The organism is Flavobacterium sp., assembly GCF_013822155.1.
Lineage (GTDB): Bacteria > Bacteroidota > Bacteroidia > Flavobacteriales > Flavobacteriaceae > Flavobacterium.
In genome coordinates this window covers 1-57671 of the sequence record NZ_PNJW01000001.1, presented here as the reverse complement: position 1 = coordinate 57671, position 57671 = coordinate 1, and the positions used below count along the sequence as shown (strand labels likewise).

Annotated in this window: 50 protein-coding genes and 1 tRNA gene (1 of these 51 running past the window's edge); 20 read left to right on the top strand and 31 right to left on the bottom strand. The window is 36.7% G+C overall.

All coding sequences use genetic code 11. The annotated features are described in order from the left end of the window. On the bottom strand, window positions 1–3018 hold the 5' portion of the coding sequence (locus tag C0512_RS00250) for a reprolysin-like metallopeptidase (protein WP_290857979.1). The gene continues 192 nt to the left of window position 1, outside the view; only the first 3018 of its 3210 coding nucleotides appear in the window; the start codon lies at window positions 3016–3018; its stop codon lies off the left edge, out of view. 227 nt (window positions 3019–3245) lie between these two features. Here C0512_RS00250 and C0512_RS00245 point away from each other — a divergent pair, with 227 nt between their 5' ends. Both C0512_RS00245 and mtgA read left to right on the top strand, forming a co-directional pair. Beyond that, window positions 3246–4364, top strand: coding sequence for an FAD-binding oxidoreductase (locus tag C0512_RS00245; protein ID WP_290857977.1), 1119 nt, complete (start codon window positions 3246–3248; stop codon window positions 4362–4364). Between the two features lie 2 nt (window positions 4365–4366). Continuing rightward, window positions 4367–5044: a monofunctional biosynthetic peptidoglycan transglycosylase gene (gene mtgA / locus C0512_RS00240; RefSeq protein WP_290857975.1), complete on the top strand. Its 678-nt coding sequence runs from the start codon at window positions 4367–4369 to the stop codon at window positions 5042–5044. 43 nt (window positions 5045–5087) lie between these two features. Here the strand turns inward: mtgA and C0512_RS00235 are convergent, their stop codons facing one another. From C0512_RS00235 to C0512_RS00195, 9 genes are all read right to left on the bottom strand, one after another. Next, complete coding sequence (locus C0512_RS00235; RefSeq protein ID WP_290858104.1) at window positions 5088–7184, bottom strand: prolyl oligopeptidase family serine peptidase; 2097 nt, start codon at window positions 7182–7184, stop codon at window positions 5088–5090. A 66-nt stretch (window positions 7185–7250) separates the two neighbouring features. After that, entirely contained in the window at window positions 7251–7625 is a 375-nt protein-coding gene (locus C0512_RS00230; protein ID WP_290857973.1) for a DoxX family membrane protein, read from the bottom strand. A 140-nt stretch (window positions 7626–7765) separates the two neighbouring features. Then, window positions 7766–8326: a type 1 periplasmic binding fold superfamily protein gene (locus tag C0512_RS00225; protein WP_290857971.1), complete on the bottom strand. Its 561-nt coding sequence runs from the start codon at window positions 8324–8326 to the stop codon at window positions 7766–7768. A gap of 12 nt (window positions 8327–8338) precedes the next feature. Continuing rightward, window positions 8339–10720, bottom strand: a complete 2382-nt coding sequence (locus C0512_RS00220; RefSeq protein ID WP_290857969.1) for a TonB-dependent receptor plug domain-containing protein — start codon at window positions 10718–10720, stop codon at window positions 8339–8341. A 78-nt stretch (window positions 10721–10798) separates the two neighbouring features. Then, entirely contained in the window at window positions 10799–11134 is a 336-nt protein-coding gene (locus tag C0512_RS00215; RefSeq protein ID WP_290857968.1) for a hypothetical protein, read from the bottom strand. Between the two features lie 60 nt (window positions 11135–11194). Beyond that, window positions 11195–12184 carry an aspartate-semialdehyde dehydrogenase gene (locus tag C0512_RS00210; protein ID WP_290857967.1) on the bottom strand — a complete coding sequence of 330 codons (990 nt, stop codon included), beginning with the start codon at window positions 12182–12184 and terminating at the stop codon, window positions 11195–11197. A 142-nt stretch (window positions 12185–12326) separates the two neighbouring features. Further along, window positions 12327–12734 carry a large conductance mechanosensitive channel protein MscL gene (gene mscL / locus C0512_RS00205; protein ID WP_290857966.1) on the bottom strand — a complete coding sequence of 136 codons (408 nt, stop codon included), beginning with the start codon at window positions 12732–12734 and terminating at the stop codon, window positions 12327–12329. Between the two features lie 68 nt (window positions 12735–12802). Further along, window positions 12803–15244 carry a bifunctional UDP-N-acetylmuramoyl-tripeptide:D-alanyl-D-alanine ligase/alanine racemase gene (locus C0512_RS00200; RefSeq protein WP_290857965.1) on the bottom strand — a complete coding sequence of 814 codons (2442 nt, stop codon included), beginning with the start codon at window positions 15242–15244 and terminating at the stop codon, window positions 12803–12805. A 3-nt stretch (window positions 15245–15247) separates the two neighbouring features. Continuing rightward, on the bottom strand, window positions 15248–15868 hold the full coding sequence (locus C0512_RS00195; RefSeq protein ID WP_290857963.1) for a thymidine kinase: 621 nt from the start codon (window positions 15866–15868) through the stop codon (window positions 15248–15250). A 102-nt stretch (window positions 15869–15970) separates the two neighbouring features. Here C0512_RS00195 and C0512_RS00190 point away from each other — a divergent pair, with 102 nt between their 5' ends. Together C0512_RS00190 and rsmI are read left to right on the top strand one after the other, a co-directional pair. Next, window positions 15971–16915: a hypothetical protein gene (locus tag C0512_RS00190; RefSeq protein ID WP_290857962.1), complete on the top strand. Its 945-nt coding sequence runs from the start codon at window positions 15971–15973 to the stop codon at window positions 16913–16915. Continuing rightward, window positions 16916–17593, top strand: a complete 678-nt coding sequence (rsmI, locus tag C0512_RS00185) for a 16S rRNA (cytidine(1402)-2'-O)-methyltransferase (protein ID WP_290857961.1) — start codon at window positions 16916–16918, stop codon at window positions 17591–17593. Window positions 17594–17650: 57 nt separating this feature from the next. Here the strand turns inward: rsmI and C0512_RS00180 are convergent, their stop codons facing one another. Together C0512_RS00180 and C0512_RS00175 are read right to left on the bottom strand one after the other, a co-directional pair. Further along, entirely contained in the window at window positions 17651–18940 is a 1290-nt protein-coding gene (locus C0512_RS00180) for a type II toxin-antitoxin system HipA family toxin (RefSeq protein ID WP_290857960.1), read from the bottom strand. A 2-nt stretch (window positions 18941–18942) separates the two neighbouring features. After that, window positions 18943–19266, bottom strand: a complete 324-nt coding sequence (locus C0512_RS00175) for a helix-turn-helix transcriptional regulator (RefSeq protein WP_290857959.1) — start codon at window positions 19264–19266, stop codon at window positions 18943–18945. A gap of 173 nt (window positions 19267–19439) precedes the next feature. Between C0512_RS00175 and recJ the strand changes: the two genes are divergently transcribed. After that, the gene (gene recJ, locus C0512_RS00170) at window positions 19440–21128 is read left to right on the top strand and encodes a single-stranded-DNA-specific exonuclease RecJ (protein WP_290857958.1); all 1689 of its coding nucleotides are present in this window, start codon (window positions 19440–19442) and stop codon (window positions 21126–21128) included. On the opposite strand, the gene C0512_RS00165 is transcribed toward recJ, so the two are convergent. From C0512_RS00165 to C0512_RS00150, 4 genes are read right to left on the bottom strand one after another with little or no spacing between them, the layout of a single operon-like run. Next, complete coding sequence (locus C0512_RS00165) at window positions 21129–21884, bottom strand: UDP-2,3-diacylglucosamine diphosphatase (RefSeq protein WP_290857957.1); 756 nt, start codon at window positions 21882–21884, stop codon at window positions 21129–21131. A 48-nt stretch (window positions 21885–21932) separates the two neighbouring features. Then, on the bottom strand, window positions 21933–22385 hold the full coding sequence (locus C0512_RS00160; protein WP_290857956.1) for a 6-carboxytetrahydropterin synthase: 453 nt from the start codon (window positions 22383–22385) through the stop codon (window positions 21933–21935). A gap of 33 nt (window positions 22386–22418) precedes the next feature. Continuing rightward, a complete protein-coding gene (locus tag C0512_RS00155) occupies window positions 22419–22595 on the bottom strand; it encodes a hypothetical protein (RefSeq protein WP_290857955.1) in 177 nt (58 codons plus the stop codon). Then, window positions 22592–23350: an enoyl-CoA hydratase/isomerase family protein gene (locus C0512_RS00150; protein ID WP_290857954.1), complete on the bottom strand. Its 759-nt coding sequence runs from the start codon at window positions 23348–23350 to the stop codon at window positions 22592–22594. The genes C0512_RS00155 and C0512_RS00150 overlap by 4 nt, the downstream gene beginning before the upstream one ends. Before the next feature lie 116 nt (window positions 23351–23466). On the opposite strand from C0512_RS00150, the gene C0512_RS00145 reads away from it, so the two are divergent. Next, window positions 23467–23540: transfer RNA gene (locus C0512_RS00145), tRNA-Ala, on the top strand. A 93-nt stretch (window positions 23541–23633) separates the two neighbouring features. On the opposite strand, the gene C0512_RS00140 is transcribed toward C0512_RS00145, so the two are convergent. Continuing rightward, window positions 23634–23810, bottom strand: coding sequence for a hypothetical protein (locus C0512_RS00140; RefSeq protein WP_290857953.1), 177 nt, complete (start codon window positions 23808–23810; stop codon window positions 23634–23636). A gap of 111 nt (window positions 23811–23921) precedes the next feature. Between C0512_RS00140 and dcm the strand changes: the two genes are divergently transcribed. Further along, window positions 23922–25160: a DNA (cytosine-5-)-methyltransferase gene (gene dcm / locus C0512_RS00135; RefSeq protein ID WP_290857952.1), complete on the top strand. Its 1239-nt coding sequence runs from the start codon at window positions 23922–23924 to the stop codon at window positions 25158–25160. Here the strand turns inward: dcm and C0512_RS00130 are convergent. From C0512_RS00130 to C0512_RS00100, 7 genes are all read right to left on the bottom strand, one after another. After that, window positions 25136–25900 (bottom strand): Eco47II family restriction endonuclease, encoded by a 765-nt coding sequence (locus tag C0512_RS00130; RefSeq protein ID WP_290857950.1) that lies wholly within the window; start codon window positions 25898–25900, stop codon window positions 25136–25138. The two genes, dcm and C0512_RS00130, sit on opposite strands and share 25 nt — an antisense overlap. Before the next feature lie 319 nt (window positions 25901–26219). After that, complete coding sequence (locus tag C0512_RS00125; protein WP_290857949.1) at window positions 26220–26732, bottom strand: hypothetical protein; 513 nt, start codon at window positions 26730–26732, stop codon at window positions 26220–26222. A gap of 71 nt (window positions 26733–26803) precedes the next feature. Further along, entirely contained in the window at window positions 26804–30211 is a 3408-nt protein-coding gene (locus C0512_RS00120; RefSeq protein ID WP_290857948.1) for a hypothetical protein, read from the bottom strand. A 111-nt stretch (window positions 30212–30322) separates the two neighbouring features. Then, a complete protein-coding gene (locus C0512_RS00115) occupies window positions 30323–30619 on the bottom strand; it encodes a type II toxin-antitoxin system RelE/ParE family toxin (protein WP_290857947.1) in 297 nt (98 codons plus the stop codon). Continuing rightward, window positions 30616–30825 carry an addiction module protein gene (locus C0512_RS00110; protein ID WP_290857946.1) on the bottom strand — a complete coding sequence of 70 codons (210 nt, stop codon included), beginning with the start codon at window positions 30823–30825 and terminating at the stop codon, window positions 30616–30618. The genes C0512_RS00115 and C0512_RS00110 overlap by 4 nt, the downstream gene beginning before the upstream one ends. A 68-nt stretch (window positions 30826–30893) precedes the next feature. After that, complete coding sequence (locus C0512_RS00105) at window positions 30894–32147, bottom strand: aspartate kinase (protein ID WP_290857945.1); 1254 nt, start codon at window positions 32145–32147, stop codon at window positions 30894–30896. Between the two features lie 39 nt (window positions 32148–32186). Continuing rightward, a complete protein-coding gene (locus C0512_RS00100) occupies window positions 32187–32660 on the bottom strand; it encodes a GNAT family N-acetyltransferase (protein ID WP_290857944.1) in 474 nt (157 codons plus the stop codon). A 113-nt stretch (window positions 32661–32773) separates the two neighbouring features. Here C0512_RS00100 and fbp point away from each other — a divergent pair, with 113 nt between their 5' ends. After that, entirely contained in the window at window positions 32774–33781 is a 1008-nt protein-coding gene (gene fbp / locus C0512_RS00095; RefSeq protein ID WP_290857943.1) for a class 1 fructose-bisphosphatase, read from the top strand. A gap of 42 nt (window positions 33782–33823) precedes the next feature. Here fbp and C0512_RS00090 read toward each other — a convergent pair whose 3' ends face one another. After that, the gene (locus C0512_RS00090; RefSeq protein WP_290857942.1) at window positions 33824–34255 is read right to left on the bottom strand and encodes a TerB family tellurite resistance protein; all 432 of its coding nucleotides are present in this window, start codon (window positions 34253–34255) and stop codon (window positions 33824–33826) included. Window positions 34256–34429: 174 nt separating this feature from the next. Between C0512_RS00090 and C0512_RS00085 the strand changes: the two genes are divergently transcribed. Genes C0512_RS00085 through C0512_RS00075 form a run of 3 tightly spaced genes read left to right on the top strand, consistent with a single transcriptional unit; the run spans window position 34430 to window position 37077 of the window. Beyond that, window positions 34430–35023 carry a HupE/UreJ family protein gene (locus C0512_RS00085; protein ID WP_290857941.1) on the top strand — a complete coding sequence of 198 codons (594 nt, stop codon included), beginning with the start codon at window positions 34430–34432 and terminating at the stop codon, window positions 35021–35023. Between the two features lie 24 nt (window positions 35024–35047). Beyond that, the gene (locus C0512_RS00080) at window positions 35048–35476 is read left to right on the top strand and encodes a dCMP deaminase family protein (RefSeq protein ID WP_290857939.1); all 429 of its coding nucleotides are present in this window, start codon (window positions 35048–35050) and stop codon (window positions 35474–35476) included. Between the two features lie 29 nt (window positions 35477–35505). Next, window positions 35506–37077: a S41 family peptidase gene (locus C0512_RS00075; protein WP_290857938.1), complete on the top strand. Its 1572-nt coding sequence runs from the start codon at window positions 35506–35508 to the stop codon at window positions 37075–37077. 22 nt (window positions 37078–37099) lie between these two features. Here C0512_RS00075 and C0512_RS00070 read toward each other — a convergent pair whose 3' ends face one another. Genes C0512_RS00070 through C0512_RS00060 form a run of 3 tightly spaced genes read right to left on the bottom strand, consistent with a single transcriptional unit; the run spans window position 37100 to window position 38529 of the window. Next, window positions 37100–37711, bottom strand: a complete 612-nt coding sequence (locus C0512_RS00070) for an FAD-dependent oxidoreductase (RefSeq protein ID WP_290857937.1) — start codon at window positions 37709–37711, stop codon at window positions 37100–37102. Further along, a complete protein-coding gene (locus tag C0512_RS00065) occupies window positions 37712–37915 on the bottom strand; it encodes a hypothetical protein (protein WP_290857936.1) in 204 nt (67 codons plus the stop codon). A 38-nt stretch (window positions 37916–37953) separates the two neighbouring features. Beyond that, a complete protein-coding gene (locus C0512_RS00060; protein ID WP_290857935.1) occupies window positions 37954–38529 on the bottom strand; it encodes a MarC family protein in 576 nt (191 codons plus the stop codon). Between the two features lie 124 nt (window positions 38530–38653). Between C0512_RS00060 and C0512_RS00055 the strand changes: the two genes are divergently transcribed. The 7 genes from C0512_RS00055 (at window position 38654) to C0512_RS00025 (ending at window position 47895) form a co-directional block, all read left to right on the top strand. Further along, on the top strand, window positions 38654–39226 hold the full coding sequence (locus tag C0512_RS00055; protein ID WP_290857933.1) for a DUF3109 family protein: 573 nt from the start codon (window positions 38654–38656) through the stop codon (window positions 39224–39226). Between the two features lie 257 nt (window positions 39227–39483). Further along, entirely contained in the window at window positions 39484–40461 is a 978-nt protein-coding gene (locus C0512_RS00050; RefSeq protein WP_290857932.1) for a ribonucleotide-diphosphate reductase subunit beta, read from the top strand. A 136-nt stretch (window positions 40462–40597) separates the two neighbouring features. Continuing rightward, the gene (locus C0512_RS00045; protein ID WP_290857930.1) at window positions 40598–43012 is read left to right on the top strand and encodes a ribonucleoside-diphosphate reductase subunit alpha; all 2415 of its coding nucleotides are present in this window, start codon (window positions 40598–40600) and stop codon (window positions 43010–43012) included. A 97-nt stretch (window positions 43013–43109) separates the two neighbouring features. Beyond that, window positions 43110–43337: a hypothetical protein gene (locus C0512_RS00040; protein ID WP_290857929.1), complete on the top strand. Its 228-nt coding sequence runs from the start codon at window positions 43110–43112 to the stop codon at window positions 43335–43337. Between the two features lie 15 nt (window positions 43338–43352). Then, window positions 43353–43859 (top strand): RDD family protein, encoded by a 507-nt coding sequence (locus tag C0512_RS00035; protein ID WP_290857928.1) that lies wholly within the window; start codon window positions 43353–43355, stop codon window positions 43857–43859. A gap of 4 nt (window positions 43860–43863) precedes the next feature. After that, the gene (locus tag C0512_RS00030; RefSeq protein ID WP_290858102.1) at window positions 43864–45207 is read left to right on the top strand and encodes a deoxyguanosinetriphosphate triphosphohydrolase; all 1344 of its coding nucleotides are present in this window, start codon (window positions 43864–43866) and stop codon (window positions 45205–45207) included. A 75-nt stretch (window positions 45208–45282) separates the two neighbouring features. Next, window positions 45283–47895: a T9SS-dependent M36 family metallopeptidase gene (locus tag C0512_RS00025; RefSeq protein ID WP_290857927.1), complete on the top strand. Its 2613-nt coding sequence runs from the start codon at window positions 45283–45285 to the stop codon at window positions 47893–47895. Between the two features lie 50 nt (window positions 47896–47945). Here the strand turns inward: C0512_RS00025 and C0512_RS00020 are convergent, their stop codons facing one another. Further along, window positions 47946–48896: a DUF3078 domain-containing protein gene (locus tag C0512_RS00020; protein ID WP_290857926.1), complete on the bottom strand. Its 951-nt coding sequence runs from the start codon at window positions 48894–48896 to the stop codon at window positions 47946–47948. Window positions 48897–48930: 34 nt separating this feature from the next. After that, entirely contained in the window at window positions 48931–50703 is a 1773-nt protein-coding gene (locus C0512_RS00015) for a 1-deoxy-D-xylulose-5-phosphate synthase (protein ID WP_290857925.1), read from the bottom strand. Window positions 50704–50741: 38 nt separating this feature from the next. On the opposite strand from C0512_RS00015, the gene C0512_RS00010 reads away from it, so the two are divergent. Further along, window positions 50742–51185 (top strand): nucleoside deaminase, encoded by a 444-nt coding sequence (locus tag C0512_RS00010; protein WP_290857924.1) that lies wholly within the window; start codon window positions 50742–50744, stop codon window positions 51183–51185. A 121-nt stretch (window positions 51186–51306) separates the two neighbouring features. Next, on the top strand, window positions 51307–56805 hold the full coding sequence (locus C0512_RS00005; RefSeq protein WP_290857923.1) for an MG2 domain-containing protein: 5499 nt from the start codon (window positions 51307–51309) through the stop codon (window positions 56803–56805). Between the two features lie 595 nt (window positions 56806–57400). Here C0512_RS00005 and C0512_RS15980 read toward each other — a convergent pair. Next, on the bottom strand, window positions 57401–57622 hold the full coding sequence (locus tag C0512_RS15980; RefSeq protein WP_367160231.1) for a CFI-box-CTERM domain-containing protein: 222 nt from the start codon (window positions 57620–57622) through the stop codon (window positions 57401–57403). Window positions 57623–57671: the final 49 nt, after the last annotated feature.

Genomic DNA, 57671 nt, shown 5'->3' with positions numbered 1-57671 from the left:
TTTAATTGGATTTGGATATAAGGTAAATGACTCTTTAGAAACAGGTTCTAAAACAATTTCCTGTTCTCCTCTGGCTGTGGCAACTATGTTTACCGTATAATCTTCAACTTCTCCGTAAGAGAATGTTTCACAATAAGTTGGAGAAGCGTTATATTTCATAGAAATACGCATTCTGGTTGAACCAATTAATGCTGTTGTAGGTACAGTAAAACTTCTGGTTATTGGAGTTGTTTTAGTTTTAGTAACGTTTACAACTTGTTCCCCACTATCAGCAAAATCACCATCTCGGTTATAGTCTATCCAAACGCGGTAACCTTCACTATAAACAGTTCCTGTCCAAGCGGGTGTAATGGTGATAGAATTACTTGTTCCTCTCACTAAATTAGTAGATAGTGCAGTAAAGTTTCCGTAACCACTGTTGTTTCCTGATAAATTATTGATAGTTCCCAACTGAACACGGTTAATGTATTCATCTGCAGTACTATTTCCTTGAGAAGCACAATACGTAACAGTTGAGACAGCTAATGTAGTTACATTAACGGCATTACTGGCAACAGAAACATTTCCGGCAGCATCTTTGGCTATAACAGTAAAGGAATAAGTTGTTGAAGCAGTCAATCCTGAAACGGCATAAGTAGTTGAAGCGGTTGAACCAAGTAAGGTTGTGCCTCTATAAACATCATAACCGGTTACGGCAACATTATCAGTTGCTCCTGACCAAGATAAATTGGTGGTAGTTTGTGTTGTTCCTGACGCTGACAAAGTTGGAGCGGTTGGAGCGGTTGTGTCTGCAACTGTTGCAAGAGTTGTCACACTAACGGCATTACTGGCAACGGAACTATTTCCGGCAGCATCTTTGGCTATAACAGTAAAGGAATAAGTTGTTGAAGCAGTTAATCCTGAAACGGCATAAGTCGTAGAGGCTGTTGAGCCAAGTAAAGTTGTGCCTCTGTAAACATCATAACCGGTTACGGCTACGTTATCAGTTGCTCCTGACCAAGATAAATTGGTAGTAGTTTGTGTTGTCCCAGATGCAGCTAAAGTAGGAGCAGTTGGAGCAACAGTATCTGAAGAGCCTGCTGTAATTGTAAAGTTTGTATTGGAAACATCAAAGAAAATATGATTGGTTCCTTTTACCATTATTCTATTTTGTGTCCCGGCAGTATTTGGAATGGTCACTGCTTGTGTACCATCATTCGGAGTGGCTGCAAGCAATGTATTCCAGGTATTTCCACCATCTGTAGATAATAAGATGTCAACATTGGCACAATTCACACCATTAGCAGTAGTTCCGGCAACGGCCCATGTAATGGTTTGTGTACTTCCTCCTGCGTAGGAAACAGCTGTATTTGGAGAATTAACAGTAAAAGGTCCGGCAGTAGCATTAACAGTTACAACCATATCATCACTATTGTTTCCTGAATCTCCGGCTCGGTTGTCACGAACGGTTAATCTAAAATTAAATGTTCGGGCAACAGAAGGTAAAGCTTCTACTAAAATTTCTGTCCCCGAAGTAGTTGTTGCTCCGGTTAAAACAGATTGCATTCTAGGGAAATACCTTGTTGGAGAAGTTGATGAATTGTATGATCTGAAATTTGGACCAGCGGTTTTTGTAGCACTTGGTGTAGTAGTAGTGGAGGTTCCGGCATCCATTTGTTCCCAATTATAAGTAAGAACATCTCCGTTTGCGTCAGTTCCGGTTCCGGTTAACATGAAAGGAGTGCTTTTTGGCACTGTATAATCTAATCCTGCATTCGCAGTAGGAACAGCATTTCCAGTGGAAGTATTCGTCTGACAGGTTTTAGCTTTTACATTATTAGTAACTTGTTGGATACTGATAGCATGAAAATAGGCATCGGAATGAGGTTGAACATCTTTCGTAGTAATTCCGGCATAACCCATAATAGTAGAACCACTTCCCGGTTCCATTTGAGCTCCGGTTCCTGATTCATTGCTGAATGTGAAAGTGTGATTGGCTCCAAATTGATGACCTAATTCATGGGCAACATAATCAATATCAAAATTATCTCCTGATGGAATTCCGTCCGCCGGAGAAGTATAACCACTGCCTTTTGAACCATTAACACAAACACATCCGATACAGCCTGCATTTCCACCGCCGCCGGTCGCACCAAATAAATGACCTACATCATAATTAGCTTCCCCAATAACGGAAGTTAAAGTTGATTGTAATTGTGAATTCCAATTCGACATACTCGAAGAAGCAGAATAAGGATCGGTAGAAGCACTGGTATAAATAACCAAATCAGTATTGGCAATTAAGACCATACGAACAGCAAAATCTTTTTCAAAAACACCATTTACGCGAGTCATAGTATTGTTAATTGCGGCTAAAGCTAAAGCTTTTGTGCCACCAAAATATGCAGTATATTCACCGGTTACCGACATCGCTAAACGAAAGGTTCTCAATAGGCTATCATCAGCATTTGGGCGTAATGCAGAAGGGTCAACTTGATTTTGAACTTGGTCTATTATAGCACATTCAAAAGGAGAAAAGTTTTTCACTTTATCCGCTTTTTTATAAACAGAATAGGTAGTTAAATCTGCTGAAAGCGGCTCAATAAACACGGCTGATTTTCCGGCATTCAATTGCATCGATTTAAATCCAAGTGGTGAAATACTGAAGTATAATGTAGAAGTAGGATTATCTATTCCAATTCCGATATACGATTTAATTTCAGGATAATTAGCCGCTAATTCAGGAGCCATGATAGAATTTTCATAAACACTGAAACGTTCCATTGCACCTTCTGCATTGGGGAAGGAAATAATCGTTCCTCCTTTAGAGTTGGCAAATCGTTGAGGAGATGTAGAAAGAGCATTTTTTATCCCGTTTACATCTAATTCAAATACGTTGTTTTGCGGAAGTTGCATTTTACTTTCTAAAAGTTCAGAAGTACTTTTTAAAGTAGAGGCTTTCCAAAAAGAGTTTTTCTCTTGAGCAAAAGAAAAACTCACACTTGCTACAAGAGCAATCGTAAGTAATTTAAGCTTCATAAAATGTGGTTAATTAGTTAATTAAAATCAAATGTAAAATATTTTTCATGCAGATAATCGGCACAAAAACATATTTATTAACAATTTGTGTCCTAAACCACAAAAAATATAACAAAATGGTAAGGTTAAAGTTAAAATGATGGTAAGTCATAATTTATTATTCAGGAGATAACGTTATTTTTTTCTATTTTTAAAATAAAAAGTACATTTATAAAAATTTATTGAGAATGCAATTTAGTTTTTGGGAGCTTAAAAATTGGTTTACAAAAGTTGACTACACCATTGTGGGCAGTGGAATTGTAGGCTTGCATTGTGCCTTACAGTTGCGTGATAAATTCCCCTCGGCTAAGATTTTAATCCTTGAAAAAGGGGTTTTACCACAAGGAGCAAGTACTAAAAATGCAGGTTTTGCCTGTTTTGGATCTGTTTCCGAAATTGTAGATGATTTGCGTTCACATACCGAAGAAGAAGTCTTGCAACTGGTTCAAAAACGTTGGAATGGATTACAATTACTTCGTAAACGAATTGGAGATGAAGTGCTGGATTTGAAACCTTTTGGAGGGTATGAACTTTTTTTAAAAGAAGAGGAATCTACCTACCATGAATGTTTGCAACAACTTCCTTTTATCAATGAGCTACTGAAACCGTTATTTAAAAACGAGGTTTTTTCAAAAGAAGTTAATTGTTTTGCTTTTCAAGGAATTCATGACTGTGTTTTATTCAATCCCTATGAAGCACAGATTGACACCGGAAACATGATGCAATACCTCCTGAAATTGGCTATTCAACAGGATGTTTTAATTTTAAATCAACAAACAGTAACCTCTTATGTTGAAAAAAGGGAAGGAGTAGAAGTGGTTTTGGGCGATTTTTCTTTTTCTACCAATAAACTCCTCTTTGCAACCAATGGTTTTGCGGGTGAAATAACAAAGGGCGAAGTAAAACCGGCACGGGCACAAGTACTCATTACAAAGCCAATTCCTAATTTAGAAATTAAGGGAACGTTTCATTTAGATAAAGGATATTATTATTTTAGAAATTTCGAAAATAGAATTTTACTTGGAGGCGGAAGAAACCTGGATTTTGAAGGAGAAACAACAACAAGTTTAGACCAAACAGAACGAATCCAAAACAAATTAGAACAATTATTAACAAATGTAATTTTACCCAATCAATCTTTTGAAATTGAACAGCGATGGAGCGGAATCATGGGAGTGGGGAAGCAAAAAAAACCTATTGTGAAACAACTTGCTGAACATGTTTATTGTGGTGTTCGTTTGGGTGGAATGGGTGTAGCAATTGGAAGTAGCATAGGAAAAGAATTAGCAGATTTAATTAAGCAATAATTATGATAAAAAAAATACTCCGTTTTCTTTGGAAAGCAGCTTTATGGTTTTTTGGAATTTCCATCTTTATGGTTATTCTATACAAATTTGTTCCGGTTCCCTTCACGCCTTTAATGGCTATACGGGCTGTTGAACACAAAATGGACGGTAAACCAATGACGTGTAGCCACGATTGGGTTCCAATTGAAGAGATTTCACCTAATCTTCAAAAAGCGGTAATCGCCAGCGAAGATGCCAATTTTCTAACGCACAAAGGTTTTGATTTTGAAGCGATTGAAAAAGCAATGGAAGACAATGAGAAAGGAAAAAAAATCAAAGGGGGAAGCACGATTTCGCAACAAACCGCCAAAAATGTTTTCTTATGGCAAGGAAGAAGTTATCTCCGAAAAGGATTAGAAGCCTATTTTACGGTACTAATCGAACTCATTTGGGGAAAAGAACGAATCATGGAAGTTTATCTCAATAGTATAGAAATGGGTGATGGCGTTTATGGGGCCCAAGAAGCTTCAAGGGTTTGGTACCATAAAGACGCCAAAAAATTAACTCGAATGGAAGCCGCCGGGATAGCTGCTATTTTACCTAATCCACGAAAGTTTAAAGCCAGTAATTCATCCGCCTATATCAATAGAAGAAAAGCAAGAATAAGTAGGTATATTGGTTACATAGAATTAAACTATTAAAAAAATGCCTTTCATTAGAAAGGCATTTTTTTGATAATTTGCGTTACTTTTTAAGTTCTTTTATCCCCATACTATACAATGTAAATGCCTGAACATCGGCATTTTCTTCTATTGTTTTCGAAATGGGTTTTCCGGCTCCGTGACCTGCATTGACATCAATTCTTATCAACACAGGATTTTCTCCCGCTTGTTTGGCTTGTAACTCGGCAGCAAATTTAAAACTGTGTGCCGGTACAACGCGATCGTCATGGTCACCGGTTGTTACTAAAGTAGCCGGATATTTCACTCCTTTTTTCACATTGTGAACAGGGGAATAATTTTTTAAATAGGAAAACATTTCTTTACTGTCATTGGCGGTACCATAATCATAAGCCCAACCGGCTCCGGCCGTGAAGGTATGATAACGTAGCATATCCAAAACACCAACGGCTGGCAAAGCAACCTTCATCAAGTCTGGTCTTTGAGTCATGACGGCACCAACTAATAAGCCTCCATTGGAACCACCCCGAATGGCTAAATAATCAGAAGAAGTATATTTTTGAGCAATCAAGTATTCACCGGCAGCAATAAAATCGTCAAAAACATTTTGCTTTTTTTGTTGCGTTCCGGCATCATGCCATTTTTTGCCATATTCACCACCACCTCTTAAATTTGCTACTGCATAAATCCCTCCGTTTTCCATCCAAACAGCATTGGCAACACTGAAATTTGGAGTAATACTCACATTAAAACCACCATAGCCATAAAGGATAGTTGGATTTTTACCGTCTAATTTTAATCCTTTTTTATGGTTAATAATCATTGGGATTTTTGTTCCGTCTTTTGAAGTATAAAAAACCTGTTTGCTTTCATAATTGTCGGAATTGAAATCTACTTTGGGCTTTTCATATACTTTTGAAGTTCCGCTTTTGGGGTCAAAAGAATAAATTGTGCCCGGGGTTAAATAATTTGAAAAGGAAAAATACAATTCGGTTTCTGTTTTTTTACCTCCAAATCCGCCGGCAGATCCAATGCCGGGTAAACTGATTTCACGAACTAATTTTCCGTCATAATCATATTGTTTTACTTGCGAAATAGCATCTTTCATGTAATTAGCAAAAAGGTATCCTGCTCCGGTAGTGGGAGACAAAACATAATCTGTTTCAGCAATACAATCTTTCCAGTTTTCAGGAGTTGGATTTTTAAAATCTACAGTGACAACTTTTTGATTTGGAGCATTCAAATTGGTCACAATAAACAGTTTGGTTCCTATATTGTCAATGATGTAATTATTACTGTCAAAATTAGCAACGATGGTTTCAAGTTTGCTGTTTGGGTCATTTAAATCTCTAATATACAATTCGTTTCCGGTAGTGGAATTAGCCGCCGTTATAATCAAATAATGTTGATCTTCAGAAATAGCTCCGCTTATATACCTTCTTTTTTCATTCAAACCAAATACTATTTTGTCTTCTTTTTGTGTTGTTCCCAGTTTGTGGTAATATAATTTGTGTTCGTCCGTTTTGGCTGAAAGTTCACTGCCTTCCGGTTTGTCATAGCTCGAATAAAAGAACCCGTCGTTTCCTAACCAGGCTATTCCACTGAATTTTACATCAACAATAGGAGATTCTAATACTTTTTTTGAAACGGCATCCATGATGATGATTTTGTTCCAATCGCTTCCTCCTTCTGAAATGGAGTAAGCCATCAACGAACCGTCTTTAGAAAAGGATATATCAGCCAAAGAGGTGGTGCCGTCAGTGGCAAATGTATTGGGGTCTAAAAAGAGTTCTTCTTTCCCGGATTTATCTTTTCGGTATATAACCGATTGATTTTGTAAACCGTTATTTCGGTAAAAATAAGTGTAATTTCCTTCTTTGAAAGGAGCAGAAATACGTTCGTAATTCCACAGTTTCTCTAATCGCTCTTTAATTTGATTTCGAAAAGGAATTTGAGAAAGGTAGCCAAATGTAACTTCGTTTTGGGCCTTTACCCACGCACCTGTTTCTGCTGAACGGTCGTCTTCTAACCAACGATAAGGGTCGTTCACATCAGTGCCAAAATAAGTGTCTTTCACCACTTCCTTTTTTGTTTCTGGATAGGCAAACGAAGAAGAGGTAGGTTGTGCATTTACTGAAATAACACAAACTATTGCAAACATAGGAATGATTTTTTTCATTTGTAAATAAATTGATATTTACAAATGTAACCAAACAAATGATACGATTTAGTTAAAAAGGGGCTTGTATTTTGGCCACAATTTATACATTAAAATCCCATTAATAACGGCAACTAATAAAGCTCCGCTAATACCGGGGATATCCAGAAACAAATGAAATAATAAGATATTGACTGAAATTGGAGCTAAAACAACAAGAGCAAAAGCCACCCATTTATTGGTAAGAAGTAAAAGACCAATAAGAATTTCCAAGACACCAACTACCTGAAGTACATAACCGGTTGTTGCTAGGGAAGTAATAAAACTAGCCGCATTTTCAGGTAATTCAGGTGCGGGAATAAAGTTTAAAAATTTGTTTAAGCCAAAAACCAGTAGGATAACACCTAAGAGCAAACGCATTAAGTAAGTAAATCTTGAATTCATAGAAAATGTATTTTGGTTAGTAAATAGGTATTAAAATAACTAAATTAGTAAAAAATAATATATAAAACTCACAAAATGAAATAAAAAAAACCAAACTGCTTAAAAAGAGTTTGGTTTTTCAACACGGTTTATTTCAAAATTTATTGAATTGTTAAAGGAAAAATAGCCAGAGCATCTGTAGCTCCACCGGCATTGATGATATCTCCTGCTGCCACTCCGGTTGCTGTTTTATTCGGTAAATGAATTAAAGTAACAACAAATGTTCCGCTTGTAGCATTGTTTGCAGACGTTGTTAAAGTGAATTGAAGCCCAATAGGATTGCCGTTAGCATCGGTATTTGCTGAATGATAGGCAACCGTTCCAATAGTGGAGGCCAACTGATAAAATACTTGATGTTCAGTTCCTTCTTCCTGCACTTCTTCTGTAATTTCATCAGTAGGATTATTCAATTCATTCAAGAAACGGGTAGCCCCTGCATAGGTTGTTCCCGCAACTAAATCACCTGTAACGGTTATCATGGGAGCGTTGGGGCCATCACCATCTAAATCTCTTGCGGTTAAAGTAATTGTTTGACCACCACCGGTCAGGGTAGTAATAACTGTTGTAATTAATTCTTCTTCATTCACGGGAGAATCATCATTGCTACAAGAGGTCAGGGTAATCAGGATTATGGCAAAGGCCATCATTTTTAGATTTTTCATTTTGTTAGATTTTTAATAATTAAATTTTAATTGTAGTTGAATGTTTCTTCCCGTTTCATCCGCAAAAAAACGTTGCCGGTTCAAATAGTCCCGGTAAGAAATGTTTAAAATATTTTGAACAGAAAAAGCAAGGGTAGTCAAAATTTTAGGAAACAATTTCACTTTCATTTCGGAATAAAAGTTAAAAAGTTGATAACCATCTGGAGGTGTGCTGATGTCAACGGTCACAGGTGTCAATTCGCCATCAACAAGAATAGTGGCGTCAAAATTGTAATCGGGGTAGCGATTTTGTTGAAAAACCAACTCGTACTGTAACTCCAATACCAACTCGTTCCAGGCTGATTTTTTATATTGAACTGACGTGGAAAGGTTTAAAGGAGGCATATCAATCAAAGGTTGATTTTCGATTAAATTTTCTCCATTGACATAAGCTATTGAAAAAAGATGTTTCCAAGTAGGGTTAATTTGCCATTGACTCCGTAAATCAATTCCCCATAATCGGGCATCAGTCTGTTGGTATTCCCAAACCGGAAAAGCCCCTCTTATCGTTGTTTCGAAATCAACAGGTTTCAGAAACATGAAGTTAGAAATCCAATGAAAATAGGGATTAAATTCAACGGACACCGCATTCCATTTTTTCAAGAGAGAAGTAGAATATTTAATCGACTTTTCTTGTTGCAAACGCAAATCACCCAATTCAATTTGACCGGTAGAATGATGTAAGCCATCACTGAAAAACTCAGATGGATTCGGATTTCTATTGGAAAGGCTGAGGTTGTTTAACCAAATCCAATCAGAAGTGTACGCTTTACGAATACCGAAACTCCCTGAAAAATTATGAAAAGTAAAACGTGGCTTGGTGAGCCATTGATTTCCAACTTCACCAATAATAAAATCAGCAAAATCAGCATCATAGTCACGTTCTTCCCAACGGGATTTTTGATAATATTTAGTAGCTTCAATGGTAGAAAAATCATAGCGAACACCCATTTCTAGAGCTAAATCTTCATGTATTTGATAGTTACCAACCCCATAAAGTCCGCCATCAAATTTAACATAGGAAGGAATTAAGGGTCTTACATCCGTTTTCGGATTGGCAAAATTGTTTTGATAAAGAGCATTGATACCGGTTTTTAAAGTCCATTTTTCCCATGCTTTTTTATAATCTGTTTGAAGCGTATGAGTTGCCAATTCTAAATCTAAAGCTGCTTTGTTGGCATTGTCAGTTCTTCGCAAATCATACTCTTGCCGATGGTTGAACTGAAAGGAATAGAAAGTTGATAGAGAACTGGAATCATCAATTTTTTGTTTGTAATTCAACTTTGCCAAATGATGCTCTACCTTTTGTTTTGGGTTGATGATGGCATAAGTAAAATCATTAATTACATTGGGAACCTGATTTTCTATCGAATTATACAAATCATTCGCATTACCAATGTGTGAAGCACTTAATATCCCTATTTCAGCATGGTAAAAACTGTAAAAGGCCAAAACTTCATACTCCTTTTTTACAAAGGAAATATCTCCCGAAAAATTAAATTCACGATTTCCGGTATTGGATAAAACATAATCAGGAGCTTCCTTATCGCCTAAATATTTAAAAGTACTCAAGGCATTCCACCGCCATCCGGTCGGCTTTCCTTGGTGAATGCTTGAACTGATTACGCCACCGCGTCCATTAGAAAGACCACTCAAAATAGTTTTTCCGAAAAGGGTGTCTTTTGTCACCGTAAGGGGTTCTATTATAACTAATCCGCCCACTGCATCACCACTATATTGTAATCCGGAAGCTCCTTTAATGACGGTTATTTTCCCGGCAGCGTTGATGTCAAAATTTGGAGCATGCTCAGCTCCCCATTGTTGATCTTCTAATCGAACTTGATTGGAAAAAATCGGAACCCGACTACTGTGCAATCCATTAATCATCGGTTTGATAATACTGCTCCCGGTTTTTAAAAGGGAAACACCCGATACTTCTTTGAGAGCTTCTGCCAAGGTTTGACTGCTGCTTCTTTCAATTCTTTCCGTATTGATTTGCTGCACACTAATACTGTTACTGACTTTTGTAGAAGTTTGTTTGACCGTGACTTCCTTCAAAGTAGTTTCAGATGGAGTAAGTTTGACATTCAAAATATAATCTTCTTTTATGTTAAGGAGTGTGTCACAGGTTTTGTATCCTAAATAGGAGATATAAACCCGCAATTCACCTTTAGGCAAACCCTTGATTTCGTATTCGCCAATAGGATCACTGGCTACATTTTTGTAGTTAGTGTGGACATGGCTTCCTGATAAAGGTTGGTTTTTTTCATTGGTGATTTTTCCACGTAACGTGAATTGCCCAAAACCTGAAAAACCAAAACATAACAAGAAGAAAAGAGTAATAAAATACCGCATTTTTCTGGTTCAAAAAATTATAAACACTGACAATCATTCGTTCTTGGAACAAATGATTATATTTTAGTTTCGATAATTTTAAACGGTTGGCGGACCTCGGTATGAAAAAAGAGAACCTGAAAAGGTAGAAATTTGTGCTTGTTCCTGAACCAAATACGGAACAGGTTTAATTGGGAAATCAAATCGATGAGTTAATACATCCGGTTTGATATAAAACCAAAAATGAAAATCGCAAACAGAACAATCATCGTCGGTGTGTTGATGTGAAAAACCATCATGTGCATGATGACAAACTTCAGTTTTATCAAAATAATCAGCTACTAAATGTCGGTACGTATGCAACGATTGAAACAGTATTGTAAACAATACCGCCATCATTAAATAGAGGTTGACTATAGCTATTTTTTTCTTCATCAACAGCAAAGATAGCAAAAAAGCCCCTGAAAAGGAGCTTAAATTACTTTTAATCTTTTGTTAAACTAGTTTGTTAGCGACCAAATACTCTGCAATTTGAATGGTATTGGTTGCCGCTCCTTTACGTAAATTATCCGCCACAATCCACATGTTTAGGGTGTTGGGCTGACTTTCATCACGACGAATTCTACCTACGAAAACATCGTCTTTGCCTTGAGCATAAATGGGCATTGGATAGGTTTTGGTATCCAAATTATCTTGAACGGTAACGCCGGCAGTGTTGTGTAAAATCGAACGAACTTCATTCACATCAAAATCATTCGAAAATTCTATATTCACGGCTTCACTGTGTCCGCCGACTACCGGAATTCGAATAGCGGTTGCGGTCACGGCAATGCTTCTATCGCCCATAATTTTTTGGGTTTCACGAACCAATTTCATTTCTTCTTTGGTGTAGCCGTTGTCTTCAAAAACATCGCATTGGGGTATAGCGTTACGGTGAATCGGGTAAGGATAAGCCATTTCGCCTTTCACACCCGCATATTCATTTTCTAATTGTTGAACAGCTTTTACACCTGTTCCGGTAATAGATTGATATGTTGAGACAATTACGCGTTTAATGGTGTATTTTTTATGAAGCGGGGCCAAAACCATCACCATCTGAATGGTAGAACAGTTAGGATTAGCTATGATTTTATCGTCTTTGGTTAATTCGGAAGCATTGATTTCCGGAACCACTAGTTTTTTAGTCGGATCCATTCGCCAAGCGGATGAATTGTCGATGACGGTTGTGCCAACTGCTGCAAATTTTGGAGCCCAAGCTAAAGATGTTTCTCCTCCGGCAGAAAATAAAGCAATATCCGGATGCAAATCAACCGCTGTTTGTAAACCTACTACTTTATAGTTGGTTCCTTTAAAATCGATTTCTTTACCAACTGACTTTTCTGAAGCAACCGGAATTAACTCCGTTATCGGAAAATTTCTTTCGGCCAAAACCTGAAGCATAACTTCGCCAACCATTCCGGTAGCACCAACTACTGCAACTCTCATGTGTGAATTTTTAGATTTGAATTGCAAAAATATAGAATATTCATTGGAAATAGATTGGTTTCACAAAATTTTGATTTTTTGTAAAAAAAAGACTCCCGCTTTTAACGGGAGTTTAGTTAGAATATATAATGTAGCGGAACGACTATTTTTTCAATAAATCTCTAATCTCAGCTAATAATTCTTCTTGTGTTGGTCCGACTGGTGCAGCAGGTGCTTCCACTTTTGGTTTTTTCATTTTGTTGTAGGCTTTGATAATCATAAACATGACAAACCCAACAATAACTAAGTTAACTAAGGTGTTAACCCATGCTCCCCATCGGATTGCTACCTCCGGAACGGCTGCAACACCTTCCGATTCAACAACAGCAGCTTGTAAAACAACTTTCATTTCAGAAAAATCAACACCGCCGGTTAACATACCTACTATTGGCATAACAATATCATTTACAAAACCATTAACCACAGCCCCAACGGCTCCGGCCATGATTACAGCTACGGCAAATTCAATCACATTGCCGGTCATAATAAAATTCTTAAATTCTTTGAACATAATAATTAGGTTTTAAAAGGTTTGTTAAAACGAAGTTAGTTAAAATTTTAACAGTTGCAATAAATTTTTTATTCTCTGTAAAAAATTCTTTTTACCCGTTGTGAAATTCCGGTCAGAATTTCATAAGGAATAGTGCCTAATTTTTCAGCCATCATGCTCACACTGGGGTTGTCGCCTAAGATAATAACTTCATTTCCTTCCACACAGGGTATTTCAGTTACGTCAACCATTAACATGTCCATGCAAATACTGCCTACAATAGTAGCCTTTTGATTGTTTATCATGACATAGCCAATCCCATTTCCCCAACTTCTTCTGATTCCATCAGCATAGCCAATCGGAATCGTGGCAATTTTGGTTTCTCTCTCCGCAATAAATCTTCGACCGTAGCCAACGCTTTCTCCTTTTTGAATGGTTCTGATTTGGGAAATAATGGATTTTAAGGTGCCTACATTTTCCAAGTAAAGTTGTTCCTGAGGGTCATTAGAAATTCCATAAAGACCAATCCCTAATCGAACCATGTCAAATTGTGCTTGCGGATAATTGGATATTCCTGAAGTATTTAAAATATGCCGAATCGGACTAATTTCTAATTCCTTACAGATAGAGGTAGAAATACGGTTGAATTTTTCAATTTGCTCCAAAGCAAATTCGTGGTGTGTTAAATCATCACTCGTCGCCATGTGAGACAGAATACTTTTTACCTGAACCGTTTTGCAATTTTTTAGAATCGTTAGTAATTCTTCTAAATGAATTTCATCAAAACCTAACCGGTGCATGCCGGTATCAATTTTGAGGTGAATCGGATAATTTTTAAGAAGTTTTTGCTTGGCAATTTTTAAAAAAGCATTTAATCCTTTCAAACTGTAAATTTCCGGTTCTAAATGATGTTGAATAATAGCTTCAAAACTCGTAGTTTCCGGATTCAAAACCATAATTGGTAAATGAATTCCATTACTTTTCAACGCAATTCCCTCGTCGGCAAAAGCTACACCTAAATAATCAACGTTGAGGTATTCTAATAATTTGGCTATTTCTAAACCACCGTTTCCATAACTGAAGGCTTTGACCATCACCATCATTTTGGTGTCGGAGTTGAGTTTGGCCTTATAAAAATTTAAATTATGTGAAAGGGAGTTTAGATTAATTTCTAATACGGTTTCATGTGTTTTTTCTTCTAATAAGGAAACAATTTCTTCAAAATGAAAGTTTCGGGCTCCCTTGATTAAAATGGTTTCATTTTCAAAAGTTAAACTGTCAAAATGGGCTAAAAAATCGGCTTGTGAGCCAAAAGTTATCCCGTTTAAGAATTTGGATTTATACTGGGAAATGGTTTCACCGATGCCAATTACACGGCTGATTTTATTGGAAATAATCATTTGCGAAACACGGGAATATAATTCATCATTCTCCAATCCACTTTGAAAAATATCGGATAGGATAAGCGTTTTTTTATGGTGCTGTTTTTGATTCTCTAAGAAGTCTAATGCGATTTTTAACGATTGAAAATCAGAACTGTAACTGTCATCAATCAGCATAGTGTTGTTGATGCCTTTCTTGACTTTTAACCGCATTTCGATGGGATACAACAAGGATAGTCGATTTTGAATGGTGTCAAAATCATAATTGAAATAAAATAAAACCATCAAACAATGAATTACATTTTCAATAGAGGCCTCATCTGAAAATGGAATGTTAATTTTAAAACAGGTTTCCTGATAAGTAACATTCAAGGTGGTTTGCTGATTCGTGGTTTTTGGATGTACTAAAACATCAGCTGTTTTATCACTGGAACTCCATGAAAATGTTTTAATGTCATGATTTAAAAAGGCGTCAATCGATTTGTTTTTATGATAAATCAGCACGTGAACATGCTTGAATAATTTTAATTTTTCTTTGATTTTCTGACCTAAATTTTCAAAACCTTCGTCGTGGGCTGACCCAATATTAGTTAAAATTCCAATCGTGGGTTCAATGATAGGTTCCAAATGCTCCATTTCATGAACTGTTGAAATTCCGGCTTCAAAAATCCCTAAGTTATGTTGCTCATTTATGCCAATAACCGACAGCGGAACACCCACTTGTGAATTGTAACTTTTCGGACTGCGGATAATATTATAATCAGGACTTAATAAAAAATTTAACCATTCTTTGACGATAGTTTTTCCGTTACTTCCGGTAATACCAATCACAGGAAAATCGAATTTTTTACGATAAAAAGAAGCAAATTTTTGAAGTGCGGTTAACGTATTGTCAACTAGTAAAAAATTGACATCTTGAACAGGTTCAACTTTTTCGGAGACAATAAAATTTCGAACCCCTTTTTCAATCAACTCAGCAATATAATGATGTCCGTTGTTATTGGGACCCACCAAACAAAAAAACAAAGTCTGTTGGTTATTTTGAAGAGAGCGACTGTCGAGGGATACGTTTTCAATACTATTTTCAGAATGACTGCCTGAAAAGGAGGCATTGAGCAACGTAATAATATCTTTTATAACAAGGTTCACCGGTTAGGATTTAGGTTTGTTTGTGTTTTCCGTTTTGTGTTCCGCTTGTTCGCGAAGGGCATGATAATAGGCGGCTCTGCTTAAAGGTTCATATTCTTCCGTTTCACCTAGCATAACCAATTTATCATTATCTGCTTTTCGGAAACTGTAATTGGCTAAATTCCCGGTGCGGGTACAAACGGCGTGCACTTTAGTGACATATTCTGCTGTTGCCATCAAAGCAGGCATTGGCCCAAACGGATTTCCTTTAAAATCCATGTCTAAACCGGCCACAATCACGCGAATTCCTGAATTGGCCAAATCATTGCAAATGGTCACTATTTCATCATCAAAAAACTGAGCTTCGTCTATGCCCACTACATCACAACCTTGAGCCAAAATACGAATATTAGCAGCCGCAGGAACGGGAGTCGAACGAATTTCATTGGCATCATGAGAAACCACCATCTCATCGTGATAACGCGTATCGATGGCAGGCTTAAAAATCTCCACTTTTTGTTTAGCAAATTGAGCTCTTTTCAGTCTTCGAATAAGCTCTTCGGTCTTTCCCGAGAACATCGATCCGCAGATGACTTCAATCCAACCAAATTGTTCTTTATGATTTACGGTATTTTCAAGAAACATTTTCTACTTTTCTAGCGGTGAACAACATATTTTTATGTTATTTTGTATCAGTAACAAATTTATAAAATTCTAAACGCTATAGTCAATATAATTTTAAAAGTTATGAAGAAAAAGTTAGAAGCCGATTTAATCAGCATTGCCCACCGAGTTTTAAAATTAAAAGGCAAAGAAGATGTAATACAATTGCATCAGGAAGCTCAAAAATTATATGAAAAACTAGCCATTCTTCGTTTTTATGAAGAAAATATTAATGTATTGAAAGAGGAAATTTCTGCCGAAGAATTGGAAGAAAAATTAAATACAGTAGCCGTTGCCCAACCTATTGCGACAAAGGAAGAAGTTACAGTTGAGCCAATGCTTGTTCAAGAAGCACCTATTGAAGAAACAGTGCAAGAAGAACCAGTAGCAGAAGTACCGACTGTTGAGGAAGTAGTTTCGGAAGCAGTGGAAGAATTAACCGAAGAAGAAATTGTTCCTGAACCTGAAACAGTAGCAGCAATGGAAGAGGTGTTGGAAGAAGAAAGTAAAACAGAAACAATAGAACCTCTTTTCAATCCGATTTTTGAATTATCAATAGAGGAGGAGGAAGAGAAAACAGCTCCAAAATTAGAGCAAAAACAAATTTTGTTCGAAGACTTATTGGGCTCAGATTATAAAGAACCGGATTTTGTAAAAGTCAACGACGTTCCGAAAGAAGTGGAAAGAGCTTCAGAAATGGCCTTTGAAAAAGCGGAAGAAACTTTTGTGCCGGAAATAAAAGCGGAAGTTTTTGCGGCTAAAATGGAGCACAAAATCGCATCGTTAAACGACACTTTAATCAAAGGCATTAACATCGGACTAAATGACCGAATTGCTTTTGTAAAACATCTATTTGCCGGAAGTAACGAGGATTTTAACCGCGTGGTTTCTCAAATCAGTACCTATGATTCATTTGATGAAGCACAAAGTTTTGTAGAGGATATGGTAAAACCCGACTATAATAATTGGGAGGGAAAAGAAGATTATGCCGCTCGTTTTATGAATTTGGTAGAGAAAAAATTTGCCTAAATGTCCAAACTGTACATCGTTCCCACACCCATCGGAAACCTGGAAGACATGACTTTTAGAGCCATTAAAGTGCTCAAAGAAGTAGATTGTATCTTGGCAGAAGACACCCGAAACAGCGGGAAATTATTGAAGCATTTCGAAATTGGCACGCACATGCAAAGCCACCACATGCACAATGAACACAAAACGGTGGAAGGATTGATTAAACGATTACAGTCAGGAGAAACGATTGCTTTGATTTCCGATGCCGGAACACCGGCCATTTCCGATCCGGGTTTTTTGTTGACCAGGGCTTGTGTCGAAAATAAAATCGAAGTAGAATGTTTGCCCGGAGCAACGGCTTTTGTGCCGGCTTTAGTGAACAGCGGATTGCCTAATGATAAGTTTGTGTTTGAAGGATTCCTTCCGGATAAAAAAGGAAGACAAACCCGTTTTTTAGCCTTAGCCGACGAAGTCAGAACGATGATTTTTTATGTGTCTCCGCATAAATTAACAAAAACACTCGCTGAATTTGTAAACTATTTTGGGGCAGATAGACCGGTTTCGGTGTCCAGAGAACTGTCTAAACTTCATGAAGAAACCGTTCGCGGTACAGCCGCGGAAGTCCTAAAACACTTTGAAAATAAACCCGCTAAAGGAGAAATTGTAGTGGTGGTAGGCGGCAAATCAGTTAAATAAAAATATAACTTTTTTGATACAATAAGCTCAAAAAATAACTATAATGAAACAATTAAGTTACATTAAGAGGTTAAACAATCCCTTGATTTCTGCTTGTTGCTCGGAATTAATAAAAGCAGCGTCTGCAAATTCTCCCCATCTTTCAATAGCCTCTAGGCATTCCTGAATAAGTTGAGTCGGTTTTTTTAGATGTACATTTTTTGCGACAGCCAAAACATCGGTTAAGTTGAGATTGTCTTTTTTTCCATTGATGGTCATTTGATGTGATTTTAACCAAAAATTGGAAGGATTATAAGCAAATGTAATATCATAAGCAGGTGAAAGTGACCATTTCCCTTCCGGATTCATGAGAAATGAGATGTTTTTGGTGTGATCATCTTGGTTTCTGGCCATGATGTTAAAAACCATTCTTCGGAACAATTCTTCCATGTCGGTATAGGGCAGTTGCATTTGCCGCATTATTTGAAAGGCTTGTTCATAGGAATAGGCACCGGGCATATTGTAATCAAAGTGAGCCAATCCACACAGGGTTTGTGTGTGCGTTTTTTGATTATTAAGGCGGTCAAACCGTTTGGTCATAAAATGGGCCCGCTGATTTTCTTTTTTCAACTGACTTTCCATCATGGTTATTCCGGCTGCTTGAGCCATTAAGTAATAGGCATATTCAATGTTTCCATATCCTTTTGGATCGCCCAATTGATGATTGGTTACACCGTCAAATTTGATAAGCCAATAATCATAGCCTGCTAAACCATCTATTTGACCGGAACGGACTTCTCCGGTGGAAGGGTTGTAGGCTACAATGGCTTTTGCTCGGGCACCGCCGGCAGAACTTCCTACTTGAAGGAGGTCAGAAAATCCGTTTTCGGATTGTAAATTTGTTTTGAAGGTGGCTCGTTGGTCCAGCACTTCTCGGGCAAATTGCACTAAGGCTTCAATTTCCAAGGGGTTCGAAGGGGTGGCGAGTTGCCCGGATTCGGGCTCAAATTCCAAGGCTCCCATTCCGCGTTTGCCAATGTAACAAAGCCGGTCAACCGGATTAAAAAGTTGGGAGGAACGGCCTTGTTGAGCCAGCCATGCATCGATAACCTGATTCCCGAATTTATCCGGCAAACTATCGGCTAATAAACCGGGTAATCCTTTAAAGGTTTCATAGTTCAAAAAGGGAAAAGAATACACCCGACGACCTTTTCGGGCATCTTCGATAGGCAACATAAGGGGAGATAAATCAAACGGAAGTTTGACAAAGTCTTTATCAAACTCAAAAAAACCGACATTTTTTGATTCGTCCCAAAGGATAGCTCCTACCCGATGATTCCATATTTTTATAGCCGCTAGGGTATTCATGGTTATTTGGAAGGGGAGGCTTTTTTACGGTATTTTGCTCGTTCTTCCATTACTTTCATCGGACTGATTTCGGGCTCTTCATTCAAGTAGTTGAAGAGGTCTAATTTGCCTAAAGCCCGCATGAGCTGCACCATGGTTAACAAATTAATGGCTTGACCGGTTTCCATACGGCTGATGGTTATTCGACTTAAACCACATCGTTCTGCCAGCTCTTCTTGGGAAAGATTCTGGTTTAAACGCATTTGTTTCAAACTGGCACATAGTGTCTTTACTACTACGGCATCAGTCATCGCATACCAATTTTTATTGTAACTAGTTTGATACATAAAAGTCAATTTAACACAATAATGAAACATTTAATATACAAATATACTTCTTTTTTTCGAGTTTAACCCCCTCTCTCCCAATTTTTTCTCTCCTCAAAGTAATGGTATTAAACGAAAACACATTAAATTTGTTTCTATCATGAAATACTAACCGCCATTCAAAATTTTATACTATGCGTTGGACATTAAAAACAAAACCGGAGGCTCACCTAGTTTCATCCTTAGCCGCTCAGCTAAAGGTGGACGAGCGTATTGCTACGTTGTTGGTTCAAAGAGGAATTTCTACCTACGAGCAGGCACGTCAATTTTTCAAACCTACTTTAGCGGATTTACACAATCCATACTTGATGAAAGATATGGATAAAGCGGTCAATCGAATTGAAACAGCGATGGCGAACCAAGAGAATATTTTGGTTTTCGGCGATTATGATGTCGACGGCACTACAGCGGTCTCTTTGGTTTCGGCTTATTTAAGAAGTTATTATCCGAATGTGGCAACCTACATTCCTGACCGATACGACGAAGGCTATGGCATTTCTTTCAAAGGAATTGACTTTGCAGACGACAACGGGTTCTCGCTCATCATTGCTCTCGATTGCGGAATCAAATCAATCGACCATGTGGAATATGCTAACGAAAGAAACATTGACTTCATCATCTGCGACCACCATAGACCGGGAGATAATTTGCCTAAAGCCATTGCCGTTTTAGACCCTAAAAGAGACGATTGTTCCTATCCCTACGACGAATTATGTGGGTGCGGCGTGGGTTTCAAACTCATTCAGGCTTTAGCTCAAAACAGAGGACAATCCATAGATGACTTACTGCCGTATTTGGATTTGGTGGCTACAGCCATTGCGGCTGATATTGTTCCCATGACGGGTGAAAACCGAATTTTAGCCAAATTTGGATTAGAAGTCATTAACAAAAACCCCAGACCCGGCATAAAAGCTTTGATTCAAAACCTGAAGAAAAAAATACTGACCATAACCGATGTGGTGTTTATCATCGCTCCCCGAATTAATGCCGCCGGTAGAATTAAACACGGCAACCACGCGGTAGAATTATTAACCGAATTCAACCTGGAACAAGCCGAACAATTTGCCGCCGAAATTGAAGGGTATAACGTGGACCGAAAAGAATTGGACAAACAAATAACGGTGGAAGCTCTCGCTCAAATTGAAGAAAATCAGGAAAAAGAGAAGTTTACAACGGTTGTCTTTCACGAAAAGTGGCACAAGGGTGTCATCGGAATTGTGGCTTCCCGTTTAACAGAAACCTATTACAGACCAACCTTGGTTTTTACCAAAAGCGGCGATAAACTCGCTGCCTCAGCCCGTTCCGTGAAAGATTTTGATATTTACAATGCCTTGGAAAAATGTGCGGAACATTTAGAACAGTTTGGCGGACACATGTATGCCGCCGGCATGACCTTGAAAGAAGAAAATTATGCGGCTTTCAAAGAGGCTTTTGAAAAAGTAGTGCAGGAATCCATTCATCCGGATTTATTGATTCCCGAAATTTCGATTGATGCTGAAATAGAATTGAAAGAAATTAACCCAAAACTCATCCGACTTTTAAACCAATTTGAACCGTTTGGCCCCGAAAACATGACGCCCGTTTTCCTGACTAAAAAGGTCGTCGATACCGGTTACGGAAAAACCATCGGGCAAAATGACGAGCATTTGAAATTATTTGTCAAGCAAAATAATTCGGAAGGATATGGTGTAATTGGTTTTGGGTTGGGAAACAAATTGGAACGAACCAAAGATAAAAACCCGTTTGATTTAGTCTATTGTATTGATGAAAACGAATTCAATGGAAATGTAACGGTTCAATTGCGGGCGAAAGACTTAGCGTAACTAGTCAAACTTTTTCAACTCAAATTTTTCTCCGTCAAAAACACCATAGGTAAAATAGCCAATCCAATCGCCTAAATTCACGTAAGTGGAATTTTCACCTACCGCTAATTGCAAAGGCAAATGACGATGACCAAAGACAAAGTAATCATAATGCTTTTGGGTGAGTTTTCGTTTGGTATATTGCACCAACCATTCGTTTTCTTCGCCTAAAAATTTTACATCTTCGGCACCGGAAATCAATTTGTTTTTTACGGAAAGATATTGAGCTAGTTTAACCCCAAGATCGGGATGTAACCAACGGAAAAGCCATTTCGAAAACGGATGAACAAACACTTTTTTCATGCGTTTATACCCTTTATCACCCGGTCCTTTACCGTCACCGTGACCAATTAAAAACGTTTTACCGTCAAAAGTATATTCTTGATTATCATGAAAAACGGGAATGTGTAATTCTTTTTCAAAATAATCCGTCATCCATAAATCATGATTGCCTACAAAAAAATAAATCGGAATACCGCGGTCACTCAGTTCAGCCAGTTTGCCTAAAACCCGCACAAATCCTTTCGGCACTACGGTTTTATATTCAAACCAAAAATCAAACAAATCACCCAATAAAAACAAAGCCGTGGCATCGTGCTTGATCTCATCAAGCCAAGCCACAAATTTTTGCTCCCGCGGAAAACTCTGTTCCGGCGTTGGAGCTCCAAAATGCTGGTCGGAAGCGAAATATAGTTTAGTGGGTTTAACCGCTGTCATATTCTTTTTATCTGGTTGAAACAAGTCACAAAGGAACTGTTAAATGGGTTAGGTATTATCCGAGGCATACCATTCCGCAAAGGAACTCTCGGTTTCCTGCAATTTTAACGAATGGAGTTCAACATCGTGGGGCAATCGGTTTTTAATTCTTGCAGCAAAATCAGTCACCATGTTTTCACTCGTAGGCTGATAGTCAACCAAAATGACATGATGGCCTCTGTTTTTAAGCTCATTGGCCAACTCCACATGGGGCGTATTTTGATTAAAAACCGTGGCATGATCAAATTGGTCCACAATTTCTTCTTTGACAATTTTTTTCAAATCACCAAAATCGATAACCATACCAAATTTAACATGCGACGCATCTAAAATAGGCGTTCCCGAAACCGTAACCGAAAGTTTATAGCTGTGACCGTGCACGTTTTTACACTTCCCATCGTACCCATACAAGGCATGACCGGTTTCAAAACTGAACTGTTTGGTGATTCTGATTTTTGTCATTTCAACGGCTTTAGGCTACAAAGGTAAGGATTGCTACTGATTTTTTTCTCTTTTTTTGGCGGCGTAATACATCCAGTACGCTATACCTATCAATAAGACAAAAGGAAGAAAAGAACCAATAACGATGCCGGTTTGATAACCTGTATCAGGAGCATTTTTAAGTTTATCTTCAATAACTCCTGCCTGAAGTAGTAAAAAGAGTGCTGTCATTTTTTATAATTTTCTAATGCGTTTTTAGTAAAATCAGAAAGCACCAATTTGCCCGAAATGGAAGCTCGTTCATACAACAGCGAATCCCAGTTTTCGGTGCCTTCCCAAAGTACTTTCTTGAGGTCAGCCAAGGCTTCCGGATTAAACGAAGCTAAATTATCCACAAACGCAAGCAATGCTTCATCCATCGTTTCCACGGTTTCAGCAACCTGCGAGAACAACCCTTTTTCATGGGCCCACGCGGCACTTTTCCAATCGTTGGAGGTCAAGGTGATTTCTGCAAAAGCGGTTTTCCCTATTTTTCTGGAAACAGCGGGTTCAATCACAAACGGACCGATGCCTATCGCCAATTCTGAAAGTTTAACCGCACTGAGTTGTGTGGCAAACGTATAATCACAGGCGGCGGCTAACCCAACACCTCCACCCACGGCTTTGCCTTGAATACGGCCCACAATCAGTTTCGGACATTTTCGCATCGCATTGAGCACATTGGCAAAACCCGAGAAAAACTGTGTCCCTTCCACTAAATTAGTAACCCCTAACAACTCGTCAAAGGAAGCTCCGGCACAAAAAGCTCCGTTTCCTTCGCTTTGAAGTACCACCACCGAGACATCGGGAAAATGACTCAAGGTTTTAATGGCCTCCGTAAGCTCATGCAACAAAGTACCGGGAAAAGAATTACTGGCAGGATGACCAAAGGTAATCGTAGCAACATGCTGGGCTATTTCTGTTTGGAGTGTTCCGGAAAAGGACATGATAATCTAATTTTAGGTAAAAATAAACAATTCTGCGGAGAACACTTCTTTTCCTAATTTAAAATTAGCAATTCCCGATGTTTTAATTATTTATTTTTTATATTTGCCTCCGCCTTGGGGATGTAGCTCAGTTGGCTAGAGCGTTTGGCTGGCAGCCAAAAGGTCGTGGGTTCGAGCCCCATCTTCTCCACTTTTACCCTTGAAAACAACTTGTTTTCGAGGGTTTGCTTTTTTAGGGGCAGAATGAGGGGATTTTTTTGGGTTTTTAGGGAGGTTTTGAAATTTAAGTTTCATTGATAAATAATTCTACTTTGGTTTCAAAATCTTCAATTCTGAAATCTTCTCCACAAGAGTCACAGTGATAATAAATAACTGTCTTATTCGGGAAATAGTAATCGTTTTTAACAACTATTTCTTCCCAATATTCTTCATCACAAGTACATTTTTTGTGTGGAATCATATCGATTTAAATGGGTTTATAAAATTAGTAAAAATTTACTTTAAAATTATTTTGCCACGTTAATTTTTCTGCTAAATTTGTAACCATTGTATAAGGTTAAACAACTTGGTTATGGACGAACTATTGACGCTTTCTGAGGCTTCTGAATATATTAGTAAAAGTAAAGAAACATTACGAAGGTGGGATAATGAAGGCAAACTACTTGCTGTTCGTGAACCCATGAGTAATTACCGCTTATACAAAAAATCAGATTTAGATACTTTGTTTGGTGGGTTTGTCGAATACAATGTAAAAGAGACTGTTTCTAACTATGTTGAACCTAATCATAACTATTCTGTTATTGAATTGTTTGCTGGAGCAGGAGGTTTGGCAGTTGGTATGGAGAAGGCAGGACTAAAATGTGTAGCTTTAAATGACGTTGATAAATGGGCTTGTCAGACCCTTCGAAACAATCGTCCAAATTGGAATGTGTTGGAAGGCGATATCAAACAATTTGATTTTACAGAATACAAAGATAAAGTTGATGTGGTTACGGGAGGTTTTCCTTGTCAGGCGTTTAGTTATGCCGGAAAGAAACTTGGACTAGCCGATGCCCGTGGAACACTTTTTTATGAATTTGCTCGGGTAGTAAAAGAAGTGAATCCGCCTATTTGCATTGGTGAAAATGTTCGCGGTTTGTTAAGTCATGAAAATGGAAAAACACTACAAGGGATGATTTCTATTTTAGATGAAATTGGCTATCATGTAGTGCCTGTTCAGGTCTTAAAAGCTATACATTATAATGTTCCTCAAAAGCGGGAAAGATTGATTTTAGTGGGTATTCGAAAAGATATAGACTTAAAATATGACTATCCAAAACCCTACAAACGCATTTATACGTTAAGTGATGCGTTGAAGAAAGGGGAATTGTTTAGTTCTGATGTACCTAAATCAGAAGGCTCCAAATATCCCAAAAGTAAAATTGAAGTATTGGATTTGGTTCCGCCAAAAGGGTATTGGCGTGATTTACCCCTTGACATTCAAAAAGCATTCATGGGCGGAAGTTTTCATTTAGGTGGAGGAAAAACTGGTATTGCTCGCCGAATTGGTTGGGACGAACCATGTTTAACACTTACTTGCAGCCCTGCTCAAAAACAAACAGAACGTTGCCATCCCGAAGAAACGAGACCTTTTACAGTTCGTGAATATGCTCGAATCCAAACCTTTCCAGATGATTGGCAATTTGCGGGTTCAATTGCACAACAATACAAACAAATTGGCAATGCGGTTCCAGTTAATTTAGGAAAAGAAGTGGGATATACGATTGTGAAGTTTTTGAATAAGTATTACAGTTTGTCGAAACCTAGATAAAAACTATAGTTTTCAAAAGTGATTTGATCTAGAATTGTTCTTTGGGTTTTTTTAGTTTCTTTATTGATTTCTTCCAATGCTGAATTTTCATTATTAGCACTTGATTTTTCAATGCTTTTTAGGTAATCATTTATAGCCAATGGTAGTTTTTTGTATAGTTGAAAGAATGCATCTTTTTGTCCAGAAAGTAAAGCATAGAATTCGTCGCCTGAAATTTTATACACTCTACTATGACTGTATTCTTTGCCATTTATTTCACCATGCCATAAATCACAAAAACTATTTTTTGCCAAAATTTGTACCCAATAACATTTAGCTTTTTTATAAGTATCAGCATAGCGAGCTAATTTTTGAAATAGTGCTTCTGCTGAACTGCTGTTCATGGTATTGTGCTTGTTTTTAATATCAGCAAATAAACTGTCATCATTGGCTTTGATGTCAAAACCACTCAATTTCCCAACTTCAAAACCTTTTATTCCGCCTAGAATTTGTTCGTGAAATGTTCCAATAGAGTTGTTAATTGACTTGTCAATTTGTCTGAGGATTTCCCCTTTAATCAAACTTTCTTCATCGATGTTATTGAATTTTGAATCAAACGTTAGTTTAATCGTGTCTACTTTATTGCTGTAAAAACTCTTTTTTGTCAAATTGTTTTTAGCTTTTGTATAGGCTTTATGAAGATTTGCCACACATTCTAAAAAATGTTCGTCAGAGATAAAATCAACGTATTTGTTTTTCATGTATAACAGATTTTAAAGAATGGCTAATGTAGGAATTTATTTTTTTATGATTTCCATTATAAAGTTAGTTTGTTAAATATTGTATCTAAATAATATTCTAAAAATTATTTTCTAGTAAGATACTTTTAGCTAACTAGTTTCCATTATGTGGTATTAATTGGTTAATAGACAGACTTTGTTATCTTCTTTAATCTAATATTGGTGTTCAAATCATGGTCATCTTTAAACATTTGAAAAGGTTAGAAAACTCAAATAAATATAATCATTTATAAAAAAAAACCGCTGACAGCATCAACGGTTTTCGGTATAGAGAAAGGTTTTATTTCGTATCGGGTAACGGATCACCTACTTTGATATCACAGCGGTGATGCGGTTGTCCATGAGCCGGATTGTTCTTTGGCTTGGGCGTGTTGGCATCTGCCGTGGCAGTAGGAGCCGGTTTAGGTTGTGGGGTTGGGGCAGGAGTGGCATTCATCGTAGGAGCAGGTGACGGTTGTGTGCTCTGTACTGTTTTAAAGAATGATTTTGGAGCCTCCGCCGGGGTTGGAGCCGCAGGAGCAGGTGCCGGTCCGGATCCGTCTAATGGAGCACCAACAGCAATATCACAACGGTGAAAAGGTTGTCCGTGAGCCGGGTTTAATTTTGGAGCTTCTCCCGCAGTAGCCGCAGTAGCAGCGGGTGTCTCAGGGGTCGTGGCTTCAGCAGCAGCAGCCGGAACAGGAACTTCTGTTGGCACAGCCGGTGTTTCAGCAGGAGCTGCTTCTGAATTTTTACAGGAACTTAAAAAGAAAGTACTTCCTGCCAGCAGCAATAAAAAAGAGGTTGATTTCATAGCGTTGATTAATTTCTATTTTCAAATATAATAATAAAAAACAAAGAGGGGCTTTATTTTAACAAGTTGCCCTAAAAATAAGCCCGCAACTGCACATTGCCCGTGTGAATCGTATCACTGGTTTCACTCTTCCGCCCTTGATAATTCACATTGACGTCTAAAAAGCGGGTCAAATTCTTTTGAATCAACAACCGCCAAGTTTGGTTTCTCCCGGGTTGCAATCCTTCCAACATTTGAAAACCCACAGCCGATAATTCATCCCCCACATAATCATTGGCGTAAAAAGAGATTTCTCCATTTAGCGTAAATTGTTTTTCACCGGCATAGGTAAAAGAAGTACCAAACCGATTTTGTTGTAAGGTTTCCAATTCTCCCATCTGATTTTCTTTGTTTTGGTAGTCATAAAACAAATCCAAACTGGCATTTTTAGTGAATAAATAGCTCACACGGGGAGCAAACTGATAACCCAAAATCTCAAAATCACGGTTGAGGTAGTTTTCTGATTCCGACTGGGAATTAATCGTTTTGGCATTGACTAAAAACAGCCAACTCTTTTGTAGCAAATGGGTATATTGCAACTGATGGGATTGATTAATCGTCTTTTGAAAACCTACCGAAAGCAGGTTCTGCGACTTACTTTTCACGAAAGTATAGGTAACAGAATGGTTTTGTTTCCCCCGATTATAGGACAAATTGTTCATGAAACTGTTGTTCAGCCCCAATAAATCAGTTTCATCCTGCTGAAAAGGATTCAAATTAAATTCCCCCGAAGCACGGTCCGTTTTCCGATCTACTAAAAACGAAGTCTGGTTATAAAAATAAGAAAGGAACTTTTTAAAACCCGTTTGGTTTTGCCATTGCAAGGGATTCAAGGTCAAGGCTTGTGAAAATTTAATTTGATGCGTATTCAAAAACACCTGATTGGGCAAATACACCCGCACATATTTTGCCTGGTCGGGAAAAGGGGCCACTTCAAACTCGGCTAACTCCTGAATGCCGTTATTGTTATAATCATTCCAAGTATACACGCCCTGTCCGGGGTCTACTTCTATATAGGTAAACTCCTGTTGGGCTAACGTTCCCGAAGAAGTTTCATAAACAGTAGTCAATTGAAGCAACTGGTTAAAAAACCGGTCGTTATACAAGATGCGGGAATTTAACGAAGGCGAATCATCCAGGGTTTCGTCCTCAAACTGTAAATTGCGGTAGTTGACAAAAACGGATAAATCACTTTTCGCTGTTTGCAACAAACGGGAGTTTAAATAGTAGGAATGGGAACGGTTCACCCGTTGCACAAAGCCATTTTGCAAACTATCATTCACCCGATGCAAATAGCCCACTTCCACAAACACTTTTGTTGAATCACCCCGTCCAATGAAACCGCCAAACTCAGAAAACCGTTGACTGAGGGCAGAAAGTGATTGGGTAGCCTTAATTTTTTCTTCATTGTCTTCCGTCCGAAAACTTCCGCCTGCCCAATTTTTGTTCCAATGGTATTTCACCCGACTATCACTGCGGGCAAACGAAGTGGTGGAATAGGATCCGTCACTTTTCAAGAAACTGCTGTTGTTTTGAAAGAGCCATTGTTTATAGGAATACCGTGCGTCAAACACATGCCGTGACCCCGAATAACTATCGGAGAAATCCAACTTTTCAAATTGGTACTTGGCAAAGCCGTTTTCAGGAGCATTAAAATGTAACCCGGAAACCAACAAACTTTGATTGCCCGTAGTACTGGTCAAGTTCCAATCACGGTCAAATTCAATGGTAAAAAGCCGTTCGATGGTTCGGAACTCCTCTTGGATAAATTGGTAATTGGCAAAAGCATCCAAAGTCCATTGCTTCGTAAACAAACGTTGTTTGCCATTAAACCGACCCGCAACACCTTGATTATTGGCATCATCGATACCCGAATACAAATTCAGGTCATTGTTGCTCAATCCTAACTCAAAATCGACCATGGTTTTTTCGGAAGGATTGTATTTTCCCATCACGGTGGCAATCTGAATCTTAACCGGAGCAATTAATCGAATAATCGGCATATAATTTCCTTGGGGTACGCCGGCAATAGGTTCCACATAGGCATAAATTCGTCCCACAGCCTGATTGTTAGCCAAGATATAATTCCCTTGATTATTCCCAACGAGTGAAAAGCGTACATTGTATAATTCTTCTAACGGATCATTGGAAAATTGATAAACCTCCACCCCGGAAATAAGTACTTTTCGATACAATATTTTATTCTCAGAATAACTGTCTAAATAGGCCGATGGAGCAATCATTTTAGATTGATCGTCTCCCGCTTCCTTTAAGATTTCCACTTGTTCCGTAGAAAGATTTTGTTGTAAAGGTTGGTTCTTCACATCATTTTCAGAATACAGAAACCCACCGATACTCCATTTTTCACGCTCATGCAGTACGCCGCCGTAAGCAAGAAAACGAGTAAAATTGCGGTCGGAAAATTGGTATTCAATCGAAATCCGCATTTCAGACGTAATTGGAAAAAGGGAAGTAAAGGTCACTTCTCCGGCATTGTAATCAATCGTATACTGATTGTTTTCACCGCGTTGCAATAAAAGGCCGTTCACAAAAACACGTTCCGAACCGGAAATAACCAACACATACGATTCGCCGTTGTTGCCTTTTAATTTATAGGGTCCCTGATTGCCTTCCAAACCCGTAAAGGTACTTTTGGCATATTGCCCCCGAACCAACGCCCCGGAAGCAAATACGGAAGTTTTGTTTCCTTCAATGCCAAAATGGAATTGCGTTGAGATACCTTGCACTTTCTTGTTGAAATTCAGAAACCTTGATTGCCTGTTTTCTAAGAATAAATCACCGGCACGAATGTTCCATTTATCAGAAAACAATTCGATAAAAATCTGATCAAATTCATCCAGTTTTTGCGAATAACCGCCTTCTTGCAACGGAATGTTGCTGTCTTGTATAGAAGCCCGTAAACCCACTTTATCAGATAATTTCCCCGAGATTTGAAGGTCTAAATTAGAATTAACCACGGCATTTTGATTACTTCCGATAGTCACCCCACGGGTGATGCTTCCGGAAGTGGTGAGCCCGTCAAAAGGTTTGAAATTGTTGAGGCGATCATTGGAAAGCGAATACAATTGACCGTTTCCGCGGGCATTGGGAACCACTTTGCTGTCGTCGTAAATGCTATAGGTTTTGGTTAAATAGTCGGGGAATGTCAAGTAACGGACTGTTAAAGTATCCTGCGACTGAAAGTTGTTTTTAAAAAGTAAGGTTCCTTTTTGAAAATCCACCTCATAAAAAGAGGTGTCAATCGGGCTGTCATTGGCCGCTAAGATTTTAAAAAAAGCTTTATTAATGCTCACTTTCTCCAGAGCAATCGTGTCTTTAGAAACGGTAACTTTCTTTTTTTTATAAGGCGTTTCTATTTCCTGAGCCCAAAGCCCGGAAAAAAACAGTAGAAAACCCAGTAAAACCGTTTTTTTAAACATAAATACTATAACTCTAAAAGCTCAAAAGTAGTATTTATATGTGAAAGAATCAGGGATTATTTGAGTCGCAAAAGAATCAGGAAAGGGAAATGAAAGTAAATAAACAGGGAATTATAAAATTCGGGAAGACCAATCTTTAGGCGAGCGTGAGGTATGAAAAACACCAATGACTGTTATTAAATCATTTTTAATGATATAATGAATGCCATAGGGAAAGCGGTTTATAAATTGAACGTAGACTTGTTTATATTTTTTTTGAAAAGCTAGAGGAGTTCTCGAAATTTCTTGAATACCAACTTCTAAACAAAGTTCAAAGTCAAAGGAAAGTCCTTGCCGTTGATGCTCATACCATAAAGCCGCATCTTCAATATCTAAAAAGGCTTCTTTTGTAAATCGAATAGAGGTCATTTTCTACTCTTTTCCAGATTAGCTTTTATCTCTTCCCAACTGTAGATCTCGGTTTTTCCTTCTTCAACCAAGTTAAGTCGATAATCTAATTCCTTCTTAATTTCCTCAGTAATCGTTATGTCTTTTTTAGAAATGCTATCCCATAATTGCTCAGCTAAAACAATTTTTTCAGCGGTACTGAATTTTGATATATCTTTAATTTTCATGTTTTTGATATAAAAATAATAAAAAATCTTTTTCGTATCACTTTAAAGGCTTAAACATCAAACAAAACTCATTCCTTAGTGACCACTTGCATTGTCTCCCGACTAATTTGTTTCACTAGAACCGTTTTGTTTTGCTCTACCATTTGTGCTGCTTTTTCAGTAAAATGACGAATGGTGTAGAGCGATACATTTTCATTATACGACACTTTAAATTTTTTGGAAAGTATCGATTTCAACTCGGGGAAATGACCAAATTTATCTTCTATACAAACAGAAAAACTAATGGCGGTATTCTGAATCAAACTGACTTTAATTTTATAGTGATGAAACAAGGCAAAAATTTCGCTGATGTTTTCCTCCATGATAAAGGAGAAATCAATAGACGAAAGTGAAATCAACAGCTGGTTTTTCTTCACAATAAAACAAGAAGTATGCGGTTCTAAATCAGCTCCTTTTGAAACTTTTGTTCCCGGTAACAGCGGATTCACAAATGACTTAACAAACAGTGGAATTTCTTTGCGTTGCAAGGGTTGCAATGTTTTGGGATGAATCACTGTTGCTCCGTAAAAGGCTAACTCAATCGCTTCCCGATAAGAAATCTGGTTGAGCAAAATGGCATTTTCAAAATAACGGGGATCGGCATTCAACACACCGGGAACATCTTTCCAAATGGTCACACTTTCGGCATTTAAACAATAGGCAAAAATGGCCGCAGTATAATCCGAACCTTCGCGTCCTAAAGTTGTTGTAAAGTTGTTTTCATCAGATCCTAAAAACCCCTGTGTTATATTCAGGGCTTTTTTCTTTACCCCTTTTGAAATCAGCTTTTGCGTTTGTTCCCAATCCACTAAAGCATCGCGGTAAGTCGCATCGGTTTTAATGAACTGACGCACATCAATCCAATTGTTTTTTAAGCCACTGTAATTAAAAAAATGACTCACGATGGTAGTCGAAACCAATTCACCATAACTCACCACTTGGTCATAGACAAAGTTATAATTGGGCGATTTATTATGACTTAAAAAATAATCCAAATCTTCAAAATGCGAATTGATGGCTTTAAAAACAGGATGCTTGTCGTCTTCAAAAAGTTCCAGCAGTATCTGATTGTGGTATTTTCGAACCTCTTGGACAGAAGCATTCAAGGCTTCTGATTTGTCGAAATAATTTTTAATCACCACTTCTAAGGCATTGGTCGTTTTTCCCATTGCGGAAATGACTAACAAGACATCTTCATAGCCTACTTTTTCTAAAACAGACAATACGTTTTTTACACCGTCGGCATCCTTAACGGAAGCTCCACCAAATTTGAATATTTTCATGCGTTAACAGGTCAATTAATTTCTTTATTTCAAATATCGTTATTTATGATTCAAAAATTGCTTAATTCCTTCTTCATCCATATGGGCCACACGCCAATCCGTCAATACTTTTGCTCCTGACTTTTCATAAAACTGAATGGCCGGTAAATTCCAATCCAATACATTCCATTCGATTCGTCGGACACAGTCTTTTTTACCTTGTTCAATTATTGCAGTGTATAAAGCCAATCCTGCACCTGAACCACGGTGATTTTCTTTTACAATCAAATCTTCTAAATGAATGGTTTTGCCTTTCCAGGTTGAATAGCGATAATAATACAAAGCCATTCCAATAATTTCATGCTTTACCTCTGCTACATACGAATAAAATAAGGGCTTTTCACCAAAACCATCCCGTACCAAATCATCCACCGTAACAACTACAGCATCGGGTTCTTTTTCAAAAATAGCCAATTCTTTTATTAATTCGAGCACTGAAGGCATGTCGTTGGGTGTTCCTTTTCGGATAATCATCAGATAAAATATTTCAACAAAAATACAATTCTAAATTCATTTTAAACTAATTATCATTCGTATCACAAAAATTTCGATATTTGTGCCACAAATACAACTACAACGTTTTCGTAATGGAAAAAAGAAACACAACCCTCGGTGAATTTATCATCGAAAAACAAGAAGAATTTCAGTACTCAACCGGAGAGCTATCCAGAATCATTAATTCCATCCGTTTGGCGGCAAAAGTGGTCAACTATAAGGTAAATAAAGCCGGATTAGTTGATATTGTAGGAGCTGCCGGTGAACAAAACATTCAAGGGGAAGACCAGCAAAAATTGGATGTTTATGCCAATGAAGTATTTATTCAAACCCTTATTAATCGCGAAATTGTATGCGGAATTGCTTCGGAAGAAAACGATGATTTTATCACGGTGGCCGGAAGCGACAACAGTCATAACAACAAATATGTAGTGTTAATGGATCCGTTAGATGGTTCTTCAAATATTGATGTAAACGTTTCGGTGGGAACGATATTTTCTGTTTTCAGACGCAAAACACCAATGGGGACTCCTGTAACCATAGAAGATTTTCTTCAACCCGGAATCAACCAAGTTGCCGCAGGTTATGTGATTTATGGAACGTCAACCATGCTCGTATATACTACAGGACACGGCGTAAATGGATTTACACTAAACCCGGCCATCGGAACATTTTATCTTTCACATCCGAATATGAAATATGCTGAAACAGGAACTATTTATTCGATAAACGAAGGCAATTATGTTCATTTTCCACAAGGGGTAAAAGATTATATCAAATACTGTCAGTTAGAAGAAGAAGACCGACCTTACACCTCGAGATACATTGGAAGTTTAGTCTCCGATTTTCACCGAAATATGATAAAAGGCGGTATTTATATTTACCCAACCAGTTCAAAAGCACCGAATGGAAAATTACGTTTACTGTATGAGTGTAACCCAATGGCTTTCCTGGCAGAACAATCCGGCGGCAGAGCTTCAGACGGTTATAGTCGCATCATGGAAATTCAACCTTCTGAGTTACACCAACGCGTTCCCTTCTTTTGTGGAAGCCTAAAAATGGTGGAGAAAGCAGAAGAGTTTATGGAAAAGTATAAATAAAAAAGATAGAACAAAAAAGCCCTGAATTTCAGGGCTTTTTCTTTACTTATTCATGTGTTGCATTTCAAAAATAAAGGTATCTAAGTCAACGGTGTGAACTAAAAGAGCGAGAGCCTTATCAACTATATAGGTTACATTTACCGGAGTAAAACCCAAATACAAAGCATACCGAGTCAAAATATCTTTTTGTCGTGGCCCTAAAACATGATCAGCATAAACCATTCGACCTAAATCATACAATCGTTCTAAACGTTGAATATATAAATACGGTGGATCAACAGGATATTTTGCCGGATTTTCAAGGATTTCCTGGTATTCCTCCGGAGAGATATCCAACTTTAACGCAATACGGTCTAAGAATTTCTTTTCATCATCCGTAAGGACGTTGTCAGAAAGTGCAATACGAACAAATGAAGAGAAATAACCTTTATTTCTTTCTTTAAAACCGCTATCAAATAAATCTGAAAATGACATAATTTTTGTGTTTATCTATACTACAAAGATAATTCTATTTTCAAATTTTTCCATCTATTTGTTTAAAATATTTAGCGGAAAAGTACACCCTAAACATCAATTTTAAAGTTTTTGTGAGAAGCGTTTCAAAATATATTGTAAGTTTGAATTCCCTAAATTTTAAATTAATATACGATGTCTGAATTTTGGTTGTATTTTGAGATTGGACTCAAACATGTGTTGGATTGGAATGGTTATGACCATGTTTTGTTTCTAATAGCTTTAACGGTTCCTTATGCCTTTAAAGATTGGAAAAGAGTCTTGATTTTAGTGTCGCTTTTTACGCTAGGGCACACCTTGGCATTACTGCTTTCCGTTTATGGAGTGGTTGTGATTAAAGCTAATTTAGTTGAGTTTCTAATTCCGATTACTATATTGATAGTGGCTTTATTTGACTTATTCACGGCTGGAAAAACCGGAAAAAAAGAAAGCATCACTTTTGTTGCATTTATAACTATCTTCTTCGGAATTATTCATGGGCTTGGCTTTTCGAATTATTTCAAAACTATTTTACCGGGAAATAGTTCGGAAAAATTACTGCCTTTACTGGAATTTGCGTTAGGAATTGAAGCAGCTCAGCTTATTGTTGTTTTTATTGTTTTACTTTTGTCCTATGTTACTCAAACAGCTTTCCGTTTTTCAAAACGGGATTGGACCTTGGTAATGTCATCTTTTGTGATAGGTGTTGTGTTGCCAATGATTATTAATAGTGAAATTTGGAATAGATAAATTCCTTACAACAGTTGTTAAAAAATGAATAAAAAGAAATTAAATAAATACGACAAGGCCTACCTTCGCATTGCGAAAGAATGGAGTAGATTGTCTTATTGCAAACGCAAACAAGTTGGAGCCATCATTGTGAGAGATAGAATGATTATTTCAGATGGCTATAATGGAACTCCTTCCGGATTTGAAAACTGTTGTGAAGAGGAAAGCGGAACGACAAAATGGTATGTTTTACACGCTGAAGCCAATGCCATTCTAAAAGTGGCCGGTTCTACTCAATCTTGTGAAGGAGCAACACTTTATATTACGTTGTCGCCCTGCAAGGAATGCAGTAAACTGATACATCAATCCGGAATAAAACGGGTGGTTTATCATGAAGGATACAAAGACGACAGCGGATTACAGTTTTTATTAAAAGCCGGCGTTGAAGTAGAATTAATAACAGATTTAGAATAACTATTTTTCCGTAAGCCGGAAAATAAATTGTGAAAATAAAAAAAATATATTGGCCAATTGTTCTCTTTTCTGCCATTGCATTAGGTGTTGTGATTGGAGGAAAACTCAATTATTTTTCAAATAAAACGACTTTCACTTCCGGTAGTTATAAAAGTAAACTCAACAAACTAATCGATTTTATTGAACGGGATTACGTTGACCAAGTCGATACCGACAGTATAGTAGATTTAACGGTCAATGGCATTCTTGAAAAACTTGATCCACATTCTGTCTATATTACCAAAAATGAATTAAACCAAGTATCAGAATCCATGCGGGGTGATTTTGTTGGAATTGGGGTAAATTTCTACATGTACAAAGACACCATTACAGTTATTAAACCCTTAAACGGTGGACCCTCTGAAAAAGCCGGTATCAAATCAGGAGACCGTATTTTATTTGCCGACAATTACAAGCTTTTTGGAAAAAAACTACCAAATGACTCTTTATATTCTAAATTAAAAGGAGAAATAGGTTCAGAAGTTACCTTGACAGTTTATCGAAAAAGTGAAAATAAAAAGCTTACCGTTAAACTAAAACGAGATGTAATCCCAATTAAAAGCGTAGATGTTTCCTTGATGATAAACCCAACAACGGGTTATATCAAAATTAATCGTTTTGCCGAATCTACTTTTGAGGAATATAGAAAAGGATTAATAAAACTCAAAAAACAAGGAGCAAAAACTATTGTTTTAGATGTTCGTGATAATGGTGGAGGCTATTTAGATCAGGCAGTTCAAATTGCCGATGATTTTTTAGTGGAGGATGCACCTATTGTTTCGACCAAAAATAAAAAAGGAAGGGTTGATAAAACAAAAGCAACCAATAACGGCCTTTTTGAAAATGGAAAAGTCATCATTTTAATAAATGAAAACTCCGCTTCAGCCTCAGAAATTTTAGCAGGAGCCATTCAGGATAATGACCGCGGATTAATTGTAGGCAGACGCTCTTTTGGAAAAGGATTAGTACAACGCGAAATGCCTCTAGGTGATGGTTCTGCAGTGCGATTAACCGTTGCTCGATATTACACACCTTCCGGACGTTCAATCCAAAAACCTTATGTTGAAGGAAATGAAGATTATTTCAACGAGTTTGAAAAACGATTTTATAATGGTGAGTTGTATGAAAAAGACAGCATTAAAGTAGCCGACAGCTTAAAATATAAAACACTCAAAGGGAGAACAGTTTATGGTGGCGGCGGAATTATTCCTGATATTTTTGTGCCTTTACAAGGAAAGCACGGAGATGAAGCCTTGGAAATGTTAATGCAATCGGGGGTAGTAAGTTATTTTGTCTTTGAACAAATAGACAAAAACCGCACTGAATTTGAAGGGATTTCTTTTGAAACGTTTTACAAAAAAGCGGAAACAACTGATTTATATGTGCAACGTTTTCAGGATTATTTAAAATCCAGCGGTGTAACCTTTTCATTAAGTAGTCATAAAGCAATGGTCAAACATTACATCATAGCTGAATTTGCAAGACAATTATTTGATGAAGAAAAATACTTTGAAATCAGGTTAAAAAAGGATTCAATGATTTTGGAAGTTTTGAAGCAATAAATAAGAAACCGACAAAAGAAACCTACTTCACTTTAGTGCTATCATGCACCTGAACATGATTTCCATCATTCCACAGAGTTAAAATGTCTGTCGCTACTGCAGCTCCGCTTCCTGCCGCAATAGGTAATTGACTTCGCCAACCGGCTAGAGTTCCACAAACATAAATACCGTCTTTAACTAAATGATCGTTATTTTTAAGTTGAATACGGTTTTTCTCCGGATTTATTTTTTGATGCGGAATGACAAATTCTTCTAAGCCTTCAATCGTAAAAGGATTTCCGGCTCCAATGCCGATAACAATTAACTTTGTTTGGTACGTGTTTTTGTTGGTTGTAACGGAATAATTCCCGCTATTACCTTCAATTTTCACTACTTTTTCGTTTGGAATTTGCTGAATATGTGGATAGGTTGATTGAAGATGAGCTAAACTTTCACTTAAAAGATCACTCCCTAATTTTCCGGGAGCAATTCCGTAAGCATTATTAAATAAAGCCTCTTGAAGCGAGGAAGCTTTTTGATGGGCAATGAGTCCGATTTTTTTATCCGAAGCAAAAGGCTTGTTTTGAGCAGAACCAAGCAAAAGGGAACAAGACACACCTGATACCCCTCCACCAATGACAAGTAAATCAAACATTTATTCTTGGTCTTTTAGTTTGTCTTCAATAGTTTTTGACATTCTAAAGATGAGTAAAATCAAAATGGCACAAAAGGCAGCTACAATACCAATCAAGGCAATCATACTTTCTTGTGCAAAAAGATTAGCATAATCTAACTGTGTTAAGTTGAAAATGATTAAGCCAAAAGCCAACACCAATAAAATAGAAGTAAACAGTTTCATCGTTACGATTTAAAGAAACAAAAGTATTAAAAATCAATTTATTCGAACAATCCTTTAACATTAGCAGCAAATAATTTAACAGCAATAGCTAAAAGGACAACACCAAAGACTTTTCGTATTATGCTCAACCCATTTTTTGTCAATAATCGTTCAATCCTGGCTGATGATTTTAAAACACCATAAACCAAAATAATATTTAAAATGATGGCAATAATAATGTTTACGGTTTGATATTCTGCTCGAATAGATAAAATAGTTGTCATCGTTCCAGCCCCGGCAATCAACGGAAAAGCGATAGGAACAATTGAAGTGGATTCATTTTGTTCATCGCGGTACAATTTTATGCCTAAAATCATTTCCAAAGCTAAAAAGAAAAGCACAAACGAACCGGCTACGGCAAACGAATTGATATCAATTCCGATTAAACTCAGAATGGTTTCTCCCACAAATAAAAAGGCAATCATCATAATACAAGCTACAATTGAAGCTTTTTCAGAATGAATGTGGCCAACTTTATTGCGTAAATCGATAATAATAGGAATGCTTCCTATTATATCAATAACAGCAAATAAAACCATTGTGGCTGTAAAAATTTCTCTTAAATCTAATTCCATAACAAATAAATAGTTGAGGCAAAAGTAATCTATATAAGTCGAAAAAGTCAATTATTTATTCCTTTTCAATCGTAGTATCAAACAATCCTTTGTACATTTGCCGCTATATTCTATACCTTTTACCATGTTTCAATTAGGCAAAACCATCGTTTCTGAAGAAATTTTAGAGAAAAATTTTGTATGTAATCTAACAGCTTGTTTAGGAGCATGTTGTGTTGATGGTGATGCCGGTGCTCCACTAAGTGCCGAAGAAACGAAGATATTAGAAGATATTTATCCCAAAGTGAAACCCTTTCTTCGCAAAGAAGGAATTGCAGCCATTGAAGCACAAGGAACCTGGGTGAAAGGCGAAGACGGAGAATTTGAAACACCACTCATCAACGGACAAGATTGTGCTTATGTAATCTTTGACGGTAAGACAGCCCTTTGTGGTATCGAACAAGCGTATAACCAAGGAATTGTTAACTGGAAAAAACCGGTTTCGTGTCATTTGTATCCTATTCGAATCAAAGAATTCTCTGATTTCTCAGCAGTTAATTACCATCGTTGGGATATTTGTAGTCCCGCTTGTTCATTAGGAAAAGAACTGGAAGTTCCGGTTTATAAATTTGTCAAAGAAGCACTTATTCGAAAATTCGGGGAAGAGTGGTTCACAGAACTTGAAAAAGTAGGGGAAGAATACCTGAAAGGGAAATAGAAATTCATTTAATTTTCTAAAAACTATTTTCTTAAAAAGCATTCTAATTTGCTTGCGACCACCAATAAAGCTGTTTTTATTACGTTAATAAACAGTTAGTTATCTTCATTTTTTAAACGTAAGAAATCGATTACCCGTTGTTAAAAACTAACTCCGATTGTGAATAAGTTTGGCTTTCATTTACCAATTTGAATTGCAATCTTTGTAACTCTCAAATACGAATTAATAATCCTCAACATAACTTAACAAAGAAAAAGATGGCAGCAGTAGAACCAATTTTGCAAGAAAATAAAGATAGATTTGTAATTTTTCCGATTAAACACCAAGACATTTGGGAATGGTATAAAAAACAAGAAGCCTGCATTTGGACTGCAGAAGAAATTGATTTGCACACCGATTTAAACGATTGGAATAACAAATTAACCGCTGATGAAAAATATTTTATAAAGCATATTTTAGCTTTTTTTGCTGCTTCTGACGGAATAGTTAATGAAAACCTTGCTGAAAACTTTGTGAGTGAAGTACAATATCCTGAAGCAAAATTTTTCTACGGTTTCCAATTAATGATGGAAAACATCCACAGTGAAACCTATTCCTTATTAATTGATACCTATGTGAAAGATGAAGCAGAAAAAGATATGTTGTTTCATGCCATTGAAACGTTTCCCGCTATAAAAGAAAAAGCAGATTGGGCTTTGAAATGGATAGAATCAGATTCGTTTGCTGAAAGATTAATTGCCTTTGCCGCAGTAGAAGGAATATTTTTCTCAGGTTCGTTTTGTTCCATTTTTTGGTTGAAAAAGAGAGGATTAATGCCGGGATTAACTTTTTCTAACGAATTAATTTCTCGTGATGAGGGAATGCATTGTGATTTTGCCGTGCATTTGCATACCCATCATATCGTAAATAAAGTTTCAAAAGCCAGAATCACGGAAATATTGACTGATGCTTTAGAAATAGAACGAAAATTCATTACGGAATCCCTTCCGGTAAGTTTAATAGGGATGAATGCCACATTAATGACTCAATATTTAGAATTTGTTACCGATAGATTATTGGTCGAATTAGGTTGCAAAAGAGTCTATAATTCAACCAATCCGTTTGACTTTATGGATATGATTTCATTACAAGGGAAAACCAATTTCTTCGAAAAACGTGTAGCGGAATACCAAAAAGCAGGTGTGATGAATTCAGATAGCGATTCACAAAAAATTAGTTTCGACGCTGATTTTTAATGACTTTTTAACACCGTCTAGTTTTTAACACTGACGGAGTTGATTTTAAGATTACCGGGATTAGCTTCCCAAAACCAACTAACAAATAACCCAAAACAGTAAAAGGGATTTTCTGTTTTAAAAAACATGTAAGTGTATGTATGTAGTAAAAAGAGACGGTCACAAAGAACCGGTAATGTTTGACAAAATCACAGATAGAATTAAAAAACTATGCTATGGTTTAAATGATTTGGTCGATTCTGTAAAAGTGGCCATGCGTGTAATTGAAGGATTGTACGATGGTGTAACAACTTCTGAATTGGATAATTTAGCAGCTGAAACTGCCGCCTCGATGACGATTGCTCACCCGGATTATGCACAATTAGCAGCTCGTATTGCTGTTTCCAACTTACATAAAAATACAAAAAAATCGTTTTCAGAAACGATGTCGGATATGTACCATTACGTGAATCCACGTACCGGACAACAATCACCTTTGCTTTCAGAAGAAGTGTATGATGCAATCATGGCCAATGCTGAAGAATTGGACTCGATGATTATTTATAACAGAGATTTTAATTATGATTATTTTGGTTTCAAAACATTAGAACGTTCGTATTTGCTAAAAATAAACGGAAAAATTGTAGAGCGACCTCAACATATGTTGATGCGTGTTTCGGTTGGAATTCATTTGAATGACATTGAATCAGTAAAAGAAACGTACGAATTGATGTCGAAAAAGTTCTTTACACACGCTACGCCAACTTTATTCAATGCCGGAACCCCAAAACCGCAAATGTCCTCGTGTTTCTTGTTAACCATGAAAGACGACAGCATTGACGGAATTTATGATACTTTGAAACAAACCGCTAAAATTTCGCAATCAGCGGGAGGAATTGGTCTTTCAATTCACAATGTGAGAGCTACAGGTTCTTATATTCGTGGGACAAACGGAACATCCAACGGAATTGTTCCAATGTTACGTGTATTCAATGATACAGCTCGTTATGTTGATCAAGGAGGCGGAAAAAGAAAAGGAAGTTTTGCCATTTATTTAGAAACGTGGCATGCTGATATTTTCGAATTTTTAGATTTGAAAAAGAATACCGGAAAAGAAGAAATGCGTGCGAGAGATTTATTTTTTGCCATGTGGACATCCGATTTATTTATGAAACGCGTGCAAGATGATGCTTCATGGACGTTAATGTGTCCAAACGAATGTCCGGGTCTTTGTGATGTGTATGGCGACGAATTCGAAGCGTTGTACCACAAATATGAAGCTGCAGGAAAAGGCAGAAAAACCGTTCGTGCCCGTGAACTTTGGGAGAAAATCCTAGAATCACAAATCGAAACCGGAACGCCTTATATGTTGTATAAAGATGCAGCCAACCGCAAATCAAACCAAAAGAATTTAGGAACCATTCGTTCATCGAATTTATGTACGGAGATTTTAGAATATACTTCACCGGATGAAATTGCAGTTTGTAACTTGGCCTCTATTTCGTTGCCAATGTTTATTGAAAACGGAAAATTTGATCACCAGAAATTATATGATGTTACCAAACGTGTAACTCGTAATCTGAACCGCGTAATCGATAGAAATTACTATCCGGTTCCGGAAGCGGAAAATTCAAATATGCGTCACCGTCCAATAGGATTAGGTGTGCAAGGTTTGGCAGATGCGTTTATTTTACTTCGATTACCTTTCACTAGCGATGAAGCAAAACAAATGAATCAGGATATTTTTGAAACGCTTTATTTTGCTGCCGTAACTGCATCTATGGAAATGGCAAAAGAAGAAGGTCCGTATTCAACATTTAAAGGTTCGCCAATTTCGCAAGGAGAATTCCAGTACAATCTTTGGGGATTAAAAGACAGCGATTTATCAGGTCGTTGGGATTGGGACAGTTTACGTAAAGAAGTAGTGGAACACGGCGTGAGAAACTCATTGTTAGTCGCTCCAATGCCAACTGCTTCTACTTCGCAAATCTTAGGAAACAATGAAGCGTTTGAGCCTTATACTTCCAATATTTACACTCGAAGAGTACTTTCAGGAGAATTTATTGTAGTAAACAAACACTTGTTAGAAGATTTAGTAAATCTCGGTTTATGGAACGACACCTTGAAACAAGAAATCATGCGTCACAATGGTTCAGTTCAAAATATTGAAATTATTCCTCAGGATATCAAAGATTTGTACAAAACAGTTTGGGAAATGAGCATGAAAGACATCATAGACATGTCACGTCAAAGAGGTTATTTCATTGACCAATCACAATCGTTGAACTTGTTTATGGAAGGAGCAACCTATGCAAAATTAACCTCGATGCATTTCTATGCTTGGCAATCAGGATTGAAAACAGGAATGTATTATTTACGAACTAAATCGGCGGTAGATGCCATTAAGTTTACCTTAAATAATGACAAAAAAGCGGAGCCAACACCCGAACCACAAGTAGTGGAAGTTTTTGCTCCAAATGAAACGGGAGAAATGACGGCAGAAGATTTCAAAGCGATGGTGGAAAAAGCAAGAAACTCAGGTCCGGATGATTGTGAGATGTGTGGATCATAATTCAAAAACATTACATAAGAAAAACAGCCGTCAATCGATGGCTGTTTTTATATTAATCAATTTCAATTCGTACATTTGAAAAAGTAATTACAAAATCATGTCAAAAGATAAAAAAGGCGTTTATACCGGCATCATCGAAAAAGATGAAAAAGGAAACTATTTCTGCGGGGAATATTTATTAGATTTTAAATATACCGAAGCAAATTTTAAATTAGGAGAATTAATCAATATCAAAACGGTGATTGAAAATCCAAGTGATATCAGCTACAATCAATACCCAAAAAAATCAAGAAATTTCTTTTTGGCAAACGATAAAAAAGCATAAAATTTACAGTAAAGTATGGAGTTTGTCAAACCAAAAGAAATTGCGATTACATCAGCTATGTTAGCCTCATCCGGACAGCGATTGGGAAATTATATAATTGATATGGTTATTCATAATATTATCAATGTTATACCAATTGGGATAGGCTGGATTTTATATGAATTTTTTGGAAACTATGAACTTTCCCTTTGGTTAGAATCCATCAATCCTATCGTTGATTTCCTGATAAGTTATTTGATTATTGTGATTTATTACATGATTTTTGAATCGTTAACCGGGAAATCCATTGGAAAATATGTCACCAATACAAAAGTAATGATGGCTGATGGTTCTAAACCCGAACCTTACTCTATCTTTATTCGATCAATATCTCGATTGATACCTTTTGATCAATTATCTTTTTTAGGAACTATTCCAAAAGGGTGGCATGATACCCTCTCTAAATCAGTTGTGGTCGATTTAAGAAAATATAATCAGGAGTTAGAAATGCAAGATTCTATTAACGAAATTGGACAAGAATAACATGATGCACTGGGAACAACTTTTATCACTCAAAAGACAAGGAGACACCGGGAAACGTTTAAGATCTGAACAAGATGACACCCGTTTAGGATTTGAAGTGGATTATGACCGTATTATATTTTCTGCAGCATTCCGAAGTCTGCAAGATAAAACACAAGTTATTCCACTTTCTAAAACAGATTTTGTACATACCAGATTGACACATAGCCTGGAAGTATCAGTTGTTGGACGATCCATTGGACGATTAGTAGGAAAAAAAATTATTGAAAAATATCCCTATCTCAAAGAAGTTCATGGTTTTCACATGAATGATTTCGGAGCAATTGTAGCCGCTGCTTGTTTAGCTCATGACATTGGAAATCCTCCCTTTGGTCATTCCGGTGAAAAGGCGATTGGCGAATATTTTAAAACCGGAAACGGACAGCAATATAAAAATCAACTTGCTGAAAAAGAATGGCAAGATTTAATTGATTTTGAAGGTAATGCAAATGGGTTTTCTGTTTTAACCGGAAATCGTCCCGGAAATGAAGGAGGATTACGAATTTCGTATGCAACCTTGGGGGCATTTATGAAATATCCCAAAGAAAGTTTACCTAAAAAACCAACTACTGCAATTGCCGATAAAAAATATGGCTTTTTTCAACAAGACAAAGCTTTTTTTAAAGAAGTAGCGGAAGAATTAGGATTGATTTCTAATAAAACAGGCGATAATATTGGCTTTGAAAGACATCCATTAGCTTATTTAGTGGAAGCAGCTGACGATATTTGTTACACCATTATCGATTTTGAAGATGGAATAAATTTAGGTTTAGTCAATGAAGATTTTGCTTTAGAGTACTTGATAAAGTTAGTAAAAGATAGCATTGATGTTTCTAAATACAATTCATTACAAACCAAAGAAGACAGAATTAGTTACCTACGAGCTTTAGCCATTGGGAGCTTAATTAATGATGCAGTTCGGATTTTTATTGAAAATGAAGAGAATATTTTAAAAGGTCAATTTCCTTTTGCCTTAACGGATAAAAGTAAATACAAAGCCCAGATGGATGATATCATCAAATTGAGTGTAAAAAAAATATACCAAAGTCGAGAAGTTATAGAAAAGGAGATTACAGGCTACCACGTTATCAATAATTTATTGGATAAATTTATAACAGCATTCAATAATCAATACCATGGTAAAATGTCTAATTATGATGTTTTATTGTTAAAAGTATTGCCTGAAAAATACCAAGTGAATAAAGATACGTTGTATGAGCGGTTGTTACATATTTCACATTATATTTCATTATTAACCGATGGTAACGCAATATTAATCAACAAAATAGTATCTTCTAACAATAGTTAAAGTATTTAAAAAAAACACCTAATTGTTGAAAATAATTATATATTTGGCTCTTAAATTTCCAAAGTTCACTTTTTTATGAAAAAAATTACATTCTTATTCTTTGTTCTGTTTGCTTTTTCAGTTAATGCACAAACTGAAACCCAAAAAATCCAAGAATATTTAAATTCAAATTATTCTACATTAGGAATAACATCACAAGATATCAATGATTGGTATGTAGAAAGTGAAGCCACTTCCTCTTCCACCGGGATAACTAATTATTACGTTAAACAACGTTATCAAGGAATTGAAATATTTCATGCTCAAACAAATTTTTCAATTAAAAACGGAAATGTAGTTTATGTTGCCAACCGTTTTGAAAGCAATATTGCACAACGAGTAAACACAACGACACCGGCTTACAGTGTATTAGATGCCTTGAGTTTGGCGTATGGAAGTTTTAATATCACTCCAATTGAATCCTTTCAAATTCAAAGAACAATCAGAACTAATTATTATCAGATAAATGATGCAATTGGCATCAATGAGCCTGTTTTGGCTAAACTGGTTTATCAATTAAATGAGGAAAATAAACTCAGATTAGCTTGGGATTTTACTTTTTACAGTCCAAATCACAAAAATTTGTGGAGCGTTAGAATTGATGCTAAAAATGGTGAAATTCTTGAAAAGCAAGATATGGTTGTTAGTTGTAGTTTCGGAAATGATTCAGATCACTCGAAACACCAACATTATGTTCCTTTCACTAAACAATTGTTTAAAGAAGAATCAGCTACTTCGGTTGTAGAGACACAATCGGGTTCTTATCGTGTTTTACCATACAATATTGAAAGTCCAAACCACGGTGAAAGACAATTAATTTCTACACCACACAACACAACGGCTTCTCCTTTCGGATGGCATGATACTAATGGTGCTGTTGGAGCTGAATTTACGATTACCAGAGGAAATAACACTTGGGCAAAAGAAGACCGAAATGGAACTAATAGTGTTTTCGGTGCAGCACCAAATGGCGGAGCAATTTTAGAGTTTGATTTTCCTTATGGTGGGAATAGTGCACAATCAACTACCTATACAAATGCGGCTACAACTAATTTATTTTACATGACCAATGTGATGCATGATGTTTGGTATCAATATGGTTTTGATGAAGCAAATGGAAATTACCAAGCCAATAATTATGGAAAAGGCGGTACCGCAGGTGATTTTGTTTATGCAGATTCTCAAGATGGAGTTGGGACAAACAATGCTAATTTCTCAGCACCGGTCGATGGACAATCCGGAAGAGTTCAAATGTTTTTATGGGATGTGGGTCCGCCAAATTATTCTTTAACTGTAAATACACCTGCTACTATTGCTGGTCCATATGCAATTAGAGATAATAATTTTATCCCTGGTAATGTTCCACTACCAATTGCTCCAAACGGTTTCACAACTGATTTAGTCCTTTTTGATGATGGGTCTCCGGATAATTCAGATGCTTGTTCTCCGGCAATTAATGCGGCTGCTATTTCAGGTAAAGTTTGTATTTTGAGAAGAGGAGATTGTACTTTCGTTGAAAAAGTTAAGAATGCTCAAAATGCAGGAGCTCTTGCTGTAATAGTTGTCAATAATGTTGAAGGAGTTATTATCATGGGTGGTGCTGATGCAACAATAACTATTCCTGCAATCAGTATAAATCAAGATGTAGGGGAAGCTATTATAGCTCAAATGAGTTTAGGAGTAGTTAATGTAACACTTCAAACCCCGGCTGATGTTTTTATCAATGCCGATGGTTCTTTTGATAATGGAATTATTTCTCATGAATTTGGTCATGGTATCTCCATCCGTTTAGCTGGCGGTAGAAACAATTCCAGTTGTTTAGGTAATGCTGAACAAATGGGTGAGGGTTGGTCTGATTGGTTCGCTTTAATGATGCAATTGAAACCCGGAGATGTAGGTACTGCTATTAGAGGGATTGGAACTTTTGCAGTTAGCCAGCCAATTGATGGTGTTGGAATTAGAACATATCCGTATTCAACTGATATGAGTATTAACCCAATGACGTTTAATAGTACGAATACAGAAGCAGTTCCTCATGGTGTTGGTTCTGTTTGGGCAACTACTTTATGGGATTTAACATGGGCATATATTAATAAATATGGTTATGATTCAAATATATATACCGGTACTGGAGGAAATAATAAAATTATGCGTTTAGTGCTTGATGGATTAAAATTGCAACCTTGTTCTCCAACTTTTATAGAGGCAAGAGATGTATTAATTGCAGCTGACCAAGCAACTACCGGAGGACAAGATTATTGTATGATTTGGGAAGTGTTTGCCAATAGAGGTTTAGGTTTAAATGCTTCTTCTGGAAATAGAAATAGTTCTACCGATCAAGTGGAAGATTTTACTATGCCACCTGCTGGACCAAACTGTGTTTTATCAGTAGATTATTTTGCAACGAATGAAGTATTTAAAGTATATCCAAATCCTTCCAATGGAATGTTTACTATTCAAGTAAATCAATTCTCCGGAAAAGTGGCTATTCAAATTGTTGATTTAAATGGTAGAATCGTTTACCAAGAAAATGAAGTTAATTTTAATAATGCTAAAAATATTAATTTAACACATCTTCAATCAGGAATGTATATAGTGAAAGTAAATGCAGATGAATTAAACTTTTCTCAGAAGATTATTAAAAACTAATTAATGAGATTTTAATATGTAAAACCCGGAATCTTCCGGGTTTTTTTATTTTAAAAAACATAAACTACGCCAATCCCTAAAGCTTGTTTTAATTGAAGTTTGGGGCCAACCGTAATTTGTTCTCCATTTACTTCTTCTTTGGCCTTAATATCATCATCATAAATCATGTGAATGCCAATATTAGCCTTCACATATTCATTTACAATCATATCTACTTGTAATTGCCAATCCACATCAATGTTCCCAAAATTGTTCAGGTAGTCGGAATATAATGACAATCTGTTTTCTAATGTCATGTTTTTGTAGATTTCCGTTTTCCAGTAATTGTTGAAAAGCATACCTAATTCTGTTCGGCTTTTTCGGCCTCTTTTTAATAGGTTCCCTTCTTCATCGTAAATCGCTTTTGTCACTCCATACGAACCCAAATCAGCTAAACGTTGGTTTAAAACAAAGGTGGTTTTTAAAGTTAAAGGCGAAAAATAAAAATTTGCATTCCAATCTTTTCGGTTATACTCACTCCCAATTCCCAAAAAAACATATGCCGGAGCAAAAAACTTTGAAATTGGAGTATCTGTATTCGGATAGGCATAACCATTCGTAAATTGAGTATTAAAATTAAACCGGGCAGAACTATACCAATTGGAATTAATGTCCGTTTTATAGCCGTAATTTGAAAGAATCGAAAAGGCATCATCTGTTTTTCGTAGCTCTCGATCATCTTGTTTGTTGATACCGTATCGAATGCTCATTTCATTATTCCACAAGACATTTTCTTTGGTATATTTTCTCGAAAAATCACCTTTAAATAAACCTGAAATAGAACTGTTTCCTCCGGCATTCCAATTTAGAAATGCAATTTGAGTAATGTCTAATCCCACTATTTTTTTCTGAACCCAATAGGTAGTATCTTTAAGGGTAGAATCTTTCGCTGTTTGTATAGGTTGTGAAAAAAGAACGGAAGATGAGAGTAATAAAAATAAAGTAGATGAAATAGATTTCATAGACAAAATAGTAATAAGACTTTTGCAAAAGTCACTATTTTGAATAAGTTGACAAAATGGAGACCAAACTTTCCACGTTAATTTTGCTAAAACGTTGTAGTTCATCGATGGTACCCTGTTCAATAAATTCATCGGAAATTCCTAAAACCTGAACCTCATTTTTGTACTTGTTTTTAGCTTTAAATTCCAGTATTCCTGACCCAAACCCACCTATAATTGTCCCGTCTTCCAAGGTAATAATACTTTCGTGTTCCTTAAAAATTGAAGTCAAAAGTTGTTCATCCAATGGTTTTACAAAAGGAAAATCATAATGAGAAAAATCATTTTGAGCTGAAATTAAAGTTAAAGCAGCTGTCACATTTTTCCCAATAAAACCATTGGACAAGACGGCTACTTTTGATCCTTTTTTTAACAAACTTGCTTTTCCAATTTCTGTTTTTTGAAAAGGAATTTGCCAATCGACAATTTCTCCCCTTCCTCTAGGATAGCGGATAGCAATCGGATGATTTAATCCTAATTGAGCGGTATAAAGCATGTTTCGTAATTCAATTTCGTTTCTGGGTGAAAAAACAATCATATTCGGAATGCAACGCAAGTAGGCTAAATCAAAAACACCGTGATGAGTAGCTCCGTCTTCACCCACTAATCCTGCTCTATCTAAACAAAAAATGACAGGAAGATTTTGCAAGGCAACATCATGAATCACCTGATCATATGCCCGTTGCAAAAAGGTAGAATAAATGTTGCAAAAAACCACCATGCCTTGCGTAGCCATTCCAGCCGATAATGTCACTGCATGTTGCTCAGCAATACCTACATCAAAAGCTCTTTCCGGAAAAGCATCCATCATAAATTTTAAGGAGCTACCGGTTGGCATAGCAGGAGTAATACCGATAATTTTTTTATTTTGTTGAGCCAATTCAACCAAAGTCAAACCAAAAACATCCTGAAATTTAGGAGGTAAATGACTTTCTTCTTTCAAATGAATTTCACCGGTTAGTTTATCAAATTTACCTGGAGCATGGTATTTTACTTGGTCTTCTTCTGCTTTCTGAAGTCCCTTACCTTTTGTAGTGATGACGTGCAAAAACTTTGGGCCTTTTACTTTTTTCAATCGTTCCAATTCAGCAATAATTGCAAAAATATCATGACCGTCAATCGGACCGGAATAGTCAAAATTTAACGATTTAATCATGTTGTTTTGTTTCGGATTTTTGCCTTTTTTCACAGCGGTGAGATAATTTTTCAACGCACCTACACTAGGGTCAATTCCAATGGCATTGTCATTTAAAATTACTAACAAATTAGCATCAGTAACACCGGCATGATTCAAACCCTCAAAGGCCATTCCGCTCGCAATGGAAGCATCGCCTATTACAGCAATATGGTGTTTGTTTTCACCTTTGAGTTGGGAGGCAATTGCCATTCCCAAAGCAGCAGAAATAGACGTAGAGGAGTGACCAACACCAAACGTATCAAATTCACTTTCACTTCTTTTTGGAAATCCAGAAATCCCACCTAATTGACGATTGGTATGAAAAACAGCTTTTCTTCCGGTTAATATTTTATGACCATACGCTTGATGGCCAACATCCCAAACTAATAAATCATTTGGTGTTTGAAAAACATAATGTAAAGCAATGGTCAATTCAACAACACCCAAACTGGCTCCTAAATGACCTTCTTTTACGGAAACAACGTCAATGATAAAATCTCGTAATTCCTGAGCGAGTTGTGGTAATTGGTTTACGGTTAATTTTCGTAAATCATTCGGAGAATCAATATAGGAAAGTAAATTTTCAACCATAGCACAAATGTACGAATTGAAATTGTATTTTTGTTTCTATGGAAAATCCTTTGACCGATGAGTATTTTATGAAAAAAGCTTTACAAGAAGCAGAAATTGCTTTTGAAAAAGGCGAGGTTCCCGTTGGGGCTTTGATTGTTGTTGATAATAAAATCATTGCACGAACACATAATTTAACCGAATTGCTACACGATGTCACCGCTCATGCTGAAATGCAAGCCATAACTTCAGCCGCTAATTATATTGGGGGAAAATACCTAAAAAATTGTACGCTCTATGTGACATTAGAACCTTGTCAAATGTGTGCCGGAGCATTGTACTGGAGTCAAATTTCTAAAATCGTGTTTGGAGCTCGAGATGATCAACGTGGTTTTATGAAAATGGGTACTCAGCTACACCCGAAAACGGAAGTAATTTCAGGAGTTTTGGCTCAAGAAGCATCCGATTTGATGGTACGTTTTTTTGCATTGAAAAGAAAATAAATTAACGTAATTTTTCTTCTTAAAAGATTAATTACTTTTAACACAATATTTGGAATACTTTTTGTGTTATCGCAATTAAGTAAACCTCATTTTTTCGTTCCACTTTTAATCTTTTTGAACAATGTCAATCAAACGTTTGGTGCAACTACTTGTTGCAGTTGTGGTGCTACATTCTTGTGGCAAAAAAGTTTCTACTGAAGAATTTAATTCCGATTTTTCATTGTTCAAAGACTATATTCTGAATTTCAGTTCAGGATTAGTTTCATCAAATACTGATATTCGGGTCACGCTGGCTTTTGATAAAACTGAATGGCAACCCAATCAAGAAATTGATCAAAGTTTATTTGATATATCTCCAGCTGTAAAAGGAAAAATGGTCGCATTGGCTTCTAATACCATTGCGTTTATTCCTGAAAAACCTTTAGAACAAGATACAGAATACCGAATTGTTTTCAAATTATCCAAACTCATCAAAACACCAAAAAACCTTTCTGAATTTAAGTTTTCCATCAAAACGCTGAAACAGGATTTTATAGTTAATGTATTGGATTTACAATCGTATAACAGAGAATGGCAATATTTGAACGGAACCATTCAAACCAGTGATCAAATGAGTTTTGAAACCGCGTCTAAGTTAGTAGAAGCGGCTCAAAACGGTACTAAATTAAAAATAAAATTTGACAAAGAATTTAGCCGAGGAACAGAATTTAAATTTATCATCGACAGCATTAAAAGGGAAGTCGAAGACAGTAAAATTAAAATTTCATGGGATGGAAATCCATTTGACATCGACCAAAAAGGAATGGTAGATTTTGAAATTCCTGGTAAAAATAATTTTAAAATTGTTGGCTTAGAGGTTGGCGATGATGATAATCAGTCGTTGCTTATCAATTTTTCTGACCCTATTAAAAAAGGGCAGGATTTAAGAGGATTAGTTTCAGTAGAAACTGCTATTGCCACTAAATTTTCTATCGAAGGAAATATATTGAAAGTGTTTTTTAGTGAACCACTTAAAGGAGATTTATTAGTGGAAGTTTTCCAAGGTATCGAAAGTGAGGAAGGCTACAAAATGAAAGAAACACATGCACAAAAAGTTGCCTTCAATGAAATAAAACCGGGTATCCGTTTCATGAAAAACGGAACAATTTTACCTAGTTCCAATAATTTAAAAATCAACTTTGAAGCGGCTAATTTGAAAGCAGTTGATGTAAAAATTTATAAAATTTATAAAAATAATATCCTTCAATTTTTACAAGACAATGACTTAAATGGGAAAAGAAATCTGAGAAAAGTTGCTACTCCAGTAGCAAAAAAGACAATTAATTTAGTTGATAAAAAATTACCCAATTACAGCAAGTGGAACAGTTTTGCTTTGGATTTAGCCAAAGTTATCACTCCGGAGCCGGGAGCCATCTATCGTGTTGAATTGTCTTTCAAAAAAAGTTATTCATTGTATAAATGTTCAAATTCAACTACTGAAACGGAATCAGAGGAAGAAGAAACCGAAGAAGTGCGTTCTAACGATGATGATTATTATGATTATTATTGGTATGATGATTACGATTGGTACGACAGCAAAGATCCTTGCGAAAATGATTATTATAGTCGAGGACCAATCGGGATGAATGTACTGGCTTCAGATTTAGGGGTTATTGCTAAAAGAGGAGAAAACGGTTCTTATCTTTTTGCGGTTACAAATATTGTTAACACCCAGCCGGTTTCAGGTGCAACAGTTGAACTGTATAATTTTCAACAACAAAAATTAGCATCAGGTATAACAAATGTAGAAGGAATTACTAAATTCGAATTGAACAAATATGCCTATTTTGCCATAGTAACAAAAGGGAAACAATCTACCTATGTAAAATTAGATGAAGGCTATTCGCTTTCCGTAAGTAATTTTGATGTTTCCGGGGAAAAATTACAAAAAGGACTCAAAGGCTATATTTATGGTGAAAGAGGCGTTTGGCGACCTGGCGACACCTTGTTTTTGAGTTTTATGTTGAATGATGCTGCGAGCAAATTGGATAAATCGCATCCTATTAGTTTCAAACTTAATGATCCAAACGGAAAATTAACCTTTCAATCGGTACAGAAATATAATGACCTGAATCATTACAAATTTATTATTCCCACTCGGGATAGTCATCCTACAGGAAATTGGGAAGCAGTTATCAGTGTCGGTGGAGCTAAGTTTTATAAAAGTATCAAGATTGAAACTATTAAACCCAATCGGCTAAAAATTAAAAATAAATTCGATTCTGAAATTTTATCAACCTCCAAAATAAATACAAGTCAAGTTGAAGTGACTTGGTTACATGGTGCAATTGCAAAAGATTTAAAAATGGAAATGCAAGCTAAAATCATGCAACAAAAAACTATTTTTAAAGGATTTGCCAATTATAATTTTGATGACCCAATCCGTCAATTTGAAACGGAAGAAACAACTGTTTTTACAGGAAAAGTGAATAGTGAAGGAAAAGCAACCGTAAGTTTTCAACCTAAAGTAAGTAGCCAATCACCGGGTATGTTAAAAGCCAGTTTGATGACAAAAGTCTATGAAAACGGTGGTGATTTCAGTGCAGATGTGATGGTGGCGACACTTTCACCATATAAAACATATGTAGGTTTAAAAACACCCGATCCAAATAAATATGGTTTGTTAGAAACCGGAAAAATGAACCGCTACGATATTGTCACTGTAGATGAAAAAGGAAATCCGAAAGCAGTACAGAACCTTAAAGTTCAGGTTTATAAAGTGGAATGGCGATGGTGGTGGGATGCGAGTTATGACAACCTTTCCAGTTATGTTTCTAATAATTCAACTTCGTCCTACAAGAATTTTGCAGTTAGTACAAATGTAAGTGGAAAAGCAAGCGTGCAATTTAAAAATGAAGAAAATGAATGGGGTCGTTATTTGATTCGGGTAACTGATGAAACAGGTGGTCACGCTACCGGTTCTACTGTAATGATTGATTGGCCATATTGGTCCGGGAAAACCAGAAATACAGATGCTTCTAATGCTTCGATGTTGATGTTTTCAACCGATAAAAAAAATTATGCAGTGGGCGAAAAAGCCAAAATTTCCTTTCCATCCAGTACTGGAGGAAGAGCGTTAATTTCGTTGGAGAATGGTTCACGTGTGGTCAAAATTTTTTGGGCAACTACGCAAAAAGGGGAAACCAAAGTGGAAATTCCAATTACCGGTGAAATGGCTCCGAATGTTTTCGTTCACATTACCTTATTGCAACCGCACGCTTCCACATTAAACGATTCACCGATTCGTTTATATGGAATTGTGCCAATTGAAGTCATCGATAAAAACACCATTATCGAACCACAAATCAGTATGCCGGAAGTATTAAAGCCGGAAGGAAAAGTCAACATCCGCGTAAGCGAAAAATCAGGAAAAGCGATGACGTACACGTTGGCCATTGTGGATGATGGTTTGCTCGATTTAACCCGATTTAAAACACCAAATGCGTGGAACAGTTTCTACACTCGTGAAGCGTTAGGCGTAAAAACTTGGGATATTTTTGATGAGGTAATAGGAGCGTATGGTGGACGAATTAACCAAGTTTTCAGCATTGGAGGTGATGAAGATTTAGGCGGAAGCAAAGCCAAAAAAGCCAATCGTTTTAAACCGGTTGTAATTTACCTTGGCCCATTCAAATTAGAAAAAGGACAAGCCAAAATTCATCATATCAAAATGCCAAATTATGTTGGTTCTGTTCGAACGATGGTTGTGGCTGGCGATATTAATTCAAGTGCTTACGGTTCAGCTGAAAAAACAACGCCGGTTAGAAAGCCGTTGATGGTCTTAGCTTCATTACCACGAAAAATTTCGCCAACCGAAAAAGTGACGTTGCCTGTGACGATTTTTGCGATGGAACCACAAGTGAAAAATGTTTCTTTACAAATCAAAACCAACAACGGAATTCGAGTAATTGGAAAAACTTCCCAAAGTTTATCTTTCGCTCAACCGGATGAAAAAATGGCGTATTTTGAATTGGAAGTAGGTGAATTAACCGGATTGGCAAAAGTGCAAGTCATCGCCACTTCCGGAAACGAAAAAGCAACGTACGAAGTAGAACTCGACATCACGAATCCAAACCCAATAACGAATGAATTTACCGATGTTGTCTTAGAACCTAACAGTTCAAAAACAATTGCTATTTCCACCTTCGGTGTCGCCGGAAGCAACAAAGCTCAATTGGAAGTTTCGTCTTTCCCAACCATCGATTTCAGTAGAAGATTACAGTATTTAATCCAATATCCGCACGGTTGTTTGGAGCAAACCACGTCGAGTGTTTTCCCACAATTGTATTTGGCAGATATTTTCGATTTAGATCAAAACCGTAAAAACGAAATTCAGAAAAATATTAAAATCGGAATCCAAAAACTAGGCGGTTTCCAAATTGCCAATGGCGGATTCTCGTATTGGACCGGACAAAATTATGCCGACGATTGGAGTTCATCCTACGTGGGTCATTTCCTCATTGAAGCCGAGAAAAAAGGCTACGTTTTGCCAATTAATTTCAAATCAAAATGGATTGCCTATCAACTAAAAGCGTCCAAAGAATGGCGATTGAACAAAGGCTATCACAACGATTTTGCTCAAGCCTATCGTTTATACACGTTGGCCTTGGCAGGTTCTCCCGACATGGCTTCGATGAATCGTTTGCGGGAAACTATCGGAATTTCAAACGAAAGTAAATTGCGTTTAGCTGCCGCCTATGCATTGGCAGGGCAAAAACAAGCGGCACAAAGTGTCTTTAACCAAAGTAAAATTGACGATACTAATCCAAATAGTTACTACTATTACGGTTCGCCTGAACGCAATAAAGCGATGGCATTGGAAACGCTAATTTTAATTGGCAACAAACAAAGAGCTTTCAAAATGGCGACCGATTTGGCCAAAAACATGGCTTCCGACCAATGGATGAGCACCCAAACCACGGCTTATAGTTTATATGCGATGTCAAAATTCGCTCAACAAAACGGTGGAAAAGGTGTAGAAGTAAATTTTTCTGTGAATGGTAAACCGCAAACAATTAAAACTGCTAAATCATTAGCCAATAGAAATTTGGAAATTAGAAAGGGAAGCAATTCCATCACCATAAAAAACACCAAATCCAATACGTTATATGTGCGAGTGTTAACTAGCGGAATTTTACCGATTGGTCAGGAAAAAGTGATGCAAAGTAAGTTGTTTACTAATTTGGTCTTTAAAAGCAGAAGGGGAGCTCCGGTGAACGTGACTAAAATTACTCAAGGCACTGAGTTTATTGCCGAAATCACCATTAGAAACCAAACCAACGAACGAGTGGAAAATCTGGCATTAACCCAAATTATCCCATCAGGATTTGAAATAGTGAACACTCGTTTCACCGATTTTGGCAGTTTTGGCAACAATGTAGCTGACCATATCGATATTCGTGACGAGAGAACCAATTTCTATTTCGGTCTCAAAGCCAACGAGTCCAGAACGTACCGAGTGCTTTTGAATGCGTCGTATTTGGGTCGCTACTATTTACCAGGCATGCAAGCCGAAGCGATGTACGACAACACGTATGCGGCACGAACACTGGGTCAATGGGTGGAAGTGGTGAAGGAGTAGTTTTATTGGAAGCCAATCCCGCTTTCCATTCCAAGCTTGTTTGTCAAAGCTGTTTTTTCTAAGCCGCCCCAAGAGCTTCCTCTGGTCGCTTTGGGTCAGCAAGAAAAAAAGCAGCTTTGCCTTCACAAGGCTTTGCATTGCAATCGGGGCTAGTGGTGGGTGCTATGAAAAAAGTTGAAAATTAAATTGTACTCACACTTAATTTAGTGTTAATTGGTGCTTTTTTCATTTAACAATTTTTCGGATTGTTTTTACTTTTTTCCCAACCTTCTTTTGTTGGTTTGTCGTCGTTGTTTGGATTGCGTTGGTCATTTCGCAACAAGACATTAATGTAAGTTGGAAGTTTTAAATTTTCAACTTCAGATTCTGTCGAAATACCAAAAGGATATAGTTTTTCGGTGAGTTTTGCATTTAGTTCTTTTAGTTTTTTTAATTGTCATGGTTTTGTTCTTTTTTAAAATTATTTTCAAATAATTCATTATTAAGAATTAATAGATTTCCTAATGTTATTGATTTAATAACTCTATTAATTCATCAAAAATTAATGCTAACTATTTTATAAACAAATTGATTTTAAGACTCTTTTTTAATCATTTTAATTTGTTGGTATTAATTTTAGTAGCAAATCTAGACCAAATCTTATAAACTTACTAACGCTTTTATAGGGTCGTAAAAATACAACTAAATTTGGGGAATATTTGTAATATTTTTTTATAAACAACCTACCTAAAAAAAAGTTTATTAAATATTTGTCTCTAAAATTTCTGAATAACTCTACTTTTGGGTGGTTTATATCCTCGTATGCTAAAGTTGCTATGTAGCATGAAGAAGATTTTTCTATTTGAATAAAATATTTAATAAACTTT

Bases quoted from the DNA above. Each gene is read 5' to 3' on its own strand.
- C0512_RS00130 (WP_290857950.1), bottom strand. From the start codon at position 25,900: ATGAAAAACAAATACGTTGATTTTATCTCTGACGAACATTTTTTAGAA.
- C0512_RS00030 (WP_290858102.1), top strand. From the start codon at position 43,864: ATGCACTGGGAACAACTTTTATCACTCAAAAGACAAGGAGACACCGGG.
- C0512_RS00055 (WP_290857933.1), top strand. From the start codon at position 38,654: ATGTTTCAATTAGGCAAAACCATCGTTTCTGAAGAAATTTTAGAGAAA.
- C0512_RS00195 (WP_290857963.1), bottom strand. From the start codon at position 15,868: ATGTTTCTTGAAAATACCGTAAATCATAAAGAACAATTTGGTTGGATT.
- C0512_RS00005 (WP_290857923.1), top strand. From the start codon at position 51,307: ATGTCAATCAAACGTTTGGTGCAACTACTTGTTGCAGTTGTGGTGCTA.
- dcm (WP_290857952.1), top strand. From the start codon at position 23,922: ATGGACGAACTATTGACGCTTTCTGAGGCTTCTGAATATATTAGTAAA.
- rsmI (WP_290857961.1), top strand. From the start codon at position 16,916: ATGTCCAAACTGTACATCGTTCCCACACCCATCGGAAACCTGGAAGAC.
- C0512_RS00115 (WP_290857947.1), bottom strand. From the start codon at position 30,619: ATGACCTCTATTCGATTTACAAAAGAAGCCTTTTTAGATATTGAAGAT.
- C0512_RS00020 (WP_290857926.1), bottom strand. From the start codon at position 48,896: ATGAAATCTATTTCATCTACTTTATTTTTATTACTCTCATCTTCCGTT.
- C0512_RS00180 (WP_290857960.1), bottom strand. From the start codon at position 18,940: ATGAATACCCTAGCGGCTATAAAAATATGGAATCATCGGGTAGGAGCT.
- recJ (WP_290857958.1), top strand. From the start codon at position 19,440: ATGCGTTGGACATTAAAAACAAAACCGGAGGCTCACCTAGTTTCATCC.
- C0512_RS00210 (WP_290857967.1), bottom strand. From the start codon at position 12,184: ATGAGAGTTGCAGTAGTTGGTGCTACCGGAATGGTTGGCGAAGTTATG.
- C0512_RS00035 (WP_290857928.1), top strand. From the start codon at position 43,353: ATGGAGTTTGTCAAACCAAAAGAAATTGCGATTACATCAGCTATGTTA.
- C0512_RS00085 (WP_290857941.1), top strand. From the start codon at position 34,430: ATGTCTGAATTTTGGTTGTATTTTGAGATTGGACTCAAACATGTGTTG.
- C0512_RS00100 (WP_290857944.1), bottom strand. From the start codon at position 32,660: ATGATTATCCGAAAAGGAACACCCAACGACATGCCTTCAGTGCTCGAA.
- C0512_RS00015 (WP_290857925.1), bottom strand. From the start codon at position 50,703: ATGGTTGAAAATTTACTTTCCTATATTGATTCTCCGAATGATTTACGA.
- C0512_RS00045 (WP_290857930.1), top strand. From the start codon at position 40,598: ATGTATGTAGTAAAAAGAGACGGTCACAAAGAACCGGTAATGTTTGAC.
- C0512_RS00105 (WP_290857945.1), bottom strand. From the start codon at position 32,147: ATGAAAATATTCAAATTTGGTGGAGCTTCCGTTAAGGATGCCGACGGT.
- C0512_RS00155 (WP_290857955.1), bottom strand. From the start codon at position 22,595: ATGACAGCACTCTTTTTACTACTTCAGGCAGGAGTTATTGAAGATAAA.
- C0512_RS00090 (WP_290857942.1), bottom strand. From the start codon at position 34,255: ATGTCATTTTCAGATTTATTTGATAGCGGTTTTAAAGAAAGAAATAAA.
- C0512_RS00110 (WP_290857946.1), bottom strand. From the start codon at position 30,825: ATGAAAATTAAAGATATATCAAAATTCAGTACCGCTGAAAAAATTGTT.
- C0512_RS00220 (WP_290857969.1), bottom strand. From the start codon at position 10,720: ATGCGGTATTTTATTACTCTTTTCTTCTTGTTATGTTTTGGTTTTTCA.
- C0512_RS00150 (WP_290857954.1), bottom strand. From the start codon at position 23,350: ATGTCCTTTTCCGGAACACTCCAAACAGAAATAGCCCAGCATGTTGCT.
- C0512_RS00070 (WP_290857937.1), bottom strand. From the start codon at position 37,711: ATGTTTGATTTACTTGTCATTGGTGGAGGGGTATCAGGTGTGTCTTGT.
- C0512_RS00050 (WP_290857932.1), top strand. From the start codon at position 39,484: ATGGCAGCAGTAGAACCAATTTTGCAAGAAAATAAAGATAGATTTGTA.
- C0512_RS00245 (WP_290857977.1), top strand. From the start codon at position 3,246: ATGCAATTTAGTTTTTGGGAGCTTAAAAATTGGTTTACAAAAGTTGAC.
- C0512_RS00120 (WP_290857948.1), bottom strand. From the start codon at position 30,211: ATGTTTAAAAAAACGGTTTTACTGGGTTTTCTACTGTTTTTTTCCGGG.
- C0512_RS00025 (WP_290857927.1), top strand. From the start codon at position 45,283: ATGAAAAAAATTACATTCTTATTCTTTGTTCTGTTTGCTTTTTCAGTT.
- C0512_RS00065 (WP_290857936.1), bottom strand. From the start codon at position 37,915: ATGAAACTGTTTACTTCTATTTTATTGGTGTTGGCTTTTGGCTTAATC.
- C0512_RS00040 (WP_290857929.1), top strand. From the start codon at position 43,110: ATGTCAAAAGATAAAAAAGGCGTTTATACCGGCATCATCGAAAAAGAT.
- C0512_RS00160 (WP_290857956.1), bottom strand. From the start codon at position 22,385: ATGACAAAAATCAGAATCACCAAACAGTTCAGTTTTGAAACCGGTCAT.
- C0512_RS00225 (WP_290857971.1), bottom strand. From the start codon at position 8,326: ATGAAAAATCTAAAAATGATGGCCTTTGCCATAATCCTGATTACCCTG.
- C0512_RS00140 (WP_290857953.1), bottom strand. From the start codon at position 23,810: ATGATTCCACACAAAAAATGTACTTGTGATGAAGAATATTGGGAAGAA.
- mtgA (WP_290857975.1), top strand. From the start codon at position 4,367: ATGATAAAAAAAATACTCCGTTTTCTTTGGAAAGCAGCTTTATGGTTT.
- C0512_RS00060 (WP_290857935.1), bottom strand. From the start codon at position 38,529: ATGGAATTAGATTTAAGAGAAATTTTTACAGCCACAATGGTTTTATTT.
- C0512_RS00235 (WP_290858104.1), bottom strand. From the start codon at position 7,184: ATGTTTGCAATAGTTTGTGTTATTTCAGTAAATGCACAACCTACCTCT.
- mscL (WP_290857966.1), bottom strand. From the start codon at position 12,734: ATGTTCAAAGAATTTAAGAATTTTATTATGACCGGCAATGTGATTGAA.
- fbp (WP_290857943.1), top strand. From the start codon at position 32,774: ATGGAAAAAAGAAACACAACCCTCGGTGAATTTATCATCGAAAAACAA.
- C0512_RS00190 (WP_290857962.1), top strand. From the start codon at position 15,971: ATGAAGAAAAAGTTAGAAGCCGATTTAATCAGCATTGCCCACCGAGTT.
- C0512_RS00010 (WP_290857924.1), top strand. From the start codon at position 50,742: ATGGAAAATCCTTTGACCGATGAGTATTTTATGAAAAAAGCTTTACAA.
- C0512_RS00165 (WP_290857957.1), bottom strand. From the start codon at position 21,884: ATGACAGCGGTTAAACCCACTAAACTATATTTCGCTTCCGACCAGCAT.
- C0512_RS00215 (WP_290857968.1), bottom strand. From the start codon at position 11,134: ATGAAGAAAAAAATAGCTATAGTCAACCTCTATTTAATGATGGCGGTA.
- C0512_RS00080 (WP_290857939.1), top strand. From the start codon at position 35,048: ATGAATAAAAAGAAATTAAATAAATACGACAAGGCCTACCTTCGCATT.
- C0512_RS00230 (WP_290857973.1), bottom strand. From the start codon at position 7,625: ATGAATTCAAGATTTACTTACTTAATGCGTTTGCTCTTAGGTGTTATC.
- C0512_RS00125 (WP_290857949.1), bottom strand. From the start codon at position 26,732: ATGAAATCAACCTCTTTTTTATTGCTGCTGGCAGGAAGTACTTTCTTT.
- C0512_RS00175 (WP_290857959.1), bottom strand. From the start codon at position 19,266: ATGTATCAAACTAGTTACAATAAAAATTGGTATGCGATGACTGATGCC.